Origin of the sequence: Mycolicibacterium palauense (genome assembly GCF_002592005.1) — a bacterium.
Classification (GTDB): domain Bacteria; phylum Actinomycetota; class Actinomycetes; order Mycobacteriales; family Mycobacteriaceae; genus Mycobacterium; species Mycobacterium palauense.
Map to the genome: position 1 here is coordinate 1 of NZ_NVQF01000030.1, position 56,252 is coordinate 56,252.

Annotated in this window: 55 protein-coding genes (1 of these 55 running past the window's edge); 13 read left to right on the forward strand and 42 right to left on the reverse strand. The window is 67.2% G+C overall.

Going from position 1 to position 56,252, the window contains the following annotated elements:
- Positions 1 to 122: 122 nt before the first annotated feature.
- From CSR00_RS13875 to CSR00_RS13910, 8 genes are all read right to left on the reverse strand, one after another.
- Entirely contained in the window at positions 123 to 1,715 is a 1,593-nt protein-coding gene (locus CSR00_RS13875; protein ID WP_099022993.1) for an FAD-dependent oxidoreductase, read from the reverse strand.
- 69 nt (positions 1,716 to 1,784) lie between these two features.
- The gene (locus CSR00_RS13880) at positions 1,785 to 1,970 is read right to left on the reverse strand and encodes a ferredoxin (RefSeq protein WP_099022994.1); all 186 of its coding nucleotides are present in this window, start codon (positions 1,968 to 1,970) and stop codon (positions 1,785 to 1,787) included.
- Complete coding sequence (locus tag CSR00_RS13885; protein ID WP_099022995.1) at positions 1,970 to 3,373, reverse strand: aldehyde dehydrogenase family protein; 1,404 nt, start codon at positions 3,371 to 3,373, stop codon at positions 1,970 to 1,972. The genes CSR00_RS13880 and CSR00_RS13885 overlap by 1 nt, the downstream gene beginning before the upstream one ends.
- Before the next feature lie 8 nt (positions 3,374 to 3,381).
- A complete protein-coding gene (locus CSR00_RS13890; protein ID WP_099022996.1) occupies positions 3,382 to 4,173 on the reverse strand; it encodes a coniferyl-alcohol dehydrogenase in 792 nt (263 codons plus the stop codon).
- A gap of 24 nt (positions 4,174 to 4,197) precedes the next feature.
- A complete protein-coding gene (locus tag CSR00_RS13895) occupies positions 4,198 to 5,457 on the reverse strand; it encodes a cytochrome P450 (protein ID WP_099022997.1) in 1,260 nt (419 codons plus the stop codon).
- On the reverse strand, positions 5,454 to 6,992 hold the full coding sequence (locus CSR00_RS13900; RefSeq protein ID WP_099022998.1) for an acyl-CoA synthetase: 1,539 nt from the start codon (positions 6,990 to 6,992) through the stop codon (positions 5,454 to 5,456). The genes CSR00_RS13895 and CSR00_RS13900 overlap by 4 nt, the downstream gene beginning before the upstream one ends.
- Positions 6,993 to 6,995: 3 nt before the next feature.
- Positions 6,996 to 7,400 (reverse strand): SCP2 sterol-binding domain-containing protein, encoded by a 405-nt coding sequence (locus CSR00_RS13905; RefSeq protein WP_099022999.1) that lies wholly within the window; start codon positions 7,398 to 7,400, stop codon positions 6,996 to 6,998.
- Between the two features lie 254 nt (positions 7,401 to 7,654).
- Positions 7,655 to 8,368 (reverse strand): hypothetical protein, encoded by a 714-nt coding sequence (locus CSR00_RS13910; RefSeq protein WP_245906004.1) that lies wholly within the window; start codon positions 8,366 to 8,368, stop codon positions 7,655 to 7,657.
- 485 nt (positions 8,369 to 8,853) lie between these two features.
- Between CSR00_RS13910 and CSR00_RS13915 the strand changes: the two genes are divergently transcribed.
- Both CSR00_RS13915 and CSR00_RS13920 read left to right on the forward strand, forming a co-directional pair.
- Positions 8,854 to 9,939 carry an oxidoreductase family protein gene (locus tag CSR00_RS13915; protein ID WP_099023000.1) on the forward strand — a complete coding sequence of 362 codons (1,086 nt, stop codon included), beginning with the start codon at positions 8,854 to 8,856 and terminating at the stop codon, positions 9,937 to 9,939.
- A gap of 312 nt (positions 9,940 to 10,251) precedes the next feature.
- Positions 10,252 to 10,563, forward strand: coding sequence for an Rv3169 family protein (locus tag CSR00_RS13920; protein ID WP_176562053.1), 312 nt, complete (start codon positions 10,252 to 10,254; stop codon positions 10,561 to 10,563).
- Positions 10,564 to 10,605: 42 nt separating this feature from the next.
- On the opposite strand, the gene CSR00_RS13925 is transcribed toward CSR00_RS13920, so the two are convergent.
- From CSR00_RS13925 to CSR00_RS13950, 6 genes are read right to left on the reverse strand one after another with little or no spacing between them, the layout of a single operon-like run.
- Positions 10,606 to 11,424: an HpcH/HpaI aldolase/citrate lyase family protein gene (locus tag CSR00_RS13925; RefSeq protein WP_099023048.1), complete on the reverse strand. Its 819-nt coding sequence runs from the start codon at positions 11,422 to 11,424 to the stop codon at positions 10,606 to 10,608.
- The gene (locus CSR00_RS13930) at positions 11,421 to 12,743 is read right to left on the reverse strand and encodes a phytoene desaturase family protein (RefSeq protein WP_099023001.1); all 1,323 of its coding nucleotides are present in this window, start codon (positions 12,741 to 12,743) and stop codon (positions 11,421 to 11,423) included. Before CSR00_RS13930 ends, CSR00_RS13925 begins: the two co-directional genes overlap by 4 nt.
- A 31-nt stretch (positions 12,744 to 12,774) precedes the next feature.
- Positions 12,775 to 13,935: an acyl-CoA dehydrogenase family protein gene (locus CSR00_RS13935; protein WP_099023002.1), complete on the reverse strand. Its 1,161-nt coding sequence runs from the start codon at positions 13,933 to 13,935 to the stop codon at positions 12,775 to 12,777.
- Position 13,936: 1 nt separating this feature from the next.
- The gene (locus CSR00_RS13940) at positions 13,937 to 15,148 is read right to left on the reverse strand and encodes an enoyl-CoA hydratase-related protein (protein WP_099023003.1); all 1,212 of its coding nucleotides are present in this window, start codon (positions 15,146 to 15,148) and stop codon (positions 13,937 to 13,939) included.
- Positions 15,138 to 15,590 carry a MaoC family dehydratase gene (locus tag CSR00_RS13945; RefSeq protein WP_099023004.1) on the reverse strand — a complete coding sequence of 151 codons (453 nt, stop codon included), beginning with the start codon at positions 15,588 to 15,590 and terminating at the stop codon, positions 15,138 to 15,140. The genes CSR00_RS13940 and CSR00_RS13945 overlap by 11 nt, the downstream gene beginning before the upstream one ends.
- 19 nt (positions 15,591 to 15,609) lie before the next feature.
- Complete coding sequence (locus CSR00_RS13950) at positions 15,610 to 16,575, reverse strand: DUF7064 domain-containing protein (protein ID WP_099023005.1); 966 nt, start codon at positions 16,573 to 16,575, stop codon at positions 15,610 to 15,612.
- A gap of 208 nt (positions 16,576 to 16,783) precedes the next feature.
- Between CSR00_RS13950 and CSR00_RS13955 the strand changes: the two genes are divergently transcribed.
- Positions 16,784 to 17,806, forward strand: a complete 1,023-nt coding sequence (locus tag CSR00_RS13955) for an MBL fold metallo-hydrolase (protein ID WP_099023006.1) — start codon at positions 16,784 to 16,786, stop codon at positions 17,804 to 17,806.
- Here CSR00_RS13955 and CSR00_RS13960 read toward each other — a convergent pair.
- From CSR00_RS13960 to fabG, 13 genes are all read right to left on the reverse strand, one after another.
- Positions 17,803 to 19,536, reverse strand: coding sequence for a class I adenylate-forming enzyme family protein (locus CSR00_RS13960; protein ID WP_099023007.1), 1,734 nt, complete (start codon positions 19,534 to 19,536; stop codon positions 17,803 to 17,805). The genes CSR00_RS13955 and CSR00_RS13960 overlap by 4 nt on opposite strands.
- The gene (locus tag CSR00_RS13965) at positions 19,533 to 21,176 is read right to left on the reverse strand and encodes a class I adenylate-forming enzyme family protein (RefSeq protein ID WP_099023008.1); all 1,644 of its coding nucleotides are present in this window, start codon (positions 21,174 to 21,176) and stop codon (positions 19,533 to 19,535) included. Before CSR00_RS13965 ends, CSR00_RS13960 begins: the two co-directional genes overlap by 4 nt.
- Positions 21,177 to 21,181: 5 nt before the next feature.
- Positions 21,182 to 22,042 (reverse strand): SDR family NAD(P)-dependent oxidoreductase, encoded by an 861-nt coding sequence (locus CSR00_RS13970; protein WP_099023009.1) that lies wholly within the window; start codon positions 22,040 to 22,042, stop codon positions 21,182 to 21,184.
- Positions 22,043 to 22,219: 177 nt separating this feature from the next.
- Entirely contained in the window at positions 22,220 to 23,422 is a 1,203-nt protein-coding gene (locus CSR00_RS13975) for an acetyl-CoA acetyltransferase (protein ID WP_099023010.1), read from the reverse strand.
- A complete protein-coding gene (locus CSR00_RS13980; RefSeq protein WP_099023011.1) occupies positions 23,412 to 24,767 on the reverse strand; it encodes an OB-fold domain-containing protein in 1,356 nt (451 codons plus the stop codon). Before CSR00_RS13980 ends, CSR00_RS13975 begins: the two co-directional genes overlap by 11 nt.
- 62 nt (positions 24,768 to 24,829) lie before the next feature.
- On the reverse strand, positions 24,830 to 26,038 hold the full coding sequence (locus CSR00_RS13985; RefSeq protein WP_099023012.1) for an acetyl-CoA C-acetyltransferase: 1,209 nt from the start codon (positions 26,036 to 26,038) through the stop codon (positions 24,830 to 24,832).
- Complete coding sequence (locus CSR00_RS13990; RefSeq protein WP_099023013.1) at positions 26,035 to 26,289, reverse strand: hypothetical protein; 255 nt, start codon at positions 26,287 to 26,289, stop codon at positions 26,035 to 26,037. The genes CSR00_RS13985 and CSR00_RS13990 overlap by 4 nt, the downstream gene beginning before the upstream one ends.
- Before the next feature lie 10 nt (positions 26,290 to 26,299).
- The gene (locus tag CSR00_RS13995; protein WP_099023014.1) at positions 26,300 to 26,845 is read right to left on the reverse strand and encodes an aromatic-ring-hydroxylating dioxygenase subunit beta; all 546 of its coding nucleotides are present in this window, start codon (positions 26,843 to 26,845) and stop codon (positions 26,300 to 26,302) included.
- A gap of 4 nt (positions 26,846 to 26,849) precedes the next feature.
- The gene (locus CSR00_RS14000) at positions 26,850 to 28,118 is read right to left on the reverse strand and encodes an aromatic ring-hydroxylating oxygenase subunit alpha (protein ID WP_099023015.1); all 1,269 of its coding nucleotides are present in this window, start codon (positions 28,116 to 28,118) and stop codon (positions 26,850 to 26,852) included.
- A complete protein-coding gene (locus CSR00_RS14005; RefSeq protein WP_099023016.1) occupies positions 28,115 to 28,900 on the reverse strand; it encodes an enoyl-CoA hydratase/isomerase family protein in 786 nt (261 codons plus the stop codon). Before CSR00_RS14005 ends, CSR00_RS14000 begins: the two co-directional genes overlap by 4 nt.
- The gene (locus CSR00_RS14010; protein ID WP_099023017.1) at positions 28,897 to 29,700 is read right to left on the reverse strand and encodes an enoyl-CoA hydratase/isomerase family protein; all 804 of its coding nucleotides are present in this window, start codon (positions 29,698 to 29,700) and stop codon (positions 28,897 to 28,899) included. The genes CSR00_RS14005 and CSR00_RS14010 overlap by 4 nt, the downstream gene beginning before the upstream one ends.
- Positions 29,697 to 30,467, reverse strand: coding sequence for an enoyl-CoA hydratase/isomerase family protein (locus CSR00_RS14015; protein WP_099023018.1), 771 nt, complete (start codon positions 30,465 to 30,467; stop codon positions 29,697 to 29,699). The genes CSR00_RS14010 and CSR00_RS14015 overlap by 4 nt, the downstream gene beginning before the upstream one ends.
- On the reverse strand, positions 30,464 to 31,210 hold the full coding sequence (gene fabG / locus CSR00_RS14020; RefSeq protein ID WP_099023019.1) for a 3-oxoacyl-ACP reductase FabG: 747 nt from the start codon (positions 31,208 to 31,210) through the stop codon (positions 30,464 to 30,466). The genes CSR00_RS14015 and fabG overlap by 4 nt, the downstream gene beginning before the upstream one ends.
- Positions 31,211 to 31,320: 110 nt before the next feature.
- Between fabG and CSR00_RS14025 the strand changes: the two genes are divergently transcribed.
- Positions 31,321 to 32,118: an SDR family NAD(P)-dependent oxidoreductase gene (locus CSR00_RS14025; protein ID WP_099023020.1), complete on the forward strand. Its 798-nt coding sequence runs from the start codon at positions 31,321 to 31,323 to the stop codon at positions 32,116 to 32,118.
- A gap of 37 nt (positions 32,119 to 32,155) precedes the next feature.
- Here the strand turns inward: CSR00_RS14025 and CSR00_RS14030 are convergent, their stop codons facing one another.
- The 10 genes from CSR00_RS14030 to CSR00_RS14075 form a co-directional block, all read right to left on the reverse strand.
- The gene (locus CSR00_RS14030; protein ID WP_099023049.1) at positions 32,156 to 32,638 is read right to left on the reverse strand and encodes an Rv1363c family protein; all 483 of its coding nucleotides are present in this window, start codon (positions 32,636 to 32,638) and stop codon (positions 32,156 to 32,158) included.
- Positions 32,639 to 32,840: 202 nt separating this feature from the next.
- The gene (locus CSR00_RS14035; RefSeq protein WP_099023021.1) at positions 32,841 to 33,476 is read right to left on the reverse strand and encodes an Rv1363c family protein; all 636 of its coding nucleotides are present in this window, start codon (positions 33,474 to 33,476) and stop codon (positions 32,841 to 32,843) included.
- A complete protein-coding gene (locus tag CSR00_RS14040) occupies positions 33,440 to 34,903 on the reverse strand; it encodes an MCE family protein (protein WP_099023022.1) in 1,464 nt (487 codons plus the stop codon). Before CSR00_RS14040 ends, CSR00_RS14035 begins: the two co-directional genes overlap by 37 nt.
- Positions 34,904 to 36,046 carry an MCE family protein gene (locus tag CSR00_RS14045; protein WP_099023023.1) on the reverse strand — a complete coding sequence of 381 codons (1,143 nt, stop codon included), beginning with the start codon at positions 36,044 to 36,046 and terminating at the stop codon, positions 34,904 to 34,906.
- The gene (locus CSR00_RS14050; protein ID WP_099023024.1) at positions 36,043 to 37,425 is read right to left on the reverse strand and encodes an MCE family protein; all 1,383 of its coding nucleotides are present in this window, start codon (positions 37,423 to 37,425) and stop codon (positions 36,043 to 36,045) included. The genes CSR00_RS14045 and CSR00_RS14050 overlap by 4 nt, the downstream gene beginning before the upstream one ends.
- Complete coding sequence (locus tag CSR00_RS14055; RefSeq protein ID WP_099023050.1) at positions 37,422 to 38,789, reverse strand: MCE family protein; 1,368 nt, start codon at positions 38,787 to 38,789, stop codon at positions 37,422 to 37,424. Before CSR00_RS14055 ends, CSR00_RS14050 begins: the two co-directional genes overlap by 4 nt.
- Positions 38,786 to 39,814 (reverse strand): MCE family protein, encoded by a 1,029-nt coding sequence (locus CSR00_RS14060; RefSeq protein ID WP_099023025.1) that lies wholly within the window; start codon positions 39,812 to 39,814, stop codon positions 38,786 to 38,788. Before CSR00_RS14060 ends, CSR00_RS14055 begins: the two co-directional genes overlap by 4 nt.
- A gap of 49 nt (positions 39,815 to 39,863) precedes the next feature.
- Positions 39,864 to 41,273 carry an MCE family protein gene (locus CSR00_RS14065; protein ID WP_099023026.1) on the reverse strand — a complete coding sequence of 470 codons (1,410 nt, stop codon included), beginning with the start codon at positions 41,271 to 41,273 and terminating at the stop codon, positions 39,864 to 39,866.
- A gap of 4 nt (positions 41,274 to 41,277) precedes the next feature.
- Positions 41,278 to 42,135, reverse strand: a complete 858-nt coding sequence (locus tag CSR00_RS14070) for an ABC transporter permease (RefSeq protein ID WP_099023027.1) — start codon at positions 42,133 to 42,135, stop codon at positions 41,278 to 41,280.
- The gene (locus CSR00_RS14075; RefSeq protein WP_176562056.1) at positions 42,132 to 42,842 is read right to left on the reverse strand and encodes an MlaE family ABC transporter permease; all 711 of its coding nucleotides are present in this window, start codon (positions 42,840 to 42,842) and stop codon (positions 42,132 to 42,134) included. Before CSR00_RS14075 ends, CSR00_RS14070 begins: the two co-directional genes overlap by 4 nt.
- A 671-nt stretch (positions 42,843 to 43,513) precedes the next feature.
- On the opposite strand from CSR00_RS14075, the gene CSR00_RS14080 reads away from it, so the two are divergent.
- Positions 43,514 to 44,443: a metal-dependent hydrolase gene (locus CSR00_RS14080; RefSeq protein WP_099023029.1), complete on the forward strand. Its 930-nt coding sequence runs from the start codon at positions 43,514 to 43,516 to the stop codon at positions 44,441 to 44,443.
- 51 nt (positions 44,444 to 44,494) lie between these two features.
- Here CSR00_RS14080 and CSR00_RS14085 read toward each other — a convergent pair whose 3' ends face one another.
- Positions 44,495 to 45,103, reverse strand: a complete 609-nt coding sequence (locus CSR00_RS14085) for a TetR/AcrR family transcriptional regulator (RefSeq protein ID WP_099023030.1) — start codon at positions 45,101 to 45,103, stop codon at positions 44,495 to 44,497.
- A 268-nt stretch (positions 45,104 to 45,371) separates the two neighbouring features.
- On the opposite strand from CSR00_RS14085, the gene CSR00_RS14090 reads away from it, so the two are divergent.
- The 3 genes from CSR00_RS14090 to CSR00_RS14100 are packed head-to-tail and all read left to right on the forward strand — an operon-like array spanning position 45,372 to position 48,591.
- Positions 45,372 to 45,662 carry a hypothetical protein gene (locus CSR00_RS14090; protein WP_099023031.1) on the forward strand — a complete coding sequence of 97 codons (291 nt, stop codon included), beginning with the start codon at positions 45,372 to 45,374 and terminating at the stop codon, positions 45,660 to 45,662.
- Positions 45,659 to 47,314 (forward strand): flavin-containing monooxygenase, encoded by a 1,656-nt coding sequence (locus CSR00_RS14095; RefSeq protein ID WP_099023032.1) that lies wholly within the window; start codon positions 45,659 to 45,661, stop codon positions 47,312 to 47,314. Before CSR00_RS14090 ends, CSR00_RS14095 begins: the two co-directional genes overlap by 4 nt.
- Positions 47,311 to 48,591 (forward strand): cytochrome P450, encoded by a 1,281-nt coding sequence (locus CSR00_RS14100; protein WP_099023033.1) that lies wholly within the window; start codon positions 47,311 to 47,313, stop codon positions 48,589 to 48,591. The genes CSR00_RS14095 and CSR00_RS14100 overlap by 4 nt, the downstream gene beginning before the upstream one ends.
- An 8-nt stretch (positions 48,592 to 48,599) precedes the next feature.
- On the opposite strand, the gene CSR00_RS14105 is transcribed toward CSR00_RS14100, so the two are convergent.
- On the reverse strand, positions 48,600 to 49,334 hold the full coding sequence (locus CSR00_RS14105; protein WP_176562054.1) for an IclR family transcriptional regulator: 735 nt from the start codon (positions 49,332 to 49,334) through the stop codon (positions 48,600 to 48,602).
- Between the two features lie 94 nt (positions 49,335 to 49,428).
- Between CSR00_RS14105 and CSR00_RS14110 the strand changes: the two genes are divergently transcribed.
- Positions 49,429 to 50,385 carry a TauD/TfdA dioxygenase family protein gene (locus tag CSR00_RS14110; protein ID WP_099023035.1) on the forward strand — a complete coding sequence of 319 codons (957 nt, stop codon included), beginning with the start codon at positions 49,429 to 49,431 and terminating at the stop codon, positions 50,383 to 50,385.
- A 31-nt stretch (positions 50,386 to 50,416) separates the two neighbouring features.
- Here the strand turns inward: CSR00_RS14110 and CSR00_RS14115 are convergent, their stop codons facing one another.
- Entirely contained in the window at positions 50,417 to 51,439 is a 1,023-nt protein-coding gene (locus CSR00_RS14115; RefSeq protein WP_099023036.1) for a phosphotransferase family protein, read from the reverse strand.
- On the reverse strand, positions 51,439 to 52,779 hold the full coding sequence (locus tag CSR00_RS14120; RefSeq protein WP_099023037.1) for an acyl-CoA dehydrogenase family protein: 1,341 nt from the start codon (positions 52,777 to 52,779) through the stop codon (positions 51,439 to 51,441). The genes CSR00_RS14115 and CSR00_RS14120 overlap by 1 nt, the downstream gene beginning before the upstream one ends.
- A gap of 154 nt (positions 52,780 to 52,933) precedes the next feature.
- Here CSR00_RS14120 and CSR00_RS14125 point away from each other — a divergent pair, with 154 nt between their 5' ends.
- The 4 genes from CSR00_RS14125 (at position 52,934) to CSR00_RS14140 (ending at position 55,959) form a co-directional block, all read left to right on the forward strand.
- Positions 52,934 to 53,629 carry a TetR/AcrR family transcriptional regulator gene (locus tag CSR00_RS14125; protein WP_218014485.1) on the forward strand — a complete coding sequence of 232 codons (696 nt, stop codon included), beginning with the start codon at positions 52,934 to 52,936 and terminating at the stop codon, positions 53,627 to 53,629.
- A gap of 136 nt (positions 53,630 to 53,765) precedes the next feature.
- A complete protein-coding gene (locus tag CSR00_RS14130) occupies positions 53,766 to 54,527 on the forward strand; it encodes an SDR family NAD(P)-dependent oxidoreductase (protein WP_099023038.1) in 762 nt (253 codons plus the stop codon).
- The gene (locus tag CSR00_RS14135; RefSeq protein WP_099023039.1) at positions 54,524 to 55,210 is read left to right on the forward strand and encodes a VOC family protein; all 687 of its coding nucleotides are present in this window, start codon (positions 54,524 to 54,526) and stop codon (positions 55,208 to 55,210) included. The genes CSR00_RS14130 and CSR00_RS14135 overlap by 4 nt, the downstream gene beginning before the upstream one ends.
- Positions 55,207 to 55,959 (forward strand): enoyl-CoA hydratase/isomerase family protein, encoded by a 753-nt coding sequence (locus tag CSR00_RS14140; protein ID WP_099023040.1) that lies wholly within the window; start codon positions 55,207 to 55,209, stop codon positions 55,957 to 55,959. The genes CSR00_RS14135 and CSR00_RS14140 overlap by 4 nt, the downstream gene beginning before the upstream one ends.
- A 23-nt stretch (positions 55,960 to 55,982) precedes the next feature.
- On the opposite strand, the gene CSR00_RS14145 is transcribed toward CSR00_RS14140, so the two are convergent.
- Positions 55,983 to 56,252, reverse strand: the 3' end of a protein-coding gene (locus CSR00_RS14145; protein WP_176562055.1) for an enoyl-CoA hydratase/isomerase family protein. The gene runs 567 nt beyond the window's last position; 270 of the gene's 837 nt are visible here — the last part of the coding sequence; the start codon falls outside the window, past its right edge — the gene reads right to left on this strand; it ends in the stop codon at positions 55,983 to 55,985.

Genomic DNA, 56,252 nt, shown 5'->3' on the forward strand with positions numbered 1-56,252 from the left:
CAGTGCCACGCTCAACACCGCGGGATGACCCTCGAATATCGACCTTCGGATCTGACTACCACCAACGCGCCACAGAGCGCTCTGAGGCACCCCGCCCCAGACACCCCTATTTCAGCAGTCTCCTAGAGCGCCACTCCGGCGGCCGCGAGCAAGGCCTGTCGGTCGACGACCTTGACCCGGGGCCGTGAGACCGTCGACCCCTGCTGCCGTTCCGCGGCGTCGATGAGCCGCCACCCGGCCAGGTCGACAACATGCAGACCCCGCGCAGCAAGTTCGTCAACGTCCAGCCGGCCGCCCTCGGGCGGACTGGGCAGAATGTCCGCGCGCGCGTCCGCGAGCAGCTGCGTCACGGTCTCGCGCGCACATTCGCGATTGGTGCCGATCACGCCGCGCGGACCACGCTTGATCCAACCGGTCACATAGACGCCGGGCACCGGGACGCCGTCGCGCGTCACCCGGCCGCCGTCATTGGGGACGATGCCCGCATCGTCGTCGAAGGGCAGGCCGTCGACCGGCAACCCGCGATACCCGATCGACCGCAGCACCAGCGACGTCTCGATCGTGCTGGTCGCCCCGCCGCTCGATACCCGCAGCGCCTCAACGCGGTCCGCGCCCACAACCTCGACCGGTTTGGTGCCGAACCGCAACACGATCCGCTTGTGGTGCGCCGTCGGCGTACGGTCGGCGTATTCGCGGACGATGTCGAACTTCAGGGCGCGTTCCCGGTCCTCGGGGCGTTCACCCAGTTCACCCTCCACCACGACATCGACTCCGCGCAGCGACCCCAGTGCCAGCAGCTCGCCCACCGAGAACGCGCCGTCAGCCGCACCGCGACGACCAAGCACCACCACTTCCCGTACCCCGCTGCTGTTGAGCTGCTTCAGCGCGTGCTCGGCTATGTCGGTGGCCGCGAGATCGTCGCGATCCATCACCAGGACGCGTGCCACGTCCAGCGCCACGTTGCCGTTGCCCACGATCACCACCCGCCCACCGCTGAGGTCGAACTGCCGGCCCGCGTAGTCCGGATGCCCGTTGTACCAGCTGACGAACTCGGCGGCGCCGGCGTTGCCCGGCAGGGCCTCTCCCGGGATTCCGAGGTCGCGCGCGCCCGAGGCACCGACGGCATAGATCACCGCGTCGTGGGTGTCCATGAGTTGTTCGTGGGTGATGTCCTGGCCGACTGCGACATTGAAGAAACACCGCACACTCGGACTGGCGAGGGCGGCTTCGAAGAGGTCCACCACGTCCTTGGTCCGCTGGTGATCCGGTGCGACACCAAACCGCACCAATCCGAACGGAGTCGGCAGTCGTTCGAAGAGGTCGACCTGGACACCACTGGTACGCACTAGATCCGAAACCGCGTAGCAGGCCGCCGGGCCTGCGCCGACGACAGCTACCCGCAGCACATCCCGCCCGACCGCGGCCGGCTCCCACTTTGCCGGAATAGGCCGGATGGCCAGTGGTTCGGTGGCGAAGTAGTCCGCGTTGATGGCCTTGAACCGCCGCTGTGACTCCGGCAGTTCGTCCTCGTGATAGATCGCGCCGACCGGGCACACCTCGACACACGCTCCACAGTCGACGCACGTGGTCGGATCGATATAGAGCATCGGCGCGGCAACCCCGTCAGGGCCGGGCACCGGGCGGATGCAGTCGACCGGGCACACGGGAATACAGCTCGCATCGGTACAGCAGTTTTGAGTGATGACGAAGGCCATGACCTCTCCTGTGGCAGTTGAGAAACCGGGCGTCGGCGCTCATCCGTGTGGGAGCGCGCCGCCGCCGGTTCAGTCGTCGATAGAGATGGCGCCGGTCGGACAGTTCGACGCGGCTTCGCGCACCGTTTCCGGATCGGCCGCGCCGTCGCCGATCACGTGTGACTGCCCGTCGTCACCGATCTCGAAGACGTCGGGAGCAGTCATCTCACACATGCCGATTCCGGAGCACTTCGTGGTATCTACGTGAATTTTCATCAGAAGAGCTTCCTCATGATCTTGACCGCCGCATCGGTGTACGGCGGATACGTCAGCTTGAGATCCGGTCGAACGGACTTGGCCAGCACCGCACGTCGGTGGCTGAGCACCTCGAAACCCCAGCGGCCGTGGTACTGCCCCATTCCACTGGCTCCGACCCCGCCGAAGGGCAGTTGCGGCGCCAGGCAATGCATGGCGACGTGGTTGATCACCGCACCGCCCGACGGGATCGCGTCAATGAGGTCACCGGCCGTCCGTCGCGAGCCACTGAAGACGTAGAGGGCCAGCGGTTTGGGGCGCGCGTTCACGAACTGGACCGCGGCGTCGGTGGATTCGATGCTCAAGATGGGGAGGATGGGCCCGAAGATCTCGTCGGACATCACCGGATCCGTCGGTGCCGGGTCCCTGATGATAGTCGGTTCGACGCTGAGCTTGTCCTCATCCACGCCACCGCCCGCGACGATGCTGCCGCTGGTGGTGTCGATCAGATCCTTGATCCGGTCGAACTGGCGCCGGTTGACGATCCGCTGTCCGCGTTCTGGTTCGGCGGCGCGGAACGTCGCGATGGATTCGGCCACCTTCTCGGTGAAGGTATCGACGACTGCGCGGTCAACGAGCACGTAGTCGGGCGCGATGCAGGTCTGCCCCGAGTTCATCAATTTGACCCAGGCGATACGCCGGGCGGCCACGTCCAGATCCGCGTCGGCTGTCACGATCACCGGGCTCTTGCCGCCCAGTTCGAGCGTCACCGGAGTGAGCGTCGGTGCTGCGGCCGCCATGATCTTTCGGCCGATCTCCGTGCCTCCGGTGAACAGCACATGATCGAAGCCCTGCGCGATCAGGCTCTGCGTGGTGTCTCCGTCGCCCTCGACCACCCGGATGGCCTGCGCGTCGAGGTATCGGGGCACCAGATCGGTCAGCACCGCCGACGTGGCCGGGGCGAGTTCCGACGGCTTGAGTACCGCGCAGTTACCGGCGGAGACCGCGGCGACCAGGGGTGCGACACTCAGATAGAAGGGATAGTTCCAGGGACCGATGACGAGGACGACGCCCAGCGGGTCGTACTGCACCCAGCTGCGCCCCGGCAGCTGGGCCAGCGGAAGCGGCTGCCGGCTCCGGCGCATCCACTTCTTCAGATGCTTGCGCGCGTAGGTCGCTTCGCCCTTGGTCGAGGCGATGTCACCCAGCCACGCCTCCACCGGCGGCCGGCCGAGATCCTCCGCGAGCGCACGCGCGATGATCGGCTCCTGATCGTTGCACAGAGCTTCGATCGCCTCGAGCTGCTCCAGGCGCCACCGCAGGGGCTTCGTTCGGCCCGTGGCGAACACCCGTCGCAGGTCTGCCAACACCGAAGCCGGTGCCTGCTCGCCGAGCGGGTGTTCGGATACCGTTCCCACTGTCATGGGGATCCTCAGAACTCCGGCTTGGGAACGACACCGGTGCTCACCGCACCGCTGATACCGCCGTCGACGGCCAATGCCTGCCCGTTCACCCACCGCGCCGCGTCGGACGCCAGGAAGAGGACGACCGCGGCGATGTCGTCGGGCTCCGCATGGCGGCCGAGGAGTTCTTTGACACCGTCGAGGGTGTCCTTGCCCATCGACTCCTCGAAATCGGTGAGGATCGGCGTCTCCACGGGGCCGGGAAGCACCGCGTTGATGCGAAAGCCCATCTGCGCCAATGCCAGACCCATCATCTGGGTATAGACGGTGGTGACTTCCTTGGAGAAGTTGTAGGCGTTGCCCTGCTGGGGGTTGGCCTTGAACCAGGACGCCCCCTCCTCGAAGGTGTCGGTGGCGAGCAGGTCACGAATCGGCTCCAGCCGTTCGGGCCAGCCGAAGCCCGCGGTGGAGGACACGATGGTGATGGCGCCCCCCGGCGCGAGGCGTTCGAGGAATGCCTCGGTGAGATGGCGGACCGCGAGGCTGTTGACGGCGAAGACGAGATCGGCCGGTGCGGTTCCGGGAATGCCCGCGACGTTCATCAGCCCGTCATAGGGACCGTCGAGGCTCTCCAGGGCGGCATCGATGCTGCGCGGGTTCGCCAGGTCGATCTCGATGTGACGATCGACGCCTGCCCGGGGCTGGTTGCGGTCCAGGCTCGTCACCTTGGCTCCGGCCGCCAGCAACTGTTCGGCGACGGCGTGGCCGATACCGGATGCCGCGCCGGTGACTACGTAGTGTTTTCCGGTGAACTCGGTCATCGTGTTCCTTATGTCGTTCTTGGGTCAGTCGAGGGTGTAGGGAAGCGATTTGACGGCGTGCACGAAGTTCCCGGCGAGAAACTCCGGCTCCCCGACCCGCAGGGTCGGTGCGCGCAGGATGAGCTCCCGGAAGATCGCCTCCAGCTGCATCTTGGCCAGGAACGACCCCATACAGAAGTGCGGACCACCGCCGCCGAAACCGATATGTCCGTTGGGTTCCCGGGTGATGTCGAACCGGTGTGGGTTGGCGAAGGCACGCTCGTCCCGGTTGCCGGAGGAATAGATCATCAGGACCCAGTCACCCTCCTTCACGAGTTGCCCGCACAGCTCGGTGTCCTGGGTGGCGGTCCGTCGGAAGGTCATGACCGGACTCGCCCAGCGCACGAACTCCTCGATGGCACGCTTGATATGCCCGTCGAAGTCACGTTCCAGCAGGGCGCGTTGAGCCGGGAACTGCTGCAGCGCCGCGGTGGTCAGCGTGACGGTGTTGCGGGTGGTGTCGTTGCCCGCCACCGACAGCAGCACGAAGAACGCCCCCAACTCCTCGTCGGTGAGCCTGCGGCCATCGATCTCGGCCTGGACCAGCAGTGACATGAGATCCGACGTCGGTTTGGCCCGCCGCTGCTCGGCCAGCTCGAGACCCGCGGTGAGCAGACCGACCAGTGATTCGTTGAGAACCTCACCCGACTCACGTCCGGCCGCCACGTCCGCGTCGGCCCAGGAGACCATCCCGTCCGCGTTATGAGCGGCTTCGTCGCGGTACTCCTCGGGCAGACCGACCATTTCGTAGATGGTCCACATGGGTAGCCGCTTGGAGACCTGCTCGACGAAGTCACCGTCGTTGGTCCTGAGGAGATCGGTGACGATCGTTGCCGCCTGATTCTTGATCTGGTCCTGGATCTTGGCGACCTGCCGCGGCGTGAACACCGAGCTGATCAGGCGACGCAGGGTGGAATGCTGCGTACCGTCCATCGCGAGGAACGACTGTGCGGCATCGAGGATCTCGTCGGGGACGGCCTCGATCATCACGCCGCGACCGGAGCAGAACAATCCGGGGTTCTTGCTGACGTAGGCGATGTCCTCGTGGCGGGTGACCGCCCACAGGCCGTCGATCTCGGGCTCCATCAATGCGCCCTCGATCGGGGCGTGCCAGCTCAGCGGCCGTTCGTCCCGCAGTATCTTGAACGACTCTTCCCGTTCGTCGGCGGTCTGCGACCAGAATCCCAGCGGCGAGATGCTGATGGGATCGTATTGTCTTGTTCGCGTGAGTGTCTGGGTGTTCATTGGCGCGCTTCCACGTATCGCTGTTGGAGTTTTCTCTTGGCGAGCTTGCCGGTGGCCAGCCGGGGAAGTTCGTCGACGAAGTCGACGCTGCGGGGCGCCTTGTAGTGCGCAATCCGTCCGCGCACGTAGGAGATGAGCTCCTCGGCCAGTTCGTCGGTACCGACCACGCCGTCACGGAGCTCGACGACCGCCTTGACCTGCTCACCCATTTCGGGATCCGGAACGCCGATGACCGCGACGTCGGCGACCTTGGGATGCAGTGCCAGGACATTCTCGATCTCCTGGGGGTAGATGTTGACCCCACCGGAGATGATCATGAATGCCTTGCGGTCGGTGAGAAACAGGTATCCGTCCTCGTCCACGTATCCCACGTCGCCAACGGTCGACCAGTTGTCATGGTCGGGATGACGCGCATTGCGCGTCTTCTCGGGGTCGTTGTGGTACTCGAACGGCGCATGGTCGCGTTCGAAATAGATGGTGCCGACCTGCCCGGTCCCGACCTCGACGCCCTCGTCGTCGCACACGTGAAGGGTCCCCAGTGCGGCGCGGCCGACCGAGCCCCGCTTGGCCAGCCATTCGTCGGTGGTCACGACCGTGACACCATGGCCCTCCGTGGCACCGTAGTACTCCACCAGGATTGGCCCCCACCACTCGATCATCGCCTGCTTGACATCGGGTGGACACGGCGCGGCTGCATGGACCGCCAACCTCAGTGAGGTCGTGTCGAATGACCTCCGCACCTCCTCCGGCAGCTGAAGCATGCGGATGAACATGGTCGGGACCATTTGCGTGACGGTGATGCGATAGTTCTGGATGGCGCTCAGCGCGGCCTCCGCGTCGAACTTCTCCATCAGCACCACGGTTCCGCCCAGAGCGTGCACGCCTCCACACCATTTCAGGGGTGCGGCATGGTAGACCGGGGCCGGCGAGAGGTAGCGATCGTCGGCCGTGATTCCGAACGCATGGGCGAGCATTCCCACCAGCGGGTCGCCCGGTTCATGGACCTGGGCCTCGGGCAGCGTCGGCTTGATGCCCTTCGGGCGCCCGGTGGTTCCCGACGAGTACAGCATCTCGGTACCGCGCGGCCGCTCCCCCAGTGCGTCGAAGCGGCCGTCGATGAGCACCTGGTAGGGCACGTATCCGGCTATCTCCCCGCCGAATGCGTAGCGTCGGTCGACACCGGGCGTGAGGGCAGCGATCTCTTCGGCCAGCGCCCGCACTCCCGCCGACGCGAACACCACGCGCGCTCCGCAGTCGTTGACGATGTAGGCCACCTCGTCCGCGGCGAGGTGCCAGTTCACGGCCGTGATGTACAGGCCGGATCGGATGGCGGCCCAATACACCTCGAAAGCTTCAACGGTGTTGTCCGACACCATCGCGATCACGTCGCCACGCCGGAGACCGAGGTCGTGGAGGGCGGCGGCGATCGATTCCGAGTGCCGGTCCAGATCGCCGTAGGTCAGCGTCCGCCCCGACCCGGCCATCACGACGGCCGGCCGGTCCGGATCTGTTGCTGCGTGGGTTCCCGGGTACATCGCTTATGCCAGCAGGTCGTCGCGACCGTCGGCCTTCAGACGCTCGATGTAGGGCGGGTAGAGCTTCTTTCCCAGCGGTGCGAGCTTGAGCAGGCTGGCGACGTTGCCGTCGACCTTGATCTTCTTCTTCGCCATCGCCAACGGCAGGTTCACCTTGCCCTGCCAGTAGGCGTTGCCGGTCTCGGCGGTCATCGACATGGTGGCGACCGGCTCCGGTCCCCCCTCCAGGCCCTCCCGCACCGTCTTGTTCGGCATGTCGATGACGACGAGGGCCTCCGGCTCGGTGAAGTCGAACGCGACCACCAGGCCGGTCGCCTCGAGCTTCGGGCCGATCTCGGGATCCTCGAATGCGGTCTCGAAGATGCCTCCGATGTACTTGGTCACCTCGGCGGAGCTAGCGAACCCCATCGTTCTCCTTAATCTACATTTGATTCAAAAATATGGCGCGGCCACTGCGCGGCGTAGCTGAGACCATGGTCACACCTCAGCGGCCATAAGTCAACGTATGTGCCAGTCCGCCACGGCGCTCCGGCATTCCGGCGGCGACACGACCCACCCCGCCCGGGGCAAACATAGCGACTGCCGCGCACATCAATTGGCGTACCCCTGGGCTCGCCCGGGAATGCATCCACTCCGCACGGCGGTGACCGGCCCCATCCCGGTCACGCCACCGCGGACGGCAGCGACGGTTCGTCGTCGAGTTCGGGATTCTTCAGCGCCGCGGCACGCAACACCAGGCCCATGGCGATCAGGAAGATGGCGTATGTCGTCAGGGCGAGCCAGAACACGAAGATGCCCCGCCACGAGAACGGTCCGGAGTGGAAGAAATAGGCCAACGGGTCGGGAAGGAAGGATGCGGCAATCCAGAAGTTGAGGTATCCCATCCAGCGCGGCAGGGTGCCGCTCCGGTCGCGCAGGATCACTGTCCCGATCGCGACGTTCTGGATGATGAACGGTGCGATCGGCGTGATGAACATCAGCCAGGTGATGTCATTGAGCGTCACCGTGATCTCGGGGTTGCGATCCGGCCGGAACGCGATCACCGCCATCAACAGCATCGGCAGTAGCAGCAGGACGCCCGTGGCGGCGCCGGCCACCAGCTGGACGAAGGTCAGGAGCGGGTGACGCCCCTCCATCCGGAGCATGTAGTAGCCGATCAGCCCGATGAGCGGGAACACCAGGCAGATGCCGAGCTGGGCCACGATCAGACCGGCGATCACCCTGGTGTCGTGGCTGTAGAAGCTGACGACCTCCTCGGTCGTGCTCGACGAGTTCAGGGGAAGCGGAAGCACACCAGCGATGAGCCATCCGCACAGTGCGATGAACACCGTGGCCGGTCCACACCAGGCGCAGAGCAGCTGAATTCGACGTGTCATCCCCGCACCAATCTGTAGCAGCCTATCTTAACAGAGATTAAAATATATGGCGCGCCATCGGCGATGGCAAGGGGCTGGCCGGTACTTGGACCGGCGGTGGGACGGCCCGCCCGGCAGCACTCCTGCAGCGAGGTGCCGCGCGCCGGCGTTCACGTCGCTTCTTTTCCCACGAAAACGGGCACCCTCTACGCAGCGCGCAATGGTGCCCGGTTCGCCGGCGGCGACTCCCGGGAGCGTCGATCGCGCGCCGTCCGATCCGGCAACGGCCCGCGCCATTATTGATTCCCTGTTAGAAACTGCGCCCGCAGCGCTTGACTTGCCACGCGGCGCCACCATACGGTCTGACGAAAGCGTGATCGAGGCCACAGGGGCCTGGGAAGACGGTCCCCGTCATGGCCAGTCGGCGCTTGCCAGCCAGCGATCGCCAGCGGCATCTCCGCGTACGGCAGATCCGCAGAGCAGCGCAGAGGAGAAGGAGACCAACGATGTCGCTATCCGCGCACGCGATCGCCGAGCTCACCCCGGATGCGGTGACCGGCATGTTGTCCGGCCGACCCGGGTGGTCGGAATTGAAGGTCGCGACCATCGCATCGGCGCCGGTGGGCACGGGTCAGATGGCCAACAGCTACCGGCTCGAGCTCGACTACGCGGCACGTCCGGACGGCGCACCGTCGACCGTGATCGCCAAGGTGTCGAGCACCGACCCGGCGAGTCGGCAGATGGGGGCTGCCACCGGCGCCTATCAGCGTGAGGTGCTGTTCTACCAGCACCTCGGCGACCTGACCACTGTTCGCTCCCCGCAGTGCTTTCATTCGCACATCTCCGACGACCACAACGATTTCGTGCTCCTGCTCGAGGACATGGGTCCGGCCCGGACAGTGGAACAGATCGGGGGCTGCACGGCCGATCAGGCAGACCTGGCGCTTGACCAGGCCGCCGCACTGCATGCGGGGTCATGGGGTCACACTCAGCTCACCGAACACTCCTGGCTGCCGTCACAACACGTGTGGACCGCTCTGGCGGGTGCGCTGCCGGAGATCGTCGAGCCGTGGCTGCAGCGCTTCAGCGGCTACCTCGAGCCCGAGCACGTCGACGTGGCGCACCGGTTGGTACGCGAGGTCACGTCGTGGTTGGCCACTCTCAGCGACCATCGCACGCTGTGGCATGGCGACTTCCGCCTGGACAATCTGTTGTTCGACGCACAGGACGGAGCGACGCCGGTGGCGGTGGTCGACTGGCAGAGTGTCGCGGCCGCCCCCGGCGTGATCGACGTGTCCTACCTGATGGGCACGTCTCTGACCGCCGACGACCGGGCAGCCCATGAGCGCACACTGGTCACCGAGTATCACCGCCGCCTCGTCGCGCTCGGCGTATCGGGATACGGCGCCGAACAGTGCTGGCGCGAGTACCAGGCACATGCGCTCTACGGCCTTGTCCTGTGCATTCCCGTGTCGCTGGGGGTCGAGAGCACCGAGCGGGGCGACGCCATGTTCGGTGCGATGGCCAGCCGGGCCGCCCAACAGATCCTCGACAACGAGAGCTTTGCCGCATTGGCGGCGCTGACCCGGTGACTCGCGTCTGTCCGACACATCGGCGCTCGTTCACGGATCGGCCCGATCCGGGAGGAACGACACACATCGTCCCGGTGATCCAGCCGCGATCGCTCAGGACGTTGGATCCGGAAGTTGGATCCGGAAGTTGGATCCGGAAGTTGGATCCGGAAGTTCGAGAACCCGGACGGGACGAGCTGGGCACGCGACGCCCTCGTCGTTCCCAAGCAGACAGGCGGCGGGACTTCGGATGCGGGTCGCGCCGTCCCGTTGGCGCGGGTCGAACACCACATCGATTGGGCGCCTGGGCGGCGACGTTCTCGAGGGGCCGTGTTGGTTACGCACGCTCTCGACGGTGCGGTCGACGAGATGGTGCTGGAACCCATCGCCACTTTCCAGATGAAGGGTATCGGCTACGGACATCCGTTCTGGGGCCACGGCAGCTGGCACGACGAACTGGCCGTCGGTGGTGAGTCCTACGACATCGACGCGCTGGATCCCTTGGCTCCGGAGAATCTGCATGTGCAGCAACTGGTCCGAGCGACGTGGCGTGGCGAGAGCGGCCTTGGAGTTCTCGAGCAGGTCATGGTCGGTCCGTTCCCCCGGTACGGCTTCCCCGACTTCCTGGGTGGGCCAACCAGCTGACGCACCGATCACCGAGATGCGCCGGGCCGACATCTGCTGCCGCTACCCCCCGGTTCGCGACAGGATTCGCCTGGCCCGCTCGATGACCGGTTTGTCGACCATCTTTCCGTCCACGACGCATGCCCTACCGTCCGCCGCCTCGGCGGTGACCTTGCGAGCCCACTCGAGTTCCTGCGGTGAGGGAGAGAAGCGCTCGTTGACGACGGCGACCTGGCGCGGATGGATGCACAACTTGCCACCGAAGCCCAGCCGGGCGGCATGGGCTGCGTCGTCGGACAGCGGCCCAGCCTCGTCCAGGTCGAGCGTGACCCCGTCCAGCGGCGCGGCTCGCCCGGCGGCCGCCGACCCGAGCACCACGGCGCTGCGCGCGTATTGCAGCGCCTGCCGCACCTCGGGGTCGACGCCGAGTTCGGCGCCCAGATCGATGCTTCCGAAGGCCGCCCGAACAACCGGCGCGACCCCGCAGATCTCGGCGGTGGCGAAGACTCCCGCGGCCGTCTCGACGAGAGCGACGATCGGCGTGCCCGGCGCCAGGTGTCGAGCGACATCCTGAAGCTGAGACGCACTGTGTGCCTTGGGCACCATCACGGCGCACCGCCGGCGCTCGAGCATCCGAAGGTCGTCCGCACACCACGACGTGTCGGTTCCGTTGACCCTCACCATCACCTGCGCGCCGGTGCCGAGGTACGCGTCGACCGCGGCACGCGCGGTGTCCTTGTCCCGGGCCGCTACGGCGTCCTCCAGATCCAGCACGACGAGGTCGGCGCCACTGGCCTCGGCCTTGGCGAATCGATCGGGCCGATCGCCGGGGACGAACAGCGCGCTGCGGGCGCAGGCGATGCGTTCGGCCGAGGCGCTCAGCGCAGCACCGCCGGCCGGTGCGCGGCGACGATCTTGTCCACCACCAGCTTCGCGGTCTCCGCACAGGCCGTGGTTCCGCCGTTGGCGTACTCCTTGACACCGTCGCCCACGTTCCACAGGCCCGCGAACGGGGTGTCGTGGGTCAGGTCGTATCCGGCGACGGCGCGCTGCGGCGGCCAGTCGTCGCGGGTGACCGCGATGTTGAGGATGCGGGCGCGCCGGTCGAAGTCGTCGATGTTGTCGCGGAGGTCCTGGAGCAGGAACTCCGTCTCGGCGGCCTCGTCGAAGTCGCCGGTGGGGTTCTCGGGTACGGACGTCCCGACGTAGAGGTTCCACCCCGAGGGCGCCATCTCGGGACACACATCGGTGAAATTGGCGATGTAGGCGAGCCTGCGCGACTTCGCGAAGCTCAGCATCCCCGGCACCTCGACGAGCCTCTCCTGGCTGGCGAAGTTCACCGAGATCATCGACGTCGGCCGGTCGGCTTTCTTCACCAGATCCTGGTAGTCCGGCGGCACGTTCTCCTCACCAAGGAGCGCCACGGTCGCCGCGGGACCCACGTCGCTGACGACCACCGGGGCGTCGATCCGCAGCGACTCGCCGTTGCGGGTGACCTCGATTCCGGTCACGACGTCGCCGTCGCCCTTGTGGATCTTCGTCACCGGCGTGGACAACCACACCTGCCCACCGTTGGCCTCGACCACCTCTGCCAGGGCCCGCCAGAGTCCGATCGTGCCCTCCGGATGGAAACCGAACCGCTTGAAGGCGCTCTTGCGCGTGAAGTAGGTCAGGAACACCCGGGCGGGCAGATCCTCCGAGCCGACCGCGAAGACCGACGCACACATGTTTCGGAAGATTCCGTGCACGCCTTCGTTCTTGGTGTATTTCGACACCCATTCGGCGGTGGACAGCTCGTCCTCGGGCAGACCGGAATCGTTGCGGGCGGCACCGATGCCCTTGACGAGTTTGGCCCCCTGCCGGGTCAACTTCCCGAGCAGGAATCCCCAACCACCGCCGGTGACGTCGACGTCCTTGCCCGCGATGCGATACAGGATGGGCGGCTGCGGCTCACGGATGTCGAAGCGCGCGCCCACCTCCTGACAGGTCTCCTGGGTGATGCCCCCCACCTCGATGACGATGGCACCGGTGTTGACCTTGAACCCGTCGATATCGTCGGTGGACGCGCGACCACCGACCTTGTCCAGCCGCTCCACCACCAGCGTTCGGTAACCGTGCTTGGTCAGACGGGCCGCCGTGAAGAGGCCGCCTGCTCCCGCGCCGATCACCACGGCGTCGAATGTGTGTTCCGCTGACGTCATTGTCGTTCTCCTTCGGTGCTGTGATGGTTTGTCAGTACGAGCGGGGAAGGCCGAGTGAGGTCTGGGCGACGAAGTTGAGCACCATCTCCCGGCTGACCGGCGCCGTGCGCATCAGCCTGGTCACGAACCACAGTTCGGACAGGCCGTACTCATGGGCGAGCCCATTGCCGCCGTGCGTCTGGATAGCCTGGTCGAGCGCCTTGAGCGCGGCTTCCGATGCCGAGAACTTGGCGATGTTGGCCGCCTCCCCCGCGGGCAGACCGGCGTCGAACTGCTGTGCGCTCAACGCGGTGGCAAGCCGGCTCAGTTCCACCGCGATATGACTCTCGGCCAGTGGGTGTGCAACCCCCTGGTGCGCTCCGATCGGCGTGGACCAGACCCGGCGTTCCTTGGCGTAGTCGACCGCCTTGTCGATCGCGTAGCGGCCGACGCCACCGCAGATGGCACCGACGAGGATCCGTTCCGGGTTCAGCCCGTCGAAGACCTGGCGCAGACCATTGCCCGCCTGCCCGATCAGCGCGTCGTGGTCGACCTCGACCTCGTCGAGGAAGACGGTGAACTGCCGATCCGGCGAGACGACCGAGGTGTCGATCTGCTGGTAGGTGAGCCCCTTCGTTCCCGTCGGAACGACGAACAGCGACAACTTGGACTTCTCGGGTGTGGAGTGGTCGGCGTCGCGCGCCACTACCAGCAGCGCATCGCTCTGGTCGACCGCGGAGATGTAGTACTTCGACCCCGAGAGCACCCAACCGGTGTCGGTCCTGCGCGCCGTCGTCTTGACGTTGTGGCTGTTGGAGCCGGCGTCCGGTTCGGTGAGTCCGAAGGCCATCTTCTGGCTGCCGTCGGCGATGCCGGGCAGCCAGCGTTGTTTCATCTCCTCCGAACCGTGGTGGGCCAGGATGCTCCCGCAGATCGCCGGGGATATCACCCAGATCAGCATCGGCATGCCGTGGGCAGCCAGTTCCTCCACCACGACGACGGCCTCCGCCATTCCGCCGCCGCCGCCGCCGTAGGCCTCGGGCAGGTGGACACCGAGCAGACCGGCCGCTCCGAGGTCTTTCCACAGTTCGGTGATGTCGTCCCCGTCCCGACCGCGCTTCAGGAAGTACTGCGCCCCATAGCGATCGGCGATACCGGCGACGCTTTCGCGGATCGCCCGGTGCTCGTCGGTGTCCTGGATCAGTCCGCCCATGTCATCGCCCCTCGAAGGTCGGTCTCTGTTTGGCTGCGAACGCGGCGATCGCGGTCGCGGCGTCGGCACTGTCGCCGGTGAGTTTGATGCCACGCGACTCGGCGGCAAGCTGCGCCGGCAGGTCGTTGCGCCAGCTGTCGCGCAGCAGCGCCCGCATGGTGGCGAACGCCACGGTCGGCCCGTCCGCCAGTGCGCGGACCAGTTCGTCGGCCCTGGCCCGAAGTCGGTCGTCGGCAACGACTTCGTTGACCAACCCCCACTCGAGGGCCTGGTCGGCACTGATGGGCGTGTTGCGCAGGTAGGCGGCTGCCGCCCTCCTGGGTCCGATGATCCGCGGAAGGTGGTAGGTCCCACCGCCGTCGCCCGACAGTCCGATCCCCGAGAAGGCGGTGACGAAGCGTGCGCTCTCGGCGGCCACCACGAGGTCGGCCGCATAGACGTAGCCGAGACCGCCTCCGGCCACCGCGCCGTGCGCGGCGGTGACGATCGGCGCCTCGACCCGGCTCAGAATCTCGAACGCCTGATGGAACGGTGTCGTCATCTTCAGGAACAGGTCGCCGAAGCCCTGCTGGTTCCCGCTCAGGAAATACGAGATGTCGCCGCCGACGGTCAGGGCCGGCCCGTTCCCGCAGATCAGCACCGCCCGTACGGATCGGTCGCCGGCGATGCGACGCGCGACCTCCAGAGTCTCCTCACCCATGCGCATGTCGATCGCGTTGCGTTCGTCGGGCCGGTTCAGGCAGACGGTGGCGACACCGGCCTCGACGCGGTAGTCGATGGTCTGCAGGGTCCCGTTGCCCTCGAGTGCGGCACGCCAGGCGGCCGTGTCGGTCAGCTGGTTCAGCGAGAGGATGCGTCCGTCCGCATCGAACGAGAGAACGTGGACGAACGCCGCGTTCAGCTCGGCTCCGGAACGACGGCCGCTACCGCGGTAGGTGCCGATCACCGCCAGGCGACCGTCTTCCAGCGTCTGAAAGTCCTCGGCGACCGCGCGTGCCTTGAAGTGCTCGCCGATCCGCCACCACAGGTTCTTCCGCATGGCCTCGGGGCCGACGTGCGTGCCGCCCATCCCGAGCGGAAGGCCCTCGGCCGCGTGCCCGACGAAGTCCGGCGCCAGAAGCCGACCGAGAGCAGCCGCGTCTCCGCTGGCCAGCGCCCCGTACAGCGCCTCCGCGGCGGCAACCTTGGCGTCCCTGGTGACGTCAACCGACATAGCGCACAATCGATTCGATCACGGCGGCGGGCTTGTCGGCGCCCTCCACCTCGATCGTCGTGACCAGCGTGGCCTGCACCGCACCACCCAGCTTGTCGACCTGCGAAATCAGTGACGACGCGCGGACCTTTGCACCGACCGGCACCGGGGTGATGAATCGGACCTTGTTGAAGCCGTAGTTGATGGCCATCGTGACGTTGTCCACGCGGTAGAGCTCGTGCATGAACCTCGGTAGCAGCGAGAGGGTCAGCAGGCCGTGGGCGATGGTGCGGCCGAACGGTCCGGACGACGCACGCTCCGGATCCACGTGAATCCATTGATGGTCGTCGGTCGCGTCGGCGAAGCCGTCCACGCGCTGCTGGTCCACTTCGAGCCAGTCGGTGGGGCCGAGTTCGGCGCCGGCCGCCGACTCGAACTCCCCGAGGTTCTCGAATACCTTCATGAACTCGCCGTCCTTTCGTTCATACGTGCGTTCCCACGGGTTCGCCGTCCACCAGCTGGTCGAGATACTCCGCCATCCCCCGCAATTCGCCACCCCCGTGCAGGCGCCACTGAACCGCGGACTCGACGATTCGGGTGCCCACCGTTCCGTCGGCGCTTCGGTGCCGGAGCGGCACCGAGGACAGCGACCGTCCCTCCAGCCGCCAGTTCCGCTGTCCCGCAGTCATCGAGAGGTCGATTCGCCGCTGGAATCCGGCATCGTCGCGCTCGGTGCTGATCGTCACGTCCGCACAGGGGTGCAGGCCGTCCTTGTCGAAAACGAACCCACCGAGCCGGCTGGATCCGTCCTTCTCACCGAAATAGGCCGCCATGAATCCGAATTCCCCGGCGCAACCGTGTAGCCATCGATAGAACCACGGCGCCTGCCAGGACCGCGGTCCCCAGGAGTGATCCCGCAACCCGTGTCCCCGAACGTCGTATCGGCGCTCGCCGATCTCGATCCGCCCCGTCACCGCGGCCAGTTGTTCGTAGTGGTTCGGCGCGAAGGACTGACCATCGGATTCGAAGGTCTGCTCATGGGCGGGAGCCAGCGCGTCGTAGCGCAGTTCGATGCGGGCCGAAGCCGTGGGGCTGTTCGTCAGCGCCAACTTCGGGTCGTTCATCAGCATCGGGTCGGCCAGGACCGAGATCTCTCCGGCGAACCGAACCCTGACCTCCTTCATGGCCTCCACGACGTCGACCGTCAGACCACCGGCATCCATGGCCGTATTCGTCGTCACGCGGGGCCGCTGGAATCCGAATCCGAGGCCCCCGCCCGGCAGGTAGATGCACACCGTGCGCTCGCCACGGCCCTCGTTCGGCCGGTTCGCAAGCCGGAGGAATCCGCCAACTTCGGAGAGTGGGTCGTGGAACTCGAAGTACATCGATTCGTTGAAGTTGAGTTCCGCCCCGGCCTCATGGGTGTAGTCATCGATCGCGGTCACCATGTCGCCCTCCTCAGCGGCTCGACAGCGCCCGCCAAACCGGGCGATCGCATGAGCATGACGGCGGACCTCCTCCGCATGTGTGATCGGGTTTCGAATTCGTCTTCGAGCACAAACGATGGCCTTCATCACGTAGGTATAGCGACGCTAACATAGTTTTCTAGTTTCTGTTAAATTCTAGACGGGGCAAACGAAACGGGAGAGGCAGCAGATGTCGTACGCATCGACGGCCGGCGTAGGCCACGGCCTGGAGAGGGTGACGGACAACATCGCGCGGCTGCCGCTGCCGCCACCCCTTCCGGATCTGAAGACCGTCAACGCCTACGTCGTCTCGGCCCCCGACGGCGTGACGCTGATCGATCCGGGCTGGGCCTACCGGCCCGGCGAGACGGCGTTGCTCGACGCATTGGCCGTCCTCGACCGCACCCTCGGCGATGTGCGCCGCATCCTCGTCACACACCAGCACTGGGATCACTATTCGCTGGCGGTCAAGTGGCGCGACGCCTACGGGATCGAGTTGCTGCTCGGATACGAGGAGCGCCACAGCATCGAGGCGTTCGCGACGCTCGACGGGGTACATCCACGGCAGGTCGGCATGTTGATCGAGGCCGGGGCGGCCGAACTCGCCGGCCAGGTCGCGAGGCTCGAGTGGGAGCCGCACGAGAAGGGTGTGGCCTTCACGCCACCGGACCGCTGGCTCCACGACGGTGAGGTCATCGATTGCGGCCCGTCGCACATCACCGTGCGCGCGACACCCGGGCACACCAGGGGTCATGTCGTGTTCGAAGACGAGGCGCACGGCGTCATGTTCACCGGTGACCACCTGCTGCCCCGCATCACGCCGTCCATCGCCTTCGAGCGCACCCCGGAAAGGCTGCCCCTGCGGTCGTATCTGGCCTCCCTGCGCCTGTTGCTGGGCCTGCCGGACGCGCGGATGCTCCCGGCTCACGGGACGACCGAGCACACCACACGGGCACGCACGGCCGAGCTCCTCGACCACCACAGCACCCGGCTGACGCAGGTCGCCGACATGGTCGCGGCGGGCAATCCGACATCCTTCGAAGTAGCCACGAAGATGCGGTGGACTCGGCGCGAACGTCGACTGGACGAACTGGAGATCGTGCACCGGATGATGGCCGTCCTGGAGGTTCAATCCCATCTGGACGTGCTGGTGTCCCAACGGGTCCTGCAAAGTGACGTTGTCGACGGCGTGCGCCAGTTCTCCGTGGCCTAACGACCCGCGTCGAGCGGTGCCCCGCGACTGAGCTGCTGCACCAGGCGGTACTTCTGCACCTTGCCGGTGGGTGTGGTCGGGAGTTCTTCCGGCCGTAGGAACACCACCCGCTTGGGTACCTTGAAACGCGCGAGTTCCCGCCGGCACAGCGCCAGCACGTCCTGCTCGGTGATCGAGTGGCCGGGGGTCCGAACCACCACCGCGCATCCGATCTCACCCCAGCGCTCGTCGGTCAGTCCGACCGCGAACGCCTGGCTGATCCCGGGGTGGCGGCCCAGGACATCCTCGATCTCCTTGGGCATGACCAACTCGCCGCCACTCTTGTACAACTCCTTGCTGCGTCCCGTCACCTGGACGTGGCCGTCCGGGCGGACCCGACCCAGGTCGCCCGAGTACAGCCATCCATCGCGGATCGCACGCGCAGTCTCCTCCGACCGATTCCAGTACTCGTGCATCATCGTCGGGCCCGTCGAGATCAATTCGCCTTCGGCCCCGGCCGAGACCTCGGCGCCGGTGTCGGGATCCACCGCGCGGTAGATCACCAGGGCATCGGCGCCCGGCACACCGGCAACGCCCGCCATCTTGGGCCTGCCCACCGTGTCGGAGAGTTCCTCGAGCGGACCCTCGGGCAGGGTCAGCGTCATTGCTCCGCCGCTCTCGGTCATGCCGTATCCCGTGACGATCTCCTCCACACCGAAGTCCCGGCTGACCTGCCGCCAGAGCCAGACCGGTGCCGGGGCGGATCCGCACAGGATGGCACGGAGCGAGGTCAGGTCGTAACGGTCGCGGGCCGGGCTCTCCACCATCGCCACGGCCATGGTGGGCACGCACAGGAGATCGGTGGCCCGGTGCTCCTCGATTCCGCGGAAGTAGCCCTCGGCGCTGAATGACGGTTGCAGGATGACGGCACCGCCCACGAACATCACCGAGAGCAGGCCCTCGACGTAGCCGAACATGTGATAGCACGGCAGGGAATACAGAATTCGGCGTCCGTCCTCGTAGGCCCGGGTGAGCGCGGACGCATAGGCCGTGCGCAGCAGCGCATCATGGGACACGACCACCCCTTTGGGGAGACCGGTGGTCCCGGAGGTGTACAGCATGGCGCCGGGCGCCATCGGGTCCACCACCGGGGCCGCGACCGCCGACCCGTGGCGAACTCCCAGGTCCGACAGACCGGCCACCGTCAGCGCGTCGCCGCGCGCGGCGACTCCGGTGTCGAGTACGACGACGTGGCGCAACTGGGTGACATCGTCGGATTCCGCCGGTCGGTGAGCGAAGCCGGGAAGGTCCCAGCCCGGAACGATCCCGTCGAGCATCTCCTGATAGTCGAGCGAGCCGAACTCGGTCATGGTGACCAGGACCCGGCATCCCGAATCCCTGAGTACGAAGGCCAGTTCACTCTCGCGGTACAGGTAGTTGAACGGCACCGCCACGGCACCCGCACGCGCGATGGCGAAGTTCACGGAGACGAAATCCGGATAGTTCGCCATCACCATGCCGACCCGGTCCCCCGGCCGCACACCCAGCGCGAGAAGGCCCGCTGCGAGTTGTCGTGACCTCTCGGCGACGTCGTGATAGGTCAGTGACACCGAGTCGGCCAGCACGAAGGGCCGCGACGGGTACTGTGCCGCGCAGCGGTCCAGCCAGGCTGCCAGGCTCCGGGCCTGCCACACCGGATACCTCTCTCGCAGCGACCGGCGGCGCGTCTCGATCGGTGGTCGGGTGCTCACAGTTCGCGAAGCTCCCGGGCGAGAAGCGCTTCACGTAGCGCGAACCGCTGCACCTTACCCGTCGGAGTCGTCGGGAACTCGTCTACGAGGAACCACCGGTCGGGGACCTTGTACGACGGCATGTGCAGGCGGGCGTGCTCGACCAGGCTCTCCCGCAGCCCCTCGTGGGGGCCGTCGGCGACCCGGCACGCCACCGTGACGATCTCGCCCAGACGGTCGTCGGGAAGCCCGACGGCGACGGCGTCGAGGATCCTCGCGTGGCGCGCGATGACCGACTCCACCTCGACCGGCGAGATGTTCTCCCCACCGCGGATGATGAGTTCCTTGAGTCTGCCCGTCACGCGGAGGTAGCCGCGTTCGTCCATGCTGCCGAGATCTCCGGTCCGCACGTAGCCTTCCCGATCCAACGCGCGTGCTGTGGCCTCCGGATCATGCAGGTACTCGACGAACTGCTGGTACCCACGGGCACAGATCTCCCCGGTCTCACCCACCGCCACGACATGCCCGGTCTCGGGGTCGATGACCTTACAGTCGACCTGCGGCAAGGGGCGACCAACGGTGCCGAGCTGGTCCCGCCTGGTGTCCCCGGGGCGCGTCAGCGAGAGAACGGGCGCGAGCTCGGTCTGGCCGTACAGGTTGTAGACGCCGGCGCCGAAAACCGCAGCGGCACCGTCGATCAACTCGCTCGACACCGTGGACGCACCCCCCATGATGACGCGAAGTCGGGGAGCGGGTTCCCCGCTCTCGCGCTGACGCTGCAGCAACGCGTGCAGCACCGTTGGCACGTAGAACAGGACCGAGACGTCTTCCCGCCGTAGTGCGGCCAACACCTCACCGGCGTCGAAGCGTTCCCACAGTACGAGTGTGCCCGCCACCCACAGCGGACCGAGGGTCGCGATCACACACCCCGCGGTGTGGAACAACGGCAACGGATTGAAACAGACCGCACCGTCCGCGACACCCGTGGCCTCCATCGTCAATCTGGCGACGTTGATCAGGGCGCGGTGGGTGAGTAGTACGCCCTTGGGGCGCCCGGTGGTCCCGGACGTGTACTGGAGCATCACCGGCGAATCCGGGCCCGGCGCTTCGGTCTCACCCCGGTCCGGGCCGGGCCACGCCATCCACTCGTCGCGCTGCGACAGCGAAATACACCGGATGCCGGAGAGACCGGCGCAGACGGTCACCGCGACCTCGGCCATCGCGTAATCGCGACTCACGTCCGCGTGCAGCAGCACGCGGGCCCCGCTGTGCCGAAGCGCATAGTCGAGGTCGTCGCCGCGCAGCACCGGATTGAGCGCCACCAGCACGACCCCCGCGAGCGCGGCGCCGTACTGGATGACCGTCCATTCGATGACGTTTGGCGCCCAGAGTGCCACGCGTTCGCCCGGTGCGGCCAATTTCCTCAATCCGGCAGCCACGCGGCGGGATTCGTCGTACAACTCGGCGTAGGTCAACCGGTCGGCCGCCCCGCTTCCGTGCCGGACGCCGACCAGGGCCTCTCGGTCCGGGTGTGCGGACGCGCGCCCGGCCAGCAGCGCACCCACCGTGTGGTCGACGAGCGGGACCGAGCGGTCCGCCTGTCGATATGCCTGCACAAGGGGGCTCGTTCCGAGTCCCGCAGCGGCAGACGGCGTGCTCATTCCGCTCAGACCGGGTTGCGGCCAGGCTTGGCGTCGGACATGTCACTGATCTGCGACCAACGCGTCGCGATTTCCTCCAGGGTGGGCGGCGAGGCGAACGTGACGCCGTCGTTCTGGAACTGGGCCACTCGCTGCACCAGGCCGCCGCCGACGACGAACACCGATGCGGTGTCCTGGTTCTCCTCGGATACCAGATACCCCACCGCGGGTGCGACCAGTTCCGGGTCCAGCTTGTCCAGCAACTCCTGCGGCGCGATGTCGGCGGTCATCCGCGTGGCCGCCAGGGGGGCGACGGCGTTGGCGGTGATCGAGTACTTCGCACCCTCGATCGCCAGCGTGTTGATGAGCCCGATCAGCCCGGCCTTGGCGGCAGAGTAGTTCGCCTGCCCGAAATTCCCGTACAGACCACTGGTCGAGGTCGCGACCACGATGCGGCCGAAACTCTGTTCGCGGAAATGGGGCCACGCCGCCCGGATCACGTTGTAGCCACCGTAGAGATGCACCTTCTGCACGGAATCCCAGCTCTCCGCGGTCATCTTGTGGAAAGCGCCGTCTCGAAGAATGCCGGCATTGCTCACCACACCGTGCACGGCGCCGAACTCGTCGATCGCCGTGGCGATGATCGCCGCCGCCCCGTCCGGATCGGCGACGGAGTCGTAATTGGGCACGGCCCGCCCGCCCGCACTGCGAATCTCGTCGACCACGGCGTCGGCTGCCTGCGAGCCCGCACCGGAGCCGTCGCGCGCGCCGCCCAGATCGTTGACGACGACGAGAGCGCCGTTGGCCGCAAGGAATCGGGCGTAGGAACGGCCCAGACCACCCCCGGCACCCGTGACGACGACGACCTTGTCCACAACTCCCGACACCTGTGCTCCTCCACTTCCGCGGTACGTCTGTATTGAATCTAGGTTAAAAAAGTAGCGCTCGTCAAGAACGGTCGCTGACTATCACGATGCGGATCGCCGGGCACGCCCGGGCCGTTGTGGCATACGGGCGGCGATACTGTTCACCGTCGACCGTTCACCGTCGACCGTTCACCGTCGTCAATTCCGTCCACGCCGCTCACTCGACACGATCGACACGAAGGACACACACCCACCGGGTCGCCCGCCCAGGTTGTGGGTCAGCGCGGTGTGCGGGTCGGCCAGCTGCCGCTCACCGGCTTCGCCGCGGAACTGTAGCCAGGCTTCGTACAACATTCGAAGCCCACTGGCGCCGACGGGATGACCGAAGGATTTCAGCCCGCCATCGGGGTTGATCGGCAGCCGGCCGCCGGCGTCGAAGTCACCGCCGAGCACGTCCTTCCAGGCATTCCCGGTGTCGGAGAACCCGAGATCCTCCATCAGCACGATCTCCGTCGGTGTGAAGCAGTCGTGGACCTCGGCGAGGGAGAGTTGTTGCGCCGGTCGATCTATTCCCGCCTGGGCGTAAGCGTCCTTGGCGGCCTTGACCACCTCCGGAAACGTGGTGTAGTCGAACGCGGAGTCCATCGATCCGCGCGTGGACCCGGCCACGAGTGAGAGTCCGTCGACGAACATCGGACGGTCGGTGAACTCGTGGGCCCGCTCCGCGGGGACGAGGATCGCGCACGCCGCGCCGTCGGACACCCCCGAGCAGTCGAAGACACCGAGCCGTCCGGCCACCTTCGGCGCCCCGTCGATCGTCTCCCGGGCCACCGGTGAACGGAACTGAGCCTTCGGGTTTCGGGTGCCGTTGTCATGGTTCTTCCAGGCGACGTGAGTCATGGCCGCCCGCATCTCGTCGGGATGCACGCCGTAGCGGTCACAGTAGGCGGGGTCGAGCAGCGAGAAGGCCGCCGGAGCCGTCATCGAGATCTCCGGGGCCGTGCCGTCCCCCGGCGGGTCCTGACGCAGCAACCCCGAGTAGCCGGAGTCCTTCAGCTTCTCCACTCCCACGGCCATCACGATGTCGTAGGCTCCGGCCGCCACCGCGTAGGCCGCGTTCCGGAACGCCTCCGACCCGGTTGCGCAGAAGTTCTCCACTCTGGTCACCGGCTTGTCGTCGCTGCCGATGGCTCGGCTGAGCGTCAGCCCACCCAGACCGGAGCTGAGAGTCCCCAGCCAATACGCGTCGATCTGGTCGCGGGCGCCGCCCGGCAGGGCGGACGTACATTCCTGGTATGCCTCCAGGATGAGGTCATCGGTGGAGGCATCCCATCGTTCGCCGAACTTGCTGCAGCCCATCGCCACGACGGCGACCTTCCCGGCGATTCCGTTACTCGGCATTGTGCTGCACCGCCTTCCAGAAGTAGTCGTGCACCCCGCCGGCGGTGAACAGCCGCCGGAGGCAGAATCCCACCCTGGAGCCCACCTCCAGCTCGTCCGGGCGCGCGTCGGCGACCTCGAGCGTGCATCGGCCCCCACCGTCGACATCGATCACCGCCTGCACCATCGGCGGTGACGGTGAGAAGGCCAGACGGTCCACCGTGTAGGTGACGACCGTCCCCGCCAGCTGCGCGACGGGCACTGCGGTCATGGCGTCCACCGCGTGACACCCGCGGCAGACCCGAAGGGGCGGCAGGTGCGTGAAACCGCATTCCGTGCAGCGTGACCCGGTGAACCCGAACTTCCACTGCTCGGAGCGCGCCGCCGGTGGTGCCGCGGCGCGCTCGGGCTCCGGGCGGCGCGGGGGCTCCATCTCGACCAGGCCGCGCCAGGCCAGGTAGGTCAGGTGGGCCACGGGCATCCCCCGGGTCCGCTGGGTGGCCAGCGGCACGGGCTGCCGTCGTGCGGGGAGCTCCACGGTGGCGCGCAGCACAACGGCGTCACAACCGTCGGTTGCGGAGAGCAACAGGATCGTGTCGCCCGGGTCGGCCACATCCAGGACCCCGGCCAGTGCGATGAAGGGGTCCGCGGCGCCGGTGTGGCCGGCAGGCGACGTGGTCACCGACTTCTGGCCCTTGACCAGGGTCGGCGCCCGCTTGACGATCGCGGTGTTGGGGCAGGCCAGCACGACGTGATCGGCATCGGACAGACCGGCCTCGTCGAGAGCCTCACGCGCGGCGGTGCGGATCAGCGCGGCATAGCGGTGGGCGCCGAACCGTTCCTCCCACTGCTGGCCCGTCGCCGCGGCCGGGTCGCGCCAGCGGTCGAGGAACTCACTGGTTTGCGAGTGCGTCGCGAGAACATCGGCGATGGCGTCACCCTCGCCGAACCACAGCGCCGCCGCGCCGTCGCCGCCGGTCTTCTCGTCGGCCGAGCCCGGCTTGCCGACCCGCACGTCCGCGGCCGCCACGAGACCTCCCGCACGCGCGGCCGACAACATCGCCGCGATACTGCTGCGGGCCGTCCCGCACAGATCCGCCGCGAGAACATCGGCGGGCAGCCCCAGCGCGGCATGGACCGCGGTCGCGTTCGTCTTGTCGGCGTACGCGGGCGTACTGGTGGCCAGGTACAGCGCCGCGGGAGCCTCGCCCGGACGCAATGCCCGGCTCGCGGCCGCGGCGGCCATGGTGGTCGAGTCCTCGTCATAGGACGCGACGACCCGGTCTCCGCGCTTCAGCCCGATATCGGGGCCACCGAGCCGGTACCGCGGCAGATAGCTGGCGTAACCCTGCAGTCCGTACTTCATGCTGTGCTCTTCACCGCCCGTTCACTGCCCGTCGCTGCCCCGTCGCTGCCCGTTACTGCCCGTCATGCGGCGCTCCGGAACACCGCGGCCAGCCCCTGACCGCCCCCGATGCACATCGTCTCCAGTGCCAGTCCGCCGCCGCGGCGCCGCAGTTCGTAGAGCATGCTGGTGAGGATGCGGACCCCCGTTGCGCCGATCGGATGTCCGAGCGATATGCCCGATCCGTTGACGTTGAGGCGGTCCTCGACATCGCTCAGCTTCACCCCCCACCCCGAAAGCACTGCGAGCACCTGGACGGCGAAGGCCTCGTTGATCTCGATCAGCGCAAGATCGTCGAGTGTCAGTCCGGTCCGTGCGAACAGCTTCTCGGTGGCACCGACCGGACCGATGCCCATCCGCGAGGGCTCACACCCCATCGCCGCCCAGCCCTCCAGGAATCCGACGGGCTCGAGCCCGAGCGCGTCGAGGCGATCCTCGGCCACCACCAGGCATGCCGCACCCGCATCGTTCTGCTGGCTGGAGTTGCCCGCGGTGACCGTTCCACCGGGCTGGATGGTGCGCAAACGGGAAAGACTCTCGGGGGTGGTGTCCGGGCGGATGCCCTCGTCGCGATCCACGATGACGGGGTCTCCGCGGCGCTGCGGCACAGCGATCGGCACCATCTCCTCGCGGAAGACGCCGGCGTCGTGCGCCGCGGCCGCTCGTCGATGACTGCGCGCCGCGAGTTCGTCGGCGGCGACGCGGTCGATGCCGTAGTCCGAGGCCAGATTCTCGGCGGTCTCGATCATTCCGCTGATCTCGCCGAACCGCCAGACCGGCTGGGACAGCTCGCGCCCGCGGTCCAGGCGGTCGTAGAGCATCTGATTTCCCGACCGTGAACCCCACCTCGCCGTGGTCGTGTAGTGCTCGATATTGCTCATCGACTCCACGCCACCCGCCAGGACCACGTCCGCGGCACCGGTCTGCACCGTCATGGCCGCGGTGATCACCGCCTGCAGGCCACCGCCGCAGCGCCGGTCGATCTGCAACCCGGAGACACTGATCGGCAGCCCGGCGTGCAGGGCCGCCCATCGTCCGATGCACGGCGCCTCCGAGTTGGCGTACGACTGCGCCATGACGACGTCTTCGATGGCCTCGGGTTCGACACCGCTCTGGGTGACCACCGCGTTGATCACGTGCGCCGCGATGTCCTCGGCCCGCATGGGACGCAGACTGCCGCCGAACGTCCCGACCGGTGTGCGCAGCGGAGAGACAATGGCCGCGCGCCTCATTCGTCACCTCGCCAGCGGTCGGCCGACGGATCCAGCAGGCTGTCGAGCCTGCTGCCGGGCAGCCAGACGAGGGTTTCGAGTTCGAGGGCGTCGAGGAAGCGGACCCGTCCCGTTCTCAGATCCTCCAACCTCAATCTCGGAGAATTGCCCTGTTCGTCGACTCGCACTGCCACCTGGGCGAACTCACTTCCGATGACCGCACCCACTCCCGGGATCGTCACCGCCGCCGATGCGCCCAACTCGTTGCCCATGATCGCTCCTTTAGATGAGGAAGCTCAGTGTCGGCACCGGCCGGTCGGCATCGACCAGCTGTACCTTCTTGTATGCCAGTCGCAGCTCGGAATCGACCCGGCGCAGGCGGTAGGTGGTACGCCCCGCCCAGATATGGTTCCCACGCGGGCGCGCCTCGACGACGACGAAGTTCGCGCCCACCTCCAGGTCCGTACCGCCTTCGGAATTTGGCTGCCCACTGAGGAACTCGATGTTGGAGATCAGTCTCCGGAGGTGCGAGGGCGGCGCCTGAGCGTAGCGGCGGCCGGTCCGCACCTGCTTGAGCCTGGTGGCGATGCGACTGCGGTTGTCGCAGATGATCGACATCTGGCGATCGGGGTCGGCGTCATCCGAGGTGGCGGGGACCCAGTACAGCGCATCGTCGGTCCACAGCGATTCCCAACCGTCGTAGTCGTTCTCGTCGGCCAGACGTGCTTCCCGGTAGAGAAACTGCTCCACCTCGAATCGATCGAAGCCCCCCGGTATGGCCCCGGGCACAGGGGTGGATTCGCCCGCCGCGGCGTAGGTGGTGGTCATGACGTCAGTCCCTCTCCATCAATGTCCGGTAATGGGACCAGAAGCCGCGCATGCCGGTCTCGTCCGTGTTCGTGCCGATCGTGAAACCGTTGGCGTCGATGGTCTCTCGGTTCATTCCCCGCCGGACGTCGAGCCACTCCGGCGACAGGGCGGCGATGCCTTCCTGGTTTCGTTCGTACATCTCGGTGTCGTCGGCCAGCAGCATCCCGGCCGGCCCGACCGACCCGATGCACTGGGACACCATCCGCCGGTTCAGCTCCGGCGCGCCGGCGAGTTGAACCGCCGTCGCGTACTGCACGCACTCGTCGACGGCAACCGGCTGGATGTTGAAGACCTGGATCTCGGCGATGAACAGGTTCGGGAAGATCATCACATGAGGGGCGCCCTCGATCAGGATCTCCTCGGCGGCGTCGCCGTGCTTCTTCCGCATGGCCGACACGTACTCCGGCACCCGGGACTCGGTCGTCCCGAACCAGCGCATCGGCTGCGCGAACTTGCGAAACTCCGGACGAAGGTCGTTCTCGCTGTGACCGTTGCCGAGGTCGCGGGTCACCGCGGTCGAGGAATCGCTGTAGAGCGGAGCGATGGTACTTCCCGTGACCCCGAAGATGGATCCGTGCACGAACTGCGGGTGATATCCGTCGGTCTCGTTTTCGGCCAGCAACTTCCAGTTGGCTCGCGTCTTGTGCTGAAGCCAGCCCGCGGTGAGTTCCACCCGGCCCTCCGGCGACAGGCGGGTCAGGCGGTCGATCTCCCCCGCGGCCGCGCCGAGATGCTCGACCAGCGTCGGCCCCTCGGGCGCGAAACTGCCGAACACGAAACCGCCATAGGAGTCGACGCGGGGCACCCGCCCCATCGGCAGGTCGAGCTTGCGCCCGCCGTACCCCTTGAAGAACGGAAAGCCGATGAGATCACCGTTGTTCCGGAACGTCCATCCGTGGTACGGACACCGGAAGGTGCTCGAGTTTCCCTTCGCGTCTTCGCACACCTGGTTGCCGCGATGGGCGCAGCGGTTGAGCAGGAGGTGGATCTGACCGTCCCGGTCCCGGGTCATGATGACGTCCTGCGGTCCGAGCTTCTTGCGGACGTAGTCGTTGGGCTGAGCGACCTCGCTCTCGTGCCCCACGAAGACCCAGGTGCGGTACCAGATCTTCTCCAGCTCCTCGGCGTAGATCGAGGGATCCGTGTACAGCGTTCCGTGTACCTTGTCCGGGCGGATCAGCCGGTCGTATCGGCTGGCGGTGCCGGGGGCGGGGTCGATGACAGCGGTCATGGGTGAACTCCTTGTCGTGAGCCGAACGTGGGGCGTCGCTTCTCGCGGAACGCCGCAACGCCCTCCGCGAAGTCCGCGCTTCCGAAGAGCCTCGCCTGGTGCGCCGCTTCCCGGTCCAGGACGTCCAGCGGATGCAGCGACGGGGCCACGGCGAGCAGCTCCTTGATGACGCCGTAGGCCTCGGCCGGCCCGGCCGCCAGGCGGTGTGCATCGGCCCGGGCCACCGCTAGCGCTTCACCCGGTGCGACGACGGCGTCGACCAGGCCCCAGGCGGCAGCCGGCTCCGCGCCGATCGGTTCGGGCAGGAGCAGCATCTGCCGCGCCCGCGCGACTCCGACGCGGCGTGGCAGCGACGCGAACGCGCCCATGTCGCCGGCGAGACCGACGTTGGTGAACGTCGTCGCGAAACGCGCGTCGCTCGCGGCGACCACCCGATCACAGGCCGCCGCGAGCGCGGCCCCGGCACCGAACGCCGCACCCTCGACCGCGGCGATCACCGGTTTCGGGGTCTTCCAGATGGCCCGGATCACCCGCTGCGCCAGCTGAGCGCGGTCCATCGCCTCCGCTTCGGACATCAGCTGCATCGTCGAGATGTCCCCCCCGGAGCAGAACGTGCTACCGGCCCCGGTCAGGACGATTACGCGGACCCCCGCGTCGGCGTCGGCGTGCTCCAGCGCGTCGGCGAGTTCGAGCCGAAGCGGAATGTCGATCGCATTGCGTACCTCCGGACGGTCGAGCACGATCGTCCGGACGGCCCCGTCATCGTGGGTGCGCACGTTCATCGGCCGGTAAACCTCGGGGCTCGACGTTCGATAACCGCCCGCAACCCCTCGAGCGCGTCGGCGGTTCCGGACAGCTCGGAGACGGTGCGCGACTCCTCCGGCAGCCGCTCCTCGATGGAGGCTCCGACACCCGACCAGACCAGCCGTTTGGTCGCCGACAGCGCCCGGTGGGGCATGGCCGCCAGATCCGCGGCCACACTTTCGGCGCGCACGTGCAGCTCGGCGTCCTCGACCACCTCCGTGATCAGGCCGATCCCGGCCGCCTCCTCGGCGCTCAGGGTCGGGTTGGTGAGCAGGATGCGCAGCGCCTGACGCAGTCCCACCAGCTGAGTGAGGGTGACCGAGGAGCCTCCGTCGGGCGCCATCCCCACCCGGACGGCACCGGAGAAGAACCTGGCCGACCGTGCGGCGATCACGATGTCGGAAGCGCAGACCAGCCCCAGGCCACCCCCGCCGGCGGCAAAACCCTGCACCGCCGTGATGACCGGGACCTTGAGTTGGATCAGGGCGGCGGTGGCCAGTTGCAGCCAGGCCGTGGCCTCCCGCAGGTAGTCCGGTAGCGCCGCGCCCTTGGATTCGAAGGTGTGGATGTCACCGCCGGCGCAGAAGTTGCGGCCCGCGCCGGTGAGCAGCACGACCTTGACCGCGGGGTCGGCGTGGCAGGACAGCACCGCCTCGTGCAGCGCCTTGAGGGTGTCGACGTTGAGACCGTTGGAGGTCTCCGGGCGGTTGAGCCGAATGCTGGCGACACCGTTGGCCGCCACGTCCCGCAGCACCGCTGCACCCACGGTTGCCGTCATGTTCTGACCTCTCTGCTCTTGAATGCGGACACGCCTGCCTGTCCCGCCTGACCGGCGATGCGGAGCACGACGGCATCGGTCTCGTCCGAGCTGGCACGGCCGAGGTCCTTGCCCAGGCCGTCGATCACCAGCCGCTTGATGGACGCGACGGCGGAACGGTCGCGGCCGGCCAGCCGCGCGAGGAACTCCTCCACCGATTCGTCGAACGACGCCGCCGGAAAGGACCGGAACGCCAGACCGAGTCGGACCGCGTCGAGGCCGGAGATTTTCTCGCCGGAGAGCAGCAGGGCCAGTGCCTGTTGCCGCCCGACGATGCGGGGCAGCCGCGCCGTGCTGCCCCCGCCGGGGATCATGCCGTAGTTGACATGGTTATCGGCGATCCTCGCCTCGTCGGCGACCAGCACGATGTCCGCGGCCTGCATCAGTTCGAATCCGCCCGCCATCGCGACACCGTCCACGGCGGCGAGCACGGGCACCTCGGCGCGACCGATCGCGTCACAGGCGGCCTTGAATGCCGTGAAGAGTTCGCGCAGTGCGGCCGCACCCTCGGCGCGCAGCCGCTGTACTTCGTCGAAGTCGCCACCGGCGCAGAAGTTGTGTTCCGCGCCCCGGATGACGATCGCGTTGACGTCGTCCCGATCGCCCAGCTCGGTGATCGCGGCCTCCAGACTGCGGGCCAGCTCGACGTTGATGGCGTTCATCCGGTCCGGGCGGTTCAGCGTGATACGCCCGATCCCGCCGTCGACCGTGCTCAGGACCGTCTTCACATGTATCTCCCGCCGCCGACCTCGATGACCGATCCGGTGATGTAGCTGGAGAGATCCGATCCCAGGAAGACCACGGCCCCGGCCACCTCGCCGGGCTCACCGGCGCGCTTCATCGGCACGTCGGCCTCCCGCCGGGCGAAGACGTCCGGCGGCATGGCGGCGGTCATCGGGGTGCGGATCAGGCCGGGTTGAACGGCGTTGATGCGCACGTTGTGATGGGCGACTTCCTTGGCCGCCGCCTTCGTCAGGCCGACGATTCCGGCCTTGGCGGCGCTGTAGTTGGTCTGCCCCGGGTTTCCCGACTTCCCGGACAGCGACGAGATGTTGATGATGCTTCCGGACTTCTGCTCGCGCATCACCGCCGAGGCCTCCCGGATTCCGAGCCAGGTTCCGCGCAGGTGCACGGTGACGACCGCGTCGAAATCGGCCACCTGCATTTTCTTCAGGGAGGCGTCCCGGGTGATTCCGGCGTTGTTGACGAACACATCGAGACGCCCGTACTGACGGGCCGTGCCGGCCACCAGTGCCTGCATCTGTTCTTCCGAGGTCACGTCGCATACCGCGCTGCTGCACTCGCCGCCGGCGCTGCCGACGTCTTCGGCGGCGTGGCGGGTCGCGTCCTCGTCCAGGTCGGCCAGGACCACCCGCGCACCGTGCTGAGAGAGCGTGCGCGCGATCTCGCGGCCGATGCCCTGAGCAGCGCCGGTGACCACCGCGACTCTTCCCTGCAGCAGCTTCTCCATACCGGCTCCCGTCGACCCTCGGACGTAGACAAATCTAATCTATATTTCTAATCTAGGTTAAATCACATGACCGGGCGGTTTCAACCACACTCCGCCGAGGAAGGAGCCTCATGGACCTCGGGCTGGCCGGCGCGCGAGTCGTCGTCACGGGTGGCGCATCCAATATCGGGCGGGGAATCGTCCATGAGTTCGCCGCCGAAGGCGCGCGAATCGTGCTGAACGACATCGACGAACCCCAGGCGAAGAAGGTCCGCGACGAAGCCGTTGACCTGGGTGCGGCCGCGGTCGAGCTGGCGATCGACGATCTGACCGACCCGGCGGCCGCCGAACGCACGGTCGGGCTTGCGGTCACGACGTGGGGCGGGGTCGACGTCCTGGTCAACAACGCCGGCTGGAGCGTGCCGGGATTCGTCGCGACCGACACCGACCGGGACAAGTGGCAGCGCACGGTCGAGGTGAACTTCTTCAGCGCCGTCGCCGCCACCCAGGCCGCGATCGGCCCGATGAAGGAGGCCGGCGGCGGGGCCATGGTCTTCATCGCCAGCGACGCGGCGTTCGGTCAGATCCGCCAGGGAATCTACGGGGCGTCCAAGGCCGCGATGGTCGCGTTCGCGCGCACGACGGCGCGCGAACACGGACGACACGGGATCCGCTCCAACATCGTCTGCCCCGGTCTGGTGATGCCCGAGGGTCCTGGTGCCGTCGGCGCCTCGAGCCTGTGGGCCGTCGGCGAGGACGAGGTGTTCAACCCCAAGCAGATCGACTTCATGCTCAAAGACACACCGATGCGCAGACTGACCACCGCCGAGGACGTCGCCCGGGCGGTGCTGTGGTTCTCGTCGCCACGGGCCGCGCGCCAGGTGACCGGTCAGATGATCTCCGTCAGCGGCGGATACACGATGCCCTGACTCCCGTCACCGGTGACGCCCTAGATGGGATCGAATCCTAGATGGGATCGAATGAGGAGATCAGCCATCGCCCGTCGACCTTGTCCAGCCCAACCCGCACCGACGACGCGGTGTCGGTCGGGGTGCCGGTGCCGACGATCGATGTCTGGTTGACGAAGACGAGCACCACCGCATGGGTACCGGTGGCCGAGACCGACGCGGCCGCCGGAACATTGGCGATCGCGGAGATCTTCTGCTGCTGAGCACCGGGGATCACCACGTCGTGGATCAGCGTCCCGTAGGAGTCGCGGAACGGTCCGGTGAGCCGGGCCTGAGCCGACTCCAGCGTCTCCCTGACGGTGTCGGGTTGGTAGGACAGCAGCGCCACGGTGCCCTCACGCGCGGCCGGCACCGATTCGGCCGCCGCCACGCGTGCGTCGCGCGACGACCCGTCGTCCCATTTCAGCCACCCGGCGACGGCGGACAGCGCGATGATCAGCAGCGGGAGCAGCACGAAGGCGACGACTCCGCTCCATGACATCCGGGCCGACATCCGGGCCGACATCCGGGCCGACATCCGCCGTTTCGGCACCGGATCCGTCGGTGCCGTTCGTTCGTCCGGGCGGCTCTCGCCGGCCTGATCGGAGGCCCGATCGTCGTGGCCCGCGCTCGCACCGGACGGGGTCTCGGTCACCGTGTCGGTGTGTGTGGGCACTCCCACTCTCCTTCGGGAATCGCTGCGGCTACGGTACGAACGCGACGTCGGACACCTTGATGTCACCGCTGTCACCGCCGGTCTTCTCGACCGAGATCCGCATGCGCCATGCGCGCGGCTTCTGTTCGGTCCCGTCGGCGATCGTCGTCGTCACGCTGACCGCCACCAGAACCTGCGCGTCGTGATCGGTCTCGGACTCGACGCCGGCGGACAGCACGGTCCCCACTGATTTCGAGCGGGCCTTCTTCACCACCTCGATGAAGGGCCCTGCGCGGTTGCTGAAATCGTCGTAGAACGTGCCGGTCGCCGTGTCCAGGATGCGTTTGACGTCACCGTCGACCTGGCTGTAGTCGATCGTGGTGAGGTTGATCGCACCCTGGCGGGCGACCTGGAGAAACATCGCCTGCTGTTCGTCGAGCTGGCGAGTCTGATGCGCGCGTACGGCCAGCAGCCCCGCCAGGGAGACGAGGCCGACGGCCATGACGATTCCCACCACGAGAGCGAGCCTGGTCGGGTTTCGGCGCCACGACGACCCGGTACGGATAGGACCCGCATCGGTATCGGGAGGCGGCGTCCCGTCCGGGCCGGTGACGCCCTCGGGGTACTCCAGCACGTCACCGCCGGGGATCAGTTCGCTTTCGGCGGCATCATCATCGACTGCCATGTCTGCTCCTGGGCGTTTCGGGCCAGATCGGCCTGCGTGTAGACGTGTCCGTCCGGCCCGACATAGCTGCCGGTGGCGGGGTCGTACTCCGCGACGGCGATCGGCGGCGTGGCGGGTTCGGGCGTGGCCGCCGGCGGCGCCGCGTCGGGTTCCTCCCCGGGCGGCAGCTGCGGGACGGCCTGCCCCGTCGACGTCGCGTTCGGATCGCCCTTCCAGTTGAATCCGTCGTTGAGCGGCACATAGTTTTCGTCGCTCTCGCACATCTTCACCGTCGGTGCCCGTTTGCCCGGTCGTGTCTCGCACGGCAGGTTGCGTGCGCCGCGAACGTTGAACTGCGCGTCCTGCGGTATCCGGCAGTAGAAGTCGCCGGCGGGCCGGTCCGGAAAGTCGGTCAGACTGGTCGTCCTGGCCTGCTGCGGCGGGAGGTACCCGGTCACGCATGGCGGCGGCAGGTTGAGGTTGAGGTTGAAGCTCAGGAACGCGCCCTTGTAGTCCGGCTTGGTGTCGCGGTTGGTCAGGCCGGCACCCTGCACCACCTCGACCGCCGAGGGTGCGAGCACAAGGAGTTGTTCGATGTTGGGCTGGTAGGTCACCGCCACCTCACCGAGTGTGACCAGGTTGGCCAGCACGATGGGCAGCGTGGGTTGCAGCCGGTCGAACAATTGCCGCACCTGATCGGCCGCCTGGGGACCGTCGGTCAGTATCCCCTGAACCGACTGATCCTCGCTTTGCAGCTGGGCGGTGATCGAAGCCATGTTGGCGGCCCAGTTCTCGATCGACCCGGCCGTCGCCGTCTGGGCGTCGAGGATCGGTTTCGAATTGTCGATGAGGTTGGTCAGGGAATCGAGATTCTTGCGCGCATCGATCGCCAGGGTTTCGGAGCCCTTGACCAGCCTGGCCAGATCCGGCCCCAATCCCCCGACCGCGGTGGCCGCCTCGTCGACCGCCGTCTGCAGGTTGTCACCCGGGATCGCTTCGAGCCCTTTGTCGGTGGCTGCGAGCAGCGTGCTGATATCGGGCGGCACCGAGGTGTCTGCCCGGGGGATGACATCGCCGGCCTTCAGTGGGGGCCCGTCGCCGCGTGGCAGCAGGGCGACGTACTGCTCCCCGATCGAGGAGACGCTGTGCACCTCGGCGGTCAGGTCGCTCGGGATGGGGATGCCGGATTTCAGCGCCAGGTCGGCGACCACACCGGTGTCGCCGAGGCGCACGTCGGTGACCTTGCCGACCTCGGTCCCCCGATAGGTGACGTTGGCGTTCTTGTAGAGCCCACCGGATTCGGGCAACTCCACGGACACCTTGTACTGGCCGACTCCGAACAACAGCCCGGGCAGACCCATGTAGTTGAAGATCATGATCGACCCGCCGACCAGGGTGATCACCGCGAAGAACGCCAGCTGGATGAGGATTCGTCTGCTGAGTACCATCTAGGGCCCCTGGTTGAGGTGGTAGGGGACGATCAGCGGGTTACCCGCGGTGTAGGGGCTCGGTAGCTGTCCGATGGTGCGTCCCCACTGCATCTCGAGTTCGGTCAGGTCACCCTCCCACCGGGTACCGGTGAAGAACGACGAGTCCAACCGGCTCAGCGTCAGATCGATCACCGCGGTCAGGTTCGCGTAGTCACCCCGGAACCACTTGCTCAGCGTCTCCTTCACGAAGGGATAGACCGAGAAGAAGCTCAGGGACCGCGTGAGCGCGGGGCCCGAGTCGGCCAACGACTTCAGCACCGGGCCGATGTCCCTGAGCTCCTGGACGAGCGCTTCCTTGGTCTGATTGCTCGAATCCGCCGCCAGTGCACTGAACTTCCCGAGCTGATCGAGGGCGTCGACCAACGTGTTGCGTTCGTCCTCGATCGCGGCCAGCGCGTCCGGGATGGTCTCCAGTGCCTTGTCGACCACGGGTCGCTGCTCGGCGAATCCGGATACCAGGTTGTTCAGGCTGTCGTTGGCGGCGATGATGTCGTCGGTCTGGGCATTGGTGTTCCTCATGAAGACGTCGAGCTGGGTGATCAGGCTCTTCAGATCCTCTTCACGGCCGGCGAATGCGGTGCTGAATGCCGTGGTGATGTCCTGGATCTGACCGATTCCACCACCGTTCAGCAGCAGCGACACCGCAGCCAGCGTCTGTTCGGTCGAGGGGTAGCCGCCCCCGGAGGCCAGGGGAATCAGCGAGCCGTCGTGCAACCTGCCCTCGGGCGGCTCGGCGACCGGCGGTGCGAGCTCGATGTGCAGGGAGCCCAGCAGACTGGTCTGGCCGACGGTCGCGGTCGCGTTGGCCGGCAGGTCGACGTCGCCGTCGAGTTTCATGGTCAACAGGGCGTGCCAGCCCTGCCGTTCGATCTCGGTGACGGTGCCCACGTTGACGTCGCCGACCCGCACGCGCGAGTTCTGCTGGATGTTGTTCACGTCGGGCATCTGCGCCTGGATCGTGAAGGCTCCCGGGCCGTCGCCCTCGGTGCCGGGCACCGGCATCGAGTTCAGGCCGCGCCACCCGCTGCAGCCGCTGAGAAGCGCCGACAACGCGGTCGCCGCGACCGTCACCGTGACGAGGAACCGCTGCCGCCGGGTCATGAACCGGCTCCGGCGGGGACCATCATCCCGGGAAGCCCGGCGGCCGGATCCGTCTGTACCGCCTCGGCAGGTAGTGGCGGCGCGGGGGCCTGAGCCGCGGGCGGCGCGGGGGCCTCAGCCGCGGGCGGCGCAGAAGCCTCAGCCGCGGGCGGCGCAGGAGCCTCAGCCGCGGGCGGCGCAGGAGCCTGAGCCGCGGGCGGTAGGGGCGGGACGAAATCCGGACGCATCCAGTCCTCGCTGTAGGTCACCTCGTTGGGACGCGCGGTGGCACCCACGAAGGGGTTGATGCCGAGCGGGAAGAAGTTCATCTGGCGGTTCTTCACGATCGGGGCCAGGTACTGCGCGCACAGCTTCGCCGACTGCTCGGCACCCAGCCGCGAAGCTGCCTGCACCGCACCGCAGATGAAGCTGATCGGATCGCTGAAGTTGTTGGTCGACAACGCGCCGGTCAGCGTCCCCTGAGCGGGTTGGTAGATGTTGATGAAGTTCTGTAGCACCGTCGGCGAGATGTGCAGCAGTTGTTCGACGACGTCGATGCTCTCGGTGACCGTCTGAGACACCGTGGCGAGCCGGTCGGAGGTCGTCCCGAGCGCCTCCCGGTTGTCCGCGACGAAGTTCGATACCTCCCGCGAGACGTCACCGACGTTGCGTACCGCCCGGCTCAGCTCGTCTGGATCGTTGGCCAGCGTTCCACTGACCGACGCCAGGTTCTGATTGAGCTGCTTCATCACCCCCGAGCTGTCCTGGAGGGCGGAGACCAGAAGCGACAGATTGCGCAGCGTGCTGAACAGGTCGGTGCTGTGGTCGCCGAGCGCGGAGGTGGCCGCGGACAACTTGATCAGGGTGTCGCGGATGCTGGCGCCGCGACCGCGCAGGTTGTCGGCGGCGGTGTTGACGACGGCTCCCAGCGTGCTTGTGCCGCCGGCCTCGGTGGGCTGCAGCATCTCGGTGATCCGCTGCAGCTGGGTCCGGACGTCGTCCCATTCGACCGGGACAGCCGTGCGGTCCCGCGGAATGACCGCCCCGTCGGCCAGCGTGGGTCCGCCGGTGTAGGCCGGCGTGAGCTGGATGGCCCGTGCGGTCACCAGCGACGGCGCCAGGATGACCGCCTTGGCGTCGGCCGGCACCTTGTACTTGTCGTTCACCCAGAGGCTGACCCTGACCTGTTGCGGCTGGACGTCGATGCGGTCGATCTCCCCGACGGGGACACCGAGGATGCGGACCTCGTCACCGACGAAGAGCCCGTTCGTGTTGTCGAAATAGGCGACAACCTTGGTACGCGCGATATCCGTCGTCGCCGGGATGATCACCACGAGCCCGGCGATCAACAGCAGCACCAGGCTCAGTACCACGGCGATTCGAATTCGTGGCTGCGTCATTGCTGGTCTCCTCCGGGAACGACGGGACGCCCGTCGGGCCCGACCTCCGACGGTGCCGGCTGGAACACCGGCGCCGGGGTCGGCTCGGGGTGGGACTCGTGGCCCGGCCGTTCGGGTGCCGGTGGCCCGGGCGGTGGTCCGCCCGCCGGGGCCGGTGGTCCGGGATCGCGGTAGGGATAGCAGCCCGGCCCGGGCAGCGGTATTCCGGGCGGGCCGCACTGCCGGTCGCCGGGATTGCCGGTGATGGCGTCGGGGATGGTCAACCTGGGCTCACCACTTTGCCCCGTCCGTGGGAAGGGAACGGGAAGCGCGGGAGTACCGGGCTGGCCGATCTGGGGATCGGTGCGTTCCGAGGGTGCCAGGACGTGCGGATCCAGGCCCAGATCGGAGAAGGCGGCGTCGATGAACGGCTGGATGAACTGCCCAGGTAGAAGATTCGACAGGTACGCCTTGAAGAACGGGCCCGACGCCACCGACTCCCCCAGGGAGAACGCGTAGGTGGTGAAGCCCTTGATCGACTCCTGCACCTCGGCTTTGCGGTTCGCCACGATGGTCAGCGCGCCGTTCAGCTTGTCGAGGGCGGGTTTTAGTGTGTCGCGGTTGTCGCCGATGAAGCCCTTGATTTCGGTGGCGAGGACCGAGATGTTGTTGGAGATTTGATCGAGCGCGGCTCGCTGTCCCTCCAGCGCCACCAGCAGCGCGTTGGATTCGCGGACCAGTTGAACGATCTTGTCGCTGCGTTCGGCGAGGACGCTGGTCGCCTTGTTGGCGTTGGCAAGCAGCGCGCGTAGCTGTTCGTCACGGCGGTTGAGGGTGTCGGAGAAGCGGCCGACACCCTCGACGGCGACCCGGAGGTCTTCGGGAGTGTTGCGAAACGTGTCGGCCAGGGTCGACAGCGAGGCCGAGAGCTGGTCGGTGTTCAGTCCGCTGATCTGAGCCGTGATGTCGCCGAGCGCATCCGGCAGTTGGTAGGCCGACGTCGTGCGTTCCAGCGGGATGATGCCCTGCTGTTCACCGTCGCCCCGGGGGGTGACATCCAGGACCTTCGAGCCGAGCAGGCTCTTCGTCTTGACGGCGGCCTCGGTGCGGTCGCCGAGGTGGACTCCGTCGTCGATGTTGAACCGGATGAGCACACGGGCCTGGTCGAGGGAGATGCTCTCGACCTGGCCGACCTTCATTCCCGAAACCTGCACATCGGCACCGGAGGTGAGACCTCCGGCTTCGGCGAAGTAGGCGGAGTACGTGGTCTCACCGGAGACCAGGGGCAGCTTGTCGTAGTTCAGGACACCGGCACCGATGGCCACGACCGCGATCACGCCCACCGCTCCGATGGCGACGGGGTTTCGTTCCCGGAATGGCTTCATCGCGGCGTGCACCTACCCGAGTCCTGGCCGGCTACCTTCACGTAGACGGGCTGCCCGCCTTTACCGTTCAATTTCAGTACCAAATCGCAGATGTAGAAGGAGAAGTAGTCACCGTTGAGTCCTTGCCGGCCCAGGATCCGGTACGCCGCGGGCAGTGTGGCCAGCAGGTTGTCGACATAGTCGTGGTCGGCAACCACGATGCCCGCCGTCCGGTCGGTTTGTTTGACCGTGTCCGCCAGCGGCGGCCGAGCCTGTGCCAACAGGTCGGCGATGCTGGCTGCCGAGGCGTTGGTGTATGCCACGGCGTTGCTCAGATCGCCCTTGCGCGCTTCGAGGGCGTGGACGATCTCGGACAGCGAGTCGACCGCTTTGCCGAACTTCTCCTTCTGATCGCCGAGTGATCCCAGGACGGTGTTGAGGTTGGTGATCACCTGGCCCACCAGTTGGTCACGGTCGGCCAGGGTGTTGGTCAGGGCCGCGGTCTGCGAGAGGAACGACCCGACTGTGGCGCCCTGGCCCTGCAGCGCCGAAAGTAACTGCCCGCTGAGCGCATTCACCTGATCCGGGTCCAAGGCGCGGAACAGCGGCCGGAAACCGCCGATCAGGGCGTCGAGGTCCAATGCCGGTGAGGTGTGGTCGAGGGGGATCGTTCCGCCCGGTTTGAGCACCGCGGGCGACCCGGCGCCCTCCTCGAGGGCAAGGTAGCGGCCTCCGATGACGTTGTCGTAGCGGATCGCCGCACGACTACCCTCTGTCAGCACGACCGAATCCTCGGCCGTGAACGCCACGGTGACGGTGCTGTCTTTGTTGAGGGCGATGTCGTTCACCTTGCCGACCTCGACGCCGGCGATCCGCACGAAATTGCCCTTCTCCAGGCCGGTCACGTTCGTGAACACGGCCCGGAACGTCCGCGTCTCGCCGAAACGGAACTGCGCGAAGATGCTGAGCAGGGCGAACATTCCCAGCGAGGCGACGATCACGAACGCAGTGAGCCGCCAAGCTGCGCCCGGCAGGTTGTCTCTCACGTCGATCGCCTCTCACGGTGGTCGGGTCTGGGTGGTCTGAGGGGGACGATCATCCCGGCGGCGGGGCCGACGGATCCGGTGCCGGCCCGCCGATCCCGGGTGGTATCGGCGCCTGCGCCTCGGCGGCGGCCGGGGGTGCAGGAGGCACACCGGGGTACAGCGGTACGCCACCCGGCCCGTACTGCGGAGCACCGTAGGGCGGGGCTCCCGGATAGGGGATCGGGCCGGGGGCGGGACCACCCGGGTAACGGATGCTCGGAGGTTCCGGGACACCGCGTGTCACCGGGAAGAAGTTGGCCCAGCCGGGGAAACCGATGCCCGGGTTCGGCCGGTAGTCCAGGCCTGTCCCGAATCCACTGTTCGTGATCAGGGCGCGCACGGGCCAGTTGTCGGCCACGTCGGGAAGCGACCCGCATCCGGGCCTTCCACCCGGGCCGCCCTTGGCACCGTTGACCGGGAGGTTCTGCGGGTAGCGGTAGGGGTCGTCGCCGAGCAGTAGTGCGGAGTCGACGATCAGCGACTTGCCGTTGGCGCCGCCGGTGTAGTCGGCCTGGCCGAAGTCGATGGCGTTCTTGGCGCCCAGGATCAGGCAGGTCAGTTCGGGGTTGTACTTGTTCACCAGACCGGTCGTGGGACGCAGGGTGTTGACGGCCGTGACCAGGTTGTCCTTGTTGGGCCCGAGAAGCTGCGTGCCGCTGGTCGAGAAGCCGATGACGTTGACCAGCAACGAATCCAGGTCGTGGGTGTGGTCGGCGATGGTGGCGCTGGTGGTGCTGGCGGCGTCCAGGATGCGGATGATGTCGGGTGCGGCCGCGGCGTAGGTGTCGTTGAAGTCTCGGAACGCTCGCCAGTCCTCGCCGATGGCATCCGACCGTGCGTTGAGCGCGGTCAGTACCTCGTTGGCCGAGGTCGTCGCCTCTCCCATCCGGGGCCCTTGACCGCGAACGCCCTCGGCCACGGCGGAGAGCACGGAGTTCAGCTTGGCCGGATCGATCTTCTTGATGACGCCGACGAGGTCCTGGAACACGGTGTTCACCTCGGTGCTGACGTTCTGCGAATGCAGCACGTCACCCGCCGCGAGCACCTTCGTCGACGGGTCCTCGGGGAGCATCAGGTCGACGTACTTGGAGCCGAAGACGGTGGTCGAGGCGATCCGCGCCTGCACGTTGGAGGGCAGGTAGCGGACCTTGTCGGGGTCCAGCTCCAGCTGCAGGCTGACCGGGTCGCGGCCGCCGGTGATCGACCCGACGCGCCCCACCTGCACGCCACGCAACTTGACCTTGGCGCCGACCTCCATCACGAGGCCGGCACGCTCGGATTCGAGGGTGACCGGGACCGACCGCCGGAACGACCCGTTGAACAGCGCGCCCGTGAGGGCGATGCACCCGACCGTGACGACGATGAGGATCGCTGTCCACCAGTCGGGGTGAATACGCGCTTCACCTGCTCGGCGTGCCATACCGTCAGCCCGCCAGGTTGAAGTTGCCGGACTGTCCGTAGATGGACAGCGTGACCAACAGTGTGACGAATACCGCGACCACCAGGGAGGTCCGCGTGGCGCGACCCACCGCCTCGCCCACGCCCGCCGGGCCGCCCGAGGCGGTGAACCCGTAGTAGGTGTGAACGAGCATGATCACCACCGCCGTCACCAGGGCCTGAACGAACGACCAAACCAGGTCGGTGGGGATCAGGAACGTCCGGAAGTAGTGGTCGTAGACACCGGTCGACTGGCCGTAGATGACGGTGGTGCCGAATCGCGCCGCGAGGAAGGACATGATCACCGCGACGCAGTAGAGGGGCACCACCACGACGACACCCGCGAGCACCCGGGTTCCGGCCAGGTAGGCCAGGGAACGTACCCCCATGACCTCCAGGGCGTCGATCTCCTCGTTGATCCGCATGGCGCCCAGTTGCGCCGTCGAGCCCGCACCGATCGTCGCGGCCATGGCGATCGCTGCGGTCAGTGGTGCGATCAGGCGGACGTTGAAGTACGCCGAGGCGAATCCGGTCAGGGCCTCGACACCGACCTGTGCGAACTGGTTGTAGCCCTGAACGGCGACCAGCGCCCCGGTCGAGATGGTGAGGAATCCGACGATGACGACCGTGCCGCCGATGACGGCAAGGGCCCCGGTTCCCAGACTCATCTGGGCTATCAGCCTGACGAGTTCGGTCTTGTAGTGCACGAACACGTCGACCGCCGAGGCAAGGGTGCGACCGTAGAACTGAGTCTGTTCGCCGACTCTGGTCCAGCCCTCGTGCCATTTGCGGGACCGCTGTGATAGACGGGGAAATCGTTGTTCAACAGTGACTTTGACGCTCACACCGTCACCTTGATTCCCACTGCGGTCATGAAGATGTTGATGACGAACAGCGCCAGGAACGAGAAGACCACGGTCTCGTTCACCGCGTTTCCGACACCGGCGGGGCCGCCGCCGACGGTGGTTCCCATGTAGCAGGCGATCAGCCCGGCGGTCATGCCGAACAGGGTGGCCTTGATGAGCGAGACGACGACGTCTCCCACTCCGGTGACGAGCGTGAGCCCGGCGATGAAGGCGCCCGGCGTCACGTGCTGGAAGAACACCGAGAACGCGAAGCCACCCGCCAGGCCGACCAGGATCACCAACGACGAGAGCAGAAGCGCCACCACCGTGGCCGCCAGGACGCGCGGGACGACCAGCGCCTGGATCGGGTCGATACCCATCACGCGCTGGGCGTCCAGCTCCTCACGGATGGTGCGCGCGCCGAGGTCGGCGCACATCGCCGTCGCGCCGGCGCCGGCGACGACGAGCACGGTGACGATCGGCCCGATCTGGGTCACCGCCCCCAGGGCCGCGCCGGTACCCGAGAAATCCGCAGCACCGAACTCTGCCAGCAGCACGTTGAAGGTGAACACCGTCAGGACGGTGAACGGGATCGACAGCATCAGCGTCGGCAGCAGCGACACCCTCGCCACGAACCACGATTGAAGGATGAACTCGCGCCACGGAAACCGGGGCCGGAACGCGGCGACCGCCGTGTCCAGGGACATGGCGAAGAAACCGCCGATGCCGCCCAACGGCTTCACGGCGCTACTGGTCTTGAACACCAAGCTCCTCACGGGTTCCTGTCGATCTGTTAGGACACGGGTGCGCGGTGGCCAAGTCACCCGTCGGAACGTTCGCCGGCAAGGCCACGGCGCGCACCTCCCTGCTCTCGGACTGTGGGTCACACCTCGATTACCGAGTGACGCGGCTCACGGATCGAATCAAAATTAAACTAAAAACGGCCCCGAGGAGCAAGCACGGGTTCCCGGTCGCAATCCGGCTCCGGCCATCGCCGCTGGCAGTCTGCCGTTTGACGCCGCCGTCAGGGGCGGCGGGCCGCGTCGGCCGTGCATCACATACCACCAGCAGTGACCGGCATCCGCCGGCCGCATCCGCCGCGATAGCGCCACCACGGCCGCAAGAGTGAGACGGCGTCTCATCCAGATGTGACAAATCGACCGCCGGTGTTTCGAATCATTGATAAATTTTTCCGCCGCTACGGGCCCGCCGGTCGACGTGGCCGTGCAGATGCGCGAACGCCCGCACCCACGCCGCCGCACATCTGCCCATCCGCCCGCACGACGGTCGGGTTGACACTATTGACATAGCGTCCAGCCGGGTCCTAGCGTGGCGAGTGCGCCGCTGCCGCCACCGCCGAGAAGAGGCCCGCGCGACCATGACCGACGTGAGATTCCGCAGGATGCGATTCGACGTCGACGAGACCGTGCCGTTCCAGTGGAATACCGCCAACCCCGCATCCGGGCTGATGGCCAACATGATCTCCTTCATCGCCGTCGGGTTCGAGCGCTATATCGTGCTGGCGGTCAGGGAAGCCCTCGGGTGCATCACCGACGCCGACCTGCGCGCAGAGGCCGAGGTGTTCCTCGCCCAGGAGTCCCAGCACTCGGCGGCGCACCGCCGACACGTCAACGGCCTGATCGCGCAGCACCCGGGTCTGAGCGACGTACTCGCTCGTGTCGTCACGTCGTACGAGGCGCTGCATCGGCGGGAGCCGCTGCGGTTCCACCTGGCCTACATCGCCAGCCTCGAGGCGACCTTCCCCCCGTTGTTCACCTTCATGATCGAGAACCGGGACCGCCTGTACCAGGGCGACACCCGTGTCGCGTCGCTGTTCCTGTGGCACTACGTCGAGGAGATCGAACACCGCAGTTCGGCGGAGATCATCTTCGACGGCGTGGGCGGCGACCGGTGGTACCGGCTGCGGATGCTGCCGCGGTCGATGACACATGTGGCCGGCATTTCCAAGGTCATCGCCGAGGGATTTCAGTCGGCCATCCCGAGCGCGGACATGGGCGTCGCCGCCGAGGCCGCCACCGGGGCGATCTGGCGCACCGAGGCCCTGGCGCGCACCCCGATACTGCGGCGGTTGTTCCCACCCCGCTATCCGACCATGTTCGCAGGCATCCCGACTCGACGGTTGCTGACGCTCATCGGTGGGCTCCTGCGCTCACAGCTACCGACGCATCACCCCGGCGACCTCCGGACACCCGCCTGGTTCCACACCTGGATGGACAGCTACGACGCGGGCGAGGACATGGCCCATTTCTACGGTGCCGGTGCGCGCGCACCGAACACGGACCGCTAGACAGCCCAGGGGCTTCGGGCGCGGGTCGGCATGCGCGCGCCGCGCGGGAGGTCAGCTGCGCGCGTCGATCTCGGAACACAGGACCGGCGCCACCCACCTGCGCAGGTAGTCACGCAGCACCGGACCGCGCCGGGGTGGTCGGCCCGGATCGATCATGAAGGACTGCAGGATCCGCAACATGTACTCGGCCAGCGCGTCGAGATCGGCGTCGTCGAGGCCGAGGTCCGACCAGTCCACGTCCAGACCGGCGAGCAGCGCATGGCCGAAACGCACGCAGGCGTCCGATGTGATACCCGTGGAGGCCTTGGTGAAGTCGTGGGCGAGCATCACCTGGATCGCCCGGTCCCCGGGCAACCATTCCAGCGTGTAGGCAAGGCTTTCCACCAGCGCCTCGACGGGATCGGTGATGCCGGAGAGGTGTTCGGCAAGGGGGCCCAGGAATCTCAGACCGGAGCGGGTCGCCGCCGCCTCCAGCAGCGCACCCGAACCCGGAAAGTAGTTGTAGACGGTCTGCCGCGACACCCCCAGTGCCCGTGCCACGTCGGCGATTCGCATATCGGCCCCACGCTGCCCGATGGCAGCGTCGGCGGCGTCGAGAATCCGGTTCACCGCTTCTTCGTCGCTGGTCGGCCTTGCGCCGCCCCACCCGTGGGTCCGCATCGCAGCGGCCCTACCGCACCCTCACGACGGTCACGGCCGATGCCGTCCGCTCGGGTGATCGCCCAGACATCCCTCGATTTTCGAGGCGCTACTTCGGCCGTGTCAAACCCCGGGCCGGGGTGCGCCGCACCTGACTGGACAGTATTGACCCAGTGTCCAGTCAATCGCTACGCTCGTCGCGTCGGATGCAGAGCAGGGCGCGCCCGGAGGGGGACCGCATTGGAGACTCGATTCGGCCGGACCTCGCCACCGTGGGGGCTCCGTCGCGGTGTCTGACGGCTGCCTCCCCGATGTCGCCGGGCTCGCGGGCGAGCTCGGCTTCTCCTGCGCCGATGCGCCCGCGCCGCTGCGGCTGCGCCACCCCGCGGAGCTGTCGAACTGGACATTGCCCGCGGTCGACGGCACCACGCCGTCGGGCACCGCGACCGGCGTCCTCGGCTACGCCGCAGCCTGTTTCGTCATCGCGGCGCTGTTGGTGACGGCCGTGTTCCGGCTGAGACCGCCGGCCGTCAAAGCGGAGCGCGCCGGGGCGCAACCGAAGGCAGGGGCCACACGATGAGTGAGTGTAGGCATTTCGAGGTCGCGATCATCGGCGCGGGCCCCGGCGGGATCGCCGCCGCACACCTGCTGCGCCGGCGGGGGATCACCGACCTGGTGATCCTCGAGCGTGGCGACGATTTCGGCGGCACCTGGCGCGACAACCACTACCCCGGCCTGGCCGTCGACATTCCCATCTTCTGGTACGAGCTCTCGTTCGCGAGGAACCCGCACTGGACCCGACTGTTCGCCCCCGGTTCGGAGATTCAGCGGTACCTGACCGACACCGCGAGCCGCTGCGGTCTCTACCCGCATCTGCGAACCGGCGCCGAGGTGGTACAGCAGGTGTGGGACGACGACGCCGGCATCTGGCGGTTGGCGATCCGCGGTCAAGGTGGTCAGAGCGGTCAGAGCGGTCAGAGTGAGGTCACGGCACGCTTCGTGATCAGCTCCGTCGGCGGATATGTGAACGCCAGGTCCTGTTCGGACATCGAAGGCCTCTCCGACTTCGGGGGGACCATCCTGCGGCCCGACGCCTGGGACGATGCCTTCGACACCACCGGCAAGAAGGTCGCGGTGATCGGCACCGGATCCAGTGGCACGCAGATCGTCTCGGCGCTGTCGGGCGGGGTCGCCCGACTCGAGGTCTATCAGCGCACCCCGAACTGGATCCTGCCCAAGCCCGATCTGCGCATCTCACCCCGGCTTCGGACGCTGCTGGGTCTTCCCGGCGTGACGGCGGCGATCCACCACGCCGGGCGCCTGGCCTTCGACCTTTTCCTGCTCATCCCGGTGGTGCATCTGATGTCGCACCTGCCCGACCGCGTCCTGGTCGCCGGGCTTCGCGGCTACGACGCCTTGGCGCGGCTGTGGTTCCGCGCCCTGTTGCGGGCCGTGGTCGACGACAGGTCCACCCGCCGCAGGTTGCTCCCCCGGCACGGAATTCTCGGCAAGCGGCCCATCATTTCGAGCAGCTACCTGCCGGCCTTCAACGAAGCGACGACGGCACTGGTCACCACGCCGATCGAACGCATCACGCCCAACGGCATCCGCACCGTCGACGGTGTCGAGCACGATGCCGACCTGATCGTGACGGCCAACGGATACGAGCTGTGGACCGATCCCGAAACCTACCGAACGAGGACCATTCTCGGGACCCGGGGATTCGACCTGGCCGAGGACTACCGCAGGCACGGGCTGCGTAGCTACGCGGGCACCGCGCACCCGCGGCTGCCCAACCGCTGGGAGATCGTCGGCCCGCTGGGCTTCGTCGGCGTCGGCTGGACCGACTTCGTCGAAATGATGGCCGAGCACGCAGCACGGGTCATCGACGAGGCACGCCGCTGCGGTCCCGATGTCGTCGCCTCCGTGCGGCCCGGGGCGTTCGAGGCGTATCACGCCCGGATGCGCAGCGCCGGAAAGACCGCCCATCTCTACTTCACCCGCTGCAACGAGGGCGTCAACACCTACTTCGTCAACTCGCAGGGAGACACGGTCTATCACCGACCACAGACCATCCTCGGCGCACGCCGGTTAGCCCGCCGGTCCCCCGATCGCTACTACCTCCTCTCCCCTCACCGCACCCACGCGACAGCGGCCACGGGACCAGCCACGGGACCAGCCACGACGCAGCCCACCGAGCCCGCGGCGACACCGGCCACGCGGTCACGATGAGTACCGCACAAGCCCTCGTGGGCGCACTTCGCGATTCGGGGTCGATGATCGGCCGCGGTGTCCTGCGGGACCTGCGCCGCACGAAGGTACGCCGCGCCGCAGCACACGTCGCCCGTACCACGTTCGATCCCACCGACCCGGACGCGATCGCGGATCCGTTTCCCCACCTGTCCCGCCTGCGCGAGCAGCGGGTGGCGGTCAACGAACGGTTGAACGTCTGGATGCTCTCGCGCTACGGCGACGTCCTCGCGGCGGCGCGTGCACAGGACACGCTGTCCTCCGCCTCGGGCATCCTGCTGCGCTCCATGCCCATGCCCGGTGTGGTCAGCACCGACGAACCCGATCACAGCCGGCTGCGGCGCATCACCGCACCGGCGTTCACGCCCGGGGCCGTCCGCGGACTCGAGCGGACCATGGGCGAACTGGTGAAGCCCGGCGTCGACGCACTGCTGGGAGGCGACGCGGTCGATGTCGTACCCGCACTCACCGTGCCCCTACCGGTGTCGGCCATCGCGGTGCTCCTCGGTGTCGACGACGCGCGCCGGGGCGAATTCCACAAGTACTCCGAGGATTTTCGCTCACTGTTCGCGGTGAGCTCACTGACCGAGGTGACCAGGTCCACCGGCCGGGCACTGCCGGGGATGCTGGCGATGCGCGGCCTGATTCTCGATGAGCTCGACCGCCGCACGGGCGCGGTCACCGATGACGTCTTCGGCCGGGTCCGCACCGCTCTGGACGAGGGTGACATGTCGATCCTCGAGGCCCTGACGGCGGCCCTGATCCTGTTGGTCGCCGGCAGCGAGACCACCACGAATCTGCTCGGAATCCTGTTGCTGCAGCTCGCCAGCGATCCCGCGCTCTATGCCCGGCTGCGGGAGAACCGCGACCTGATTCCCGCGGCCACCGAGGAGGCCCTGCGATGGGGCTGTCCGGTCCAGTGGGTCGGGCGCACCGCGCTGACGCCGTATCGCGTCGGCGACCACACGATCCCGCCGCGATCGCGCGTGGTGCTGTTCTATGCCGGCGCCAACCACGATCCCGACCGCTTCGACAGGCCCGGTGAGTTCGACATCGATCGCGGCGGCGCGGGACACGTCACCTTCGGTCACGGTGCGCACTTCTGCATGGGTGCGCACCTGGCACGCCTGGAGGTACGCGTCGCGCTCGAGCATCTCCTGGACGCCGTCGAGCGGATCGAGCTGGCGGGACCCGTCACCTGGACCACGACACCGTCGCTGTCCGGACCCACCTCCGTGCCGGTGCGCGTGGTGAAGTGACCGCCGCGTCATGAGTCGGTGGGGCGCGGGGCGTTGTGTGACAACGCATTCGCCGCCCGCCGTACCCGTTCGGCCAGGGCGGGGATGCTGTCGGCCGGCATGCGCTCGGCCGGTCCGCTGATCGCCACCACACCGATCGGGCGGCCGTCGACCTCGAACACCGGGGCCGCGATGGTCATGCTGGGCGCATTCACGTCGCTGCTGGCGGCATAGCCCTGGGCGCGGCAGGTGTCGAGAAGTGTGCGAAACGCCGCGTCGGGCGGTTCACCGAGCAGTTCGGCCTGCCGTTCGTCGCTGAGGAAGGGCAGCAGGATGCGACCGGTGGCGCTGTCGCGTGCCGGGACCACCGTGCCGATACGCGGCACCATTCGCAGCGGCTGCCGACTTTCCGCCACCTGGGACACCACCAGTCGTGCGCCGTCCTGCTCGTTGAAGATGGCGGTCTCGCCGGTCTGTGCGGCGAGCTCGTCGAGCACCAGCTGGATGGTGTGGCGCAGATCGGCCTTGGCCCGCGAGCTGTGGGCGATGTTGAGGATTCGCGTGGTGGTCTCCCAGCGCGTGACCTGATCCTCGCGCGCCTGAATCCAGCCCTGCTCGGCGAGTGTCACGAGCGCACGCTGCACGGCGCTCTTGTCGATCCCGAGCATCCGCGACAGCGCCGCGACACCCACGGGCTGATTGGCGGCCACCACTTCGAACACGACCAGCACACGCGCAGCCGTGGAACTGCCCTTGACGGCCATCTGACCCCTCGTTAGTGTTAGATAGTGATTCACCGTATCAATTAGTGATACGACCTGCAACCCAGTTCGTCCGCAAACCGGGAGGAAGCCCGCCATGTCATCCATTCACGTCACTCCCCTCCGTGAGGATCTCTCCTTCGGCGCACGCATCACCGGCGTCACCCTCGAGGCACTGACGGACCAGCAGGTCCGCGACCGGCTCAAGCGGGTCTTCGACGAGCGGGGGATGATCCTCTTCGAGGGCGTCGAACCCGACAGCAGGCTGCAGGTCGAACTCAGCACGGTGTTCGGGCCGCTCAAGGATCACCCGGTGCCCACCGTCCCGCGGCCGGACGGAGCCCTGCATCCCGGCGTCGTCGAGATCGGCCAGGCGCCACGGGAGGGCAACATCGTGATGGTCGACGGCAAGGAAGTCACGTCCTGGCTGCCCTGGCACTTCGATCACTGCTACAACAGCGAATTGAACAGGGCCGGCGTGCTGCGCTGTGTCACCGGCGTCAGCGAGGGTGGCGAGACCCAGTTCGCCGACGGCATCGAGCTCTACCGGGCGCTATCCCCCGAACTGAGGCAACGAATCGAGGACCGCAACGTCCTGTACAGCCTGAACCTGCGCTTCCGTGACATGCGCTTCGGGCTGACCGACGGGTTCCGCGAGATCCAGCCGCACGTGCGGCTGCAGGACACGATCGACTTCGGCAAGAAGTTGCCGCGCGCGGTCCATCCCGCGGTCTGGACGCGCCCCAGCGGCGAGAAGGTGCTGCACATCTCGCCGTGGATGGCCGAAGGCCTCGAGGGCGACGAGACACCCGAAGGCGACGAACTGCTCGAAGCGGTGTGCAGGGAGATCCTGGCCAGGATCAGCTCCTACTCCCACAAGTGGCGTCCCACCGACATGGTGATCTGGGACAACGTCCGGATGCTGCACGCCGTCACCGGGCACGATCCCGACGAGCCGCGCATCATGCACCGCACCACGATCGAGGGTGACTACGGCCTCGGTTACTTCGAGGGCAACGTCGCGGGCGAGAAGATCCTGGAGATGACGGTCTGAGCACCGGCGCCGGTCGCCGGACCACCCTGGCCTACCCGGCGCGCCGGCCGACGAAGTCGACCAGCTTCTCCGCCGTGCGGTGCATCTCCATACCGAGCGGCTTCGGCACCTTGCCTTCCAGCGAACGCAGGTAGGTTCCCTCGAGAAGGACCGCGAGTTGGATGCCGGCGATGACCTCGAACCACGGCAGGTCGTCGACTCCGCGGTCACTGTGCTGCGCGTACTCGCCGACGAGTTCGTCGGCGGTCGGGAATCCATCCCAGGGCTCGATCACCAGTGTGGGAGTGTTCACCCGCCCGGGCCCCGGCCAGGTCACCAGCAGCCAGCCGAGGTCCATCAGTGGATCGCCCATGGTCGCCTGCTCCCAGTCGATCAGTGCGGCCAGAGAGCCGTCCTGACGCGAGAACATCATGTTGCCGAGGTGGAGGTCGCCGTGCCTGAGACCCGCGACCCACCGCTGCGGCACGTTTGCGTACAGCCATTCGATGAGGGGATCGACCGCGAGCTCGCCCCGGTAGCTTGGTGAAATGCGCACCCGCTCCATTCGCGCCGCCGTCCGTTCGACCTGGCGCTGAAGGTAATCCGCACGCGACCCCAGATCGCCCAGATTCAATTCATCGATGTCGACGGTCGACAGCGTCGCGGCCACCCGGGCTGCCTCCAAGCCCATCTCTCGACGTAGGTGCGGCGTGGACCGATGCGGTTCCGGCATACCTGCTGCCGGACAGAACCCGTCGACCTCGTCGGTGACGTAGAACGCCGTGCCAAAGCGTGCAATGTCGTCGTTGGCGGCGACCAACCGGGGATGCGGAACGGTGGAGGAACTGAGAGCCTCGAGGATTCGCGCTTCTCGCAGATTCACCGCACTGCTGTGGTCGCGAGCCTGGTCGGGGGGACGCCGCAGAACGAGGTTCCGACCTCCGAAAGTGAAACGTACAAGCCGGTTCTGAGTGCCACCGGTCAGAATTCGGGCATCGGTCACCACGTCTCCGTCGATGCCGCGCTCCCGCAGCCAATCGGCCAACGCGTCGTCGCTGATCCCGATGCCCCACATCAACGAACGCTCTCGACGGCGGAGTCCGGACTGTCGCTGAGCACCAGTGCCTCGATGCGATCGGCGAACCGCGCGACGGCGGCTTCCCGCCGAGTGGGCAGATGAGCCGTGGGAAAGACGCCCGGAGCGGGTTGATAGTTCTTCAGCACTGCCTTGCCGAGGGTGAGCTTGTGCACCTCGGTCGGGCCGTCGGCGGTACCCATCACCTCGGCCGTCAGGAGCATCGCAGAGAACGGCATCTCGGTGGAAATACCCAGTGCACCATGGAGATGCAGTGCCCTTTGCACCACGTCATGGAGGACCTTCGGCATGATCGCCTTCACTGCGGCAATGTCCTTGCGGACCATGCGGTAGTCCCGATGCTTGTCGATCAGCCATGCGGTGCGGAGCACGAGCAACCTGAACTGTTCGATCTCGATCCAGCTGTCGGCGACCTTCTCCTTGGTCATCTGAAGGTCCGCCAGCGTCCCGCCGCCCGCCCGGCGCGACACCGCGCGCTCACACATCATGTCGAAAGCCGCACGCAGCATTCCGATGGTGCGCATCGCGTGGTGGACGCGTCCGCCGCCGAGCCGGGTCTGGGCGATTGCGAACGCCGACCCGCGTTCTCCGAGGAGCGCGGACTCGGGCAGCTGCACGTCGGAGTAACGCAGAAACGCATGCGTGCTGTGATGGTCCCCTTCGGTTCCATGTCCCGACAGGGTGTGCACGTCGCGCACCACCTGCACGCCCGGGGTGTCGGCCGGCACGACGAACATGGACATCCGCCGGTGCGGTTCGGCGTCCGGGTCCGTCACCGCCATCACGATGTGAAAGGCCGAAACCGAGGCGTTCGAGACGAACCATTTCTCGCCGTTGAGAATCCATCCATCGGATGTGCGATCGGCTCGCGTGGTGAACAACAGCGGATCGGCTCCGGCCGCGGGTTCGGTCATGGAGAACGCCGAGCTGATCAGCCCATCGAGCAGCGGTCGCAGGTAGCGCTCCTTCTGCTCATCGCTGCCGAAGTGGGCCAGGATCTCTGCGTTCCCGGAGTCCGGCGCTTGGCAGCCGAAGATGCTCGGCGCCCAGCGCGACCGCCCGAGGATTTCGTTCATCAGCGCCAACTTGACCTGCCCATAGCCCTGACCGCCCAACTCGGGGCCCAGGTGACATGCCCACAGACCCTGCTCTTTGACCTGGTCGACCAGCGGTTGGGCCGCCGATTGCGACCGATGATCCGAACGGTCGAAGGGGTCCCCCAGCAGCAGTTCCAGCGGCTCGATCTCGTCGCGCACGAAGCCGTCCATCCAGTCGAGCTTGCGCTGGAATTCTGGATCGGTCTCGAAATCCCATGCCATTTTCGACCCTCTCGTCATTCTTTAAGACAGTTGAACAACATAATCATCCTGTTGAAGCGATGGCAAGGGGCGTGTTGCAGTAGGCTCGATCGGGTCATTGGCAAACTTCGCTGAGCGCGCGGTGGGTATCCGGTGAGCATGAGATGAGCATCCGATGAGCAGAGGTTCCGCAGTGCCCGAGGGCGACGCCGCTCCGCCGCGGCGGGCGCGCGGCGAGACTCCCCGCGCGATGATCCGCGCCGCGGAGACCGAGTTCGCCGCCCGCGGTATCGACGCGGTGTCCCTGCGCGAACTCAGCAGACTCGCGGGCCAACGAAACAACACCGCGCTGCAGTACCACTTCGGCGGACGCGACGGCCTGCTTCGCGCCGTGGTGGACAAGCACAACGTCGCGGTGTCCGAGCGTCGGCACGCACTCCTGGACCACCTGGAGGCCACCGGTGACTACTCACTGCGCGACCTGAGTTCGGCATTCGTGATGCCGTTGGTCGCCAAGTTCGCCGACCCGGACGGCGGGCCCGAATTTCTCCAGATCGCGGCCCAGTTGGCGAACAGGGTGCAGCGGACGATCCAACCGGACGAGCCCGCGGCCGGGCTGGCCTACGACCGGCAACGAAGCATCGAACGGCTGGGCCTGCTGATGGAACCGTACCTGCCGGCCGGGACCGTCGGCCCGCCCCTGCACCGACGCTTCGCCGCCATGCGCTTCGCGTATATCGAGGTGGGCCGCCGCGCGGCCAGAACCGACGCGTCCGACCACCAACTGTTCTCCTGTCACCTCATCGATCTCATGACCGCACTCCTACAGGCTCCGTTGAGCACGGCCACCAGACAATTCCTCCTCGATTGATCGGCGACTGTCCACCCGACAGCTGAGCTAACCGCGCCGCCGGGCCGGTCCGGCGATCCGCTCCCCCCTCTGGTCATTCACATTTAAGTCAGTTAGCTTTAATCTGGAATAAACGGTCCCCATCGTCTGGAGCACAATGACAACACTCGAGCACTCGACGGACCTCGCCGGAAAGGTCGTCGTCATCACCGGTGGCAGCCGCGGCCTCGGGCTTTGCATGGCGGAGGGTTTCGCCCAAGCCGGTTCGTCGGTTGTCGTCGCGAGCCGCAAGGTGGAGAACTGTGAGGCAGTGGCTTCCCGGCTGACGGCGCAACACGGTGTCCGTGCTCTGGGGGCCGAGTTCAACGTCAGCGACTGGGATGCGTGCGAGCGCCTGACGCAGACGTGCTACGACGAGTTCGGCCGGGTTGACGTGCTGATCAACAACGCCGGGTTGTCACCGCTATACCCGTCGTTGACCGCGGTGTCCGAACAACTTTGGGACAAGACGCTGGCGGTGAACGTCAAGGGGCCGTTTCGACTGGCCGCGCTCATCGCCGACCGGATGCTGGCCGGTGAGGGTGGTTCGATCCTCAACATCAGTTCGATCGAAGCCGTGCGCCCAACCCCACGGGCCCTTCCCTACGCCATCGCCAAGGCGGGCCTGAACGTCATGACCCACGGGATGGCCGAGGCATACGGGCCCGCGGTCCGGGTCAACGCGCTGCAGTGCGGGCCCTTCCTGACCGACATCTCCGAACACTGGACGGACGAGATCCGGGACTACCTGAAGCGCACGGTCTATCTCGGGCGGGCCGGCGCACCCAATGAGATCACCGGCGCGGCACTGTTCCTCGCGTCCTCCGCAGCGTCGTTCATCACCGGTGCCGTGCTGCCCGTCGACGGCGGGTTCCCGTGATCGGGATTCGCCAGGTCGCGCTGTTGAGCGACGATCTGGAGAAGGACACCGAGATCGCCGAAGAGGCGTTGGGAACGCGCGTCGTGCATCGAGACCCGGACATAGCGCGATACGGCCTGCGTAACGCGGTCCTCGCAATGGGCACCAGCTATCTGGAATTGGTGACGCCGATCGACACCGACTGCAGTGCAGCGCGCCGGCTGACCACCACCGGGCCGGGGCTCTACATGCTCATCACCCAGGTCGCGCCACCCCTGGCCCAGCACCGCGATCGGGTTGTCCGCGAGGGCATCCGAATCATCGCTGAATTGAGTGACGGCGCCTGGTCATCGATTCAACTGCACCCGGCCGACGTCGGAGTCCTGATCTCGATGGACGCGGTCGAGGGCGACGAGGGGTGGCCACCGGTCGGTGCACACGAGCCGGTGGTGGAGTGCCGCACCGCCGGGGTCTGCGGTGTCGTCCTACCGGTCTCGCGCCCCGAACGGGTCGCATCGGCCCTGTCGGGCACCTTCGGTCTCGGCGCCGAGGGTTCTCGACTCACCCTGGGCAGTTCCACCATTGAAGTCTCCTCCCCGGGAATCACGGAGGTACACCTTCGAGGCCGCGCTGGCGCTGCGATTGCGCCCTTCGAGCTGTGCGGCGTCGCATTCACCTCAGCAGAACCGGAGACCGGGCGATGACCACCAGGACGATTCAGCTGCGCGAGGCCGGTCATGTCGGATGGCTGACGTTCTATCGGCCCGACCGCCGCAATGGGATGACACCGCAGATGATCGACGAGACGCACGCGGCCCTGACCCGATGGCGCACGCGTGAGGATCTCAGCGTCGTCGTCATCACCGGCGACGGCGACTGGTTCTGCCCTGGAGCGGACATCGACGCGGTCGTGAATCGGGAGCCCGGGTCGCGCCTGGAGGACCTCCCCGCACATGCCGAGACCACATTCCAGGTTCCTGCCCTCCTACACGACCAGCCACAACTCACCGTCGCCGCCATCAACGGAGGGTGCGCAGGAGCCGGCCTCGGGTTTGCCGCGGCGTGCGACCTACGGTTCGCGAAGCAGACCGCTCGATTCAACACGGCCTTCCTGGGTCTCGGCATTGCCGGTGACATGTGCCTCCCGTGGACCCTGCCGCGGCTGATCGGCCCCGCGCGGGCTCGTCGGCTCAGCTTCCTCCCCGGGCCCATCTCCGCGGACGAGGCGCGGGCGATCGGTTTGGTCGACGAGGTCTTCGCGGCCTCCGAGTACGACGCCGCGATTCGTCGGCTGATCGAGCAACTGGACCGATACTCGCCAGAAGCGGTCCGAAAACTGAAGGCTCACTATCTGACCGCCGAAAACAGCTCGCTCGCCGAGTTTTCGCGGATCGAGACGCGCCACCACCTGGCGTCCTTCGACCCGTCGTGTTTCACCGACCGGCGACACTGAGCCGGCCGATCGACGAGACCGGCTCAGACCCGAGGTGCCTGTACTCCCGTGTCTGACCCGTCCACACCGTCGAAGACCGGCGCACGCCGCTGCGCCCTGGCTCGCAGCCCTTCGGTGACATCGGGCCGCAGCACCGAAGCGTTCTGCACGGGATCCACCTCGTCCAACGCTTCCCGGAAGGCCGCCGCCCAGCCGCGGTAGACCAGGCGCTTCGTGTCCCGCAGCGAGGCCGGCGATACCGATTCAGCCAGGCCATTGAGGTAGTCGACCGCCGCATCCACCGGGCTCGAACC

Coding starts and splice junctions, on each gene's coding strand:
- CSR00_RS13990 (WP_099023013.1), bottom strand. CDS start 26,289: ATGGGCAACGAGTTGGGCGCATCGGCGGCGGTGACGATCCCGGGAGTG.
- CSR00_RS13915 (WP_099023000.1), top strand. CDS start 8,854: ATGTCGCTATCCGCGCACGCGATCGCCGAGCTCACCCCGGATGCGGTG.
- CSR00_RS13880 (WP_099022994.1), bottom strand. CDS start 1,970: ATGAAAATTCACGTAGATACCACGAAGTGCTCCGGAATCGGCATGTGT.
- CSR00_RS13885 (WP_099022995.1), bottom strand. CDS start 3,373: ATGACAGTGGGAACGGTATCCGAACACCCGCTCGGCGAGCAGGCACCG.
- CSR00_RS13935 (WP_099023002.1), bottom strand. CDS start 13,935: ATGGGCGGACTGATCCAGGACACCGACGAGCACCGGGCGATCCGCGAA.
- CSR00_RS14115 (WP_099023036.1), bottom strand. CDS start 51,439: ATGTGGGGCATCGGGATCAGCGACGACGCGTTGGCCGATTGGCTGCGG.
- CSR00_RS13930 (WP_099023001.1), bottom strand. CDS start 12,743: ATGACGTCAGCGGAACACACATTCGACGCCGTGGTGATCGGCGCGGGA.
- CSR00_RS14005 (WP_099023016.1), bottom strand. CDS start 28,900: ATGAACGTGCGCACCCACGATGACGGGGCCGTCCGGACGATCGTGCTC.
- CSR00_RS13985 (WP_099023012.1), bottom strand. CDS start 26,038: ATGAGGCGCGCGGCCATTGTCTCTCCGCTGCGCACACCGGTCGGGACG.
- CSR00_RS14000 (WP_099023015.1), bottom strand. CDS start 28,118: ATGACCGCTGTCATCGACCCCGCCCCCGGCACCGCCAGCCGATACGAC.
- fabG (WP_099023019.1), bottom strand. CDS start 31,210: ATGGAGAAGCTGCTGCAGGGAAGAGTCGCGGTGGTCACCGGCGCTGCT.
- CSR00_RS13910 (WP_245906004.1), bottom strand. CDS start 8,368: ATGACACGTCGAATTCAGCTGCTCTGCGCCTGGTGTGGACCGGCCACG.
- CSR00_RS13875 (WP_099022993.1), bottom strand. CDS start 1,715: ATGGCCTTCGTCATCACTCAAAACTGCTGTACCGATGCGAGCTGTATT.
- CSR00_RS14105 (WP_176562054.1), bottom strand. CDS start 49,334: ATGGCCGTCAAGGGCAGTTCCACGGCTGCGCGTGTGCTGGTCGTGTTC.
- CSR00_RS14080 (WP_099023029.1), top strand. CDS start 43,514: ATGACCGACGTGAGATTCCGCAGGATGCGATTCGACGTCGACGAGACC.
- CSR00_RS13900 (WP_099022998.1), bottom strand. CDS start 6,992: ATGTACCCGGGAACCCACGCAGCAACAGATCCGGACCGGCCGGCCGTC.
- CSR00_RS14110 (WP_099023035.1), top strand. CDS start 49,429: ATGTCATCCATTCACGTCACTCCCCTCCGTGAGGATCTCTCCTTCGGC.
- CSR00_RS13995 (WP_099023014.1), bottom strand. CDS start 26,845: ATGACCACCACCTACGCCGCGGCGGGCGAATCCACCCCTGTGCCCGGG.
- CSR00_RS13980 (WP_099023011.1), bottom strand. CDS start 24,767: ATGAAGTACGGACTGCAGGGTTACGCCAGCTATCTGCCGCGGTACCGG.
- CSR00_RS14025 (WP_099023020.1), top strand. CDS start 31,321: ATGGACCTCGGGCTGGCCGGCGCGCGAGTCGTCGTCACGGGTGGCGCA.
- CSR00_RS14050 (WP_099023024.1), bottom strand. CDS start 37,425: ATGACGCAGCCACGAATTCGAATCGCCGTGGTACTGAGCCTGGTGCTG.
- CSR00_RS14075 (WP_176562056.1), bottom strand. CDS start 42,842: ATGTCCCTGGACACGGCGGTCGCCGCGTTCCGGCCCCGGTTTCCGTGG.
- CSR00_RS14130 (WP_099023038.1), top strand. CDS start 53,766: ATGACAACACTCGAGCACTCGACGGACCTCGCCGGAAAGGTCGTCGTC.
- CSR00_RS14040 (WP_099023022.1), bottom strand. CDS start 34,903: ATGGTACTCAGCAGACGAATCCTCATCCAGCTGGCGTTCTTCGCGGTG.
- CSR00_RS13940 (WP_099023003.1), bottom strand. CDS start 15,148: ATGTCGGTTGACGTCACCAGGGACGCCAAGGTTGCCGCCGCGGAGGCG.
- CSR00_RS13895 (WP_099022997.1), bottom strand. CDS start 5,457: ATGAACACCCAGACACTCACGCGAACAAGACAATACGATCCCATCAGC.
- CSR00_RS14065 (WP_099023026.1), bottom strand. CDS start 41,273: ATGGCACGCCGAGCAGGTGAAGCGCGTATTCACCCCGACTGGTGGACA.
- CSR00_RS14140 (WP_099023040.1), top strand. CDS start 55,207: ATGACCACCAGGACGATTCAGCTGCGCGAGGCCGGTCATGTCGGATGG.
- CSR00_RS13975 (WP_099023010.1), bottom strand. CDS start 23,422: ATGCCGAGTAACGGAATCGCCGGGAAGGTCGCCGTCGTGGCGATGGGC.
- CSR00_RS14035 (WP_099023021.1), bottom strand. CDS start 33,476: ATGGCAGTCGATGATGATGCCGCCGAAAGCGAACTGATCCCCGGCGGT.
- CSR00_RS13955 (WP_099023006.1), top strand. CDS start 16,784: ATGTCGTACGCATCGACGGCCGGCGTAGGCCACGGCCTGGAGAGGGTG.
- CSR00_RS14125 (WP_218014485.1), top strand. CDS start 52,934: ATGAGCAGAGGTTCCGCAGTGCCCGAGGGCGACGCCGCTCCGCCGCGG.
- CSR00_RS14095 (WP_099023032.1), top strand. CDS start 45,659: ATGAGTGAGTGTAGGCATTTCGAGGTCGCGATCATCGGCGCGGGCCCC.
- CSR00_RS13965 (WP_099023008.1), bottom strand. CDS start 21,176: ATGAGCACGCCGTCTGCCGCTGCGGGACTCGGAACGAGCCCCCTTGTG.
- CSR00_RS14055 (WP_099023050.1), bottom strand. CDS start 38,789: ATGAAGCCATTCCGGGAACGAAACCCCGTCGCCATCGGAGCGGTGGGC.
- CSR00_RS14045 (WP_099023023.1), bottom strand. CDS start 36,046: ATGACCCGGCGGCAGCGGTTCCTCGTCACGGTGACGGTCGCGGCGACC.
- CSR00_RS14030 (WP_099023049.1), bottom strand. CDS start 32,638: ATGTCATGGAGCGGAGTCGTCGCCTTCGTGCTGCTCCCGCTGCTGATC.
- CSR00_RS14100 (WP_099023033.1), top strand. CDS start 47,311: ATGAGTACCGCACAAGCCCTCGTGGGCGCACTTCGCGATTCGGGGTCG.
- CSR00_RS13905 (WP_099022999.1), bottom strand. CDS start 7,400: ATGGGGTTCGCTAGCTCCGCCGAGGTGACCAAGTACATCGGAGGCATC.
- CSR00_RS13950 (WP_099023005.1), bottom strand. CDS start 16,575: ATGGTGACCGCGATCGATGACTACACCCATGAGGCCGGGGCGGAACTC.
- CSR00_RS14010 (WP_099023017.1), bottom strand. CDS start 29,700: ATGACGGCAACCGTGGGTGCAGCGGTGCTGCGGGACGTGGCGGCCAAC.
- CSR00_RS14085 (WP_099023030.1), bottom strand. CDS start 45,103: ATGCGGACCCACGGGTGGGGCGGCGCAAGGCCGACCAGCGACGAAGAA.
- CSR00_RS13890 (WP_099022996.1), bottom strand. CDS start 4,173: ATGACCGAGTTCACCGGAAAACACTACGTAGTCACCGGCGCGGCATCC.
- CSR00_RS13945 (WP_099023004.1), bottom strand. CDS start 15,590: ATGAAGGTATTCGAGAACCTCGGGGAGTTCGAGTCGGCGGCCGGCGCC.
- CSR00_RS14120 (WP_099023037.1), bottom strand. CDS start 52,779: ATGGCATGGGATTTCGAGACCGATCCAGAATTCCAGCGCAAGCTCGAC.